This window comes from Arthrobacter sp. Soil736, assembly GCF_001428005.1.
Lineage (GTDB): Bacteria > Actinomycetota > Actinomycetes > Actinomycetales > Micrococcaceae > Arthrobacter.
Map to the genome: position 1 here is coordinate 323,677 of NZ_LMSB01000045.1, position 57,671 is coordinate 381,347.

Here is a 57,671-nt window from a genome sequence, read left to right on the forward strand (position 1 = left end):
CCCCCGCCGCGGACTCCACCACCTCGAAATCTTCGCCACCCCCGACCAATACGAACACCTCCTCACCGTCATGAACACCGCCACCAACCCCCGCACCCAACCACGTGCCGGCACCGACACAGAAAACGGCGGAGACAGCGGAGCCGATAACGCAGACGGTGCACTACCGGGGCCGGGGTTCGGTGCCGCGGCGGAAACCGCCGCCGCCGACGCACCCCTGGAACGCCGCACCCGGCCCCAGCAACTCCTCGACGGCCTCATCGGCGCCTGCAAGGCTGCACTGGCCACGGGAGGTTTGCCCGCCACCGGAGGACTCCGACCCCAGGTCATGGTCACCATCAGCTACCAGGACCTCCTCAACCGCCTCGAAACCACCGCAACCAACGGACCTCGCTACACCAGAGACACCCCGGACCAACCCTCGCTGCCAGGCACGACGGTGGGCACCGGAACGTTCACCTTCACCGGACCCGTCACCCCCGCCACCATCCGCAAAATCGCCTGCGACGCCGACATCATCCCCGTCCTCCTCGGCAGCGAAGGCCGCATCCTCGACATCGGCCGCACCACCAGAATCTTCCCGCCCCACATCCGCAAAGCCATCACCGCCCGCGACCACGGCTGCGCCTTCCCCAACTGCACCATCCCCGCCCCCTGGTGCGAAGCCCACCACACCACCTACTGGTCACACGGCGGACCCACCAGCACCGACAACGGCACCCTCCTCTGCACCCACCACCACCACCTCATCCACAAGGAACAATGGCAAATCCACATGCAAACCGGCATCCCCTGGTTCGTCCCCCCACCCCACATCGACCCAAACCAAACACCCCGCCGCAACCACCACCACCGAACATGAACACGCCCGGAAACCAACGGGCAGAACGGTCCGCGCAGCCCACCGGACACTGAAGCAGGCGAGGCGCGAAGGAAGCGCCCGCCGCGCGCTAAGAGTGTCTGAACAACGCTGGATCCCGTAGCCCAAGTCGCAGCAACCCTTGGCCGCAAGGCAGGCAGTCCGGGCATTTCACCGTCGCGCATTAAGCAACGCAGCGCCCGGACCCATTCAAGGAGTCCGGGCGCTGCGGAGTAGCTTCTCAATTCATCGCGTAAATTCATCGCGACGCTCAGGCGTCCTGCCAGCCGCGGCCTTCCAAGAACGTGGCCACGATGTTTCCCACGCCGGACTTAAGTGAGTTGCAGGGGTCCTCGTAAAGCGTCGCCTCAGCGGCGCGGCTGTGCATAATGAGCTGTTCGGCTTCAAGCTTCGCCTCAGGAACCGTAGCGCTAATGATGCCGGTGCGCGCCGGAAGTTCGGTCGTGTGGATTATTTCGGCGTCCGTTTCCGATAGCGGGATTGTGGTCCCGGTCTGGATCTCATCGTACGGAAACTCGAATTCGGCGTTGTCGGGTGCAGCGGGAACCGTGTACTCCAGAAAGTAAGTTATGCTGCCAGCCTTGCCGAAAGGCCGCACCCCCGAAACCCGCCGCGTCTGCACGCATAGATGTATCCGCGGCGAGCCAGGATCCCGCCGAGCCATGACTCCCGCGGACACAGAGGCTCCGGCGTTTATCGCCCTGCCGCGTATCCCTGGGCACCGCGCGGATTGGCGGCGGCCTTCAGCACCCCAGTTGCGGGATCACGGACGACGGCTGAGAGCCGGCCCAGCGTCCAGTCACCCGCCCGCGTGATCCGGTGCCCCCTGCGCTCGAGGCCCGCTATCACGTCGTCGCCCAGCCGGTCCTCGACGACGGCGCCGCCCGGCTCCCACGTCCGGGGCCAGAACGAGCCGGGCATCGACGTCGTATGGAACGCCGGGGCGTCGATCGCCTGCTGCGGCGTATATCCCCCAACGATCGTCCGGAGCAGGTACAGGAGCTGCCACTGATCCTGCTGGTCTCCGCCCGGTGAGCCAAGGGCGGTCACGGCAACGCCGTTGCGCAGCACCAGTGTTGGCGTCAGCGTGGTCCGGGGCCGCTTGCCCGGCGTGAGCGTGGACGGCGTTCCCTCTTCGAGCCAGGTCATCTGCAGCCGGGTGCCCAGGCAGAAGCCGAGCTCGGGTATCGCCGGCGAGGACTGCAGCCAGCCGCCGGACGGCGTGGCCGAGACCAAGTTGCCCCAGCGGTCCACGACGTCGATGTGGCACGTATCGCCGCGAGTCTCGCCTGTCGCCTCCACCGTGGGCTCGCCGAGCGTCGGTTCGCCAACACCGGGCATGCCAACACCGGCCCCGACGGAACGGCGTGACCCGCCGTCGGCGCGTGGACCGCCGTCGTCACCGGCGAGCGCCGGCGGCACATACTCGGTGCGCAATACAGGTACGAACGGCTCCCGGCCGGGAACCGTGCCTGGCCGGAACTCATGGGAGGCGTTCTCCGTGATCATCCCGCGGCGCGAAGCGGCGTATTCGGCCGACAGCAAGTAGTCCAGCGGAACGTCCGCGTCGCCGTAATATGCCTCGCGGTCTGCGAGCGCCAGCTTCTGCGCCTCCAGAATGGTGTGCGCGCCGAGTTCCGTGGACGGGTCGAGGCGGTCGTCGTCGAAACCGCTCAGGATGGCGAGTGTCTGCAGCAGGGCCGGACCCTGCCCCCAGGGTCCCGTCTTGGCGATGGTGTGGCCGCGGAATTCCAGTGTCGCCGCATCCTCATAGGAGGCACGGAATCCTGCCATGTCCGACATGGTCAGGACGCCGCGGTGATCCGTCCCCGACGAGTGGCGGTGCGGTGTCTGCACTGCCATGGCCACGGCGCGCGCCACGAAGCCCTCACTCCACTCGCGTCGGGCGGCGTCGATGCGGGCTTCACGCGTGTGCGCCGCGCTGTTCACCGCCTCGCCGATGCCCGCCCCCGCCTGCACGAGTCTCTGCAGGGTCCGGGCATGGGCCGGATTCCGGATCAGTTCCCCCTCCTCCGGAATCCGTCCGCCGGGCATCCACAACTCAGCGGACGTGGGCCAGTGCTCCCGGAACAGCCCGGCAACCGCGGAGATGGTGCTCTTTACCCGCGCCAACACCGGGTGCCCGTCCCGCGCGTACCCGATCGCGAAGTCCAGTACTTCCGCCACTTCCCACGACCCGTGGTCCCGCAAAAGTAAAAGCCAGGCGTCGACGGCGCCGGGTACTGCGGCGGCGAGCGCACCGGAGCCGGGAACGAGGTCGAGTCCTTCGGCCAGAAAGTGCTGCACCGTGGCGCCTGCAGGAGCCGGGCCCTGCCCCATCAGGATGACGGGTCTTCCCGGGTCCACGGCCGTGCTGAACACTCCCGTCATGTCCCCGCCCGGCCCGTTGAGGTGCGGCTCGACGACGTGCAGGACGAACGCGGCCGCCGTGGCGGCGTCGAAAGCGTTACCGCCACGTTCCAGAACCGCCTGGGCAGTGGCGGTGGCGAGCCAGTGCGTGGAGGCCGCCATGCCGAACGTTCCCTGCAGGGTGGGACGGGTGGTGAATGGGTCCGGCCGCGTGAAACTCATGGGCCCTACTGTAGCCACGCCGTCCCGCGCAGCCCGGGACCCCGCGCTGGCGAAAGTCCGGCTCAGCCAAACAACGCAGCCACGCGGGTGAGCGTTTGTATCACCCCTCGGCAAGCATGAGTCATCTCTCACTTGATGGCTGGAGCTGTCCGCCGAGCGGTAACAATTCAGCGATGAACGGTTCCGTCGAGGCCTTCGGGCGGTTAAATCGCCGAATAAGCTCGATTTCGCGACGGCTACCGGTCAGGATGAACTAATGAAACGCGGAGCTCCTGTCGATGACATCAATGAAGATGACCTGCTGGTCGGAAAACCCAAGAAATCAGCCGCCGGGCTGAAGGCGGTCGAAGTCGCCCTAGAACGCGGGATCGCCCAGGCGGGCGTTACCCGGACCATGCAGTCCCTGCTGCGCCTGAACCAGCGCGACGGCACAGACTGCCCGGGCTGTGCCTGGCCGGAGTCGCAAGGAACCCGCAAGCCGGCGGAGTTTTGCGAGAACGGCGCCAAGGCCGTCGCTGAGGAAAACACACTCCGCACCGTGACCCCGGAATTCTGGGCGAGGCACTCCATCGCGGAACTGGCCACCAAAACGGAGTACTGGCTGGGAAACCAGGGGCGCATCACCCATCCGATGGTCATCCGTCCCGGTGACACCCACTACTCCCCCATCGCGTGGCAGGAAGCCTTCGACCTCATCGGCGAGCACATCCGAGCCACCACTCCGGAGCGCACGGTCTTCTACACGTCCGGCCGGACCGCCAACGAAACGGCGTTCATGTACCAGCTGTTCGCCCGTTCCATCGGCACCAACAACCTGCCGGACTGCTCCAACATGTGCCACGAATCCTCGGGCAGCGCCCTGAACCCGACGATCGGGATCGGCAAGGGCACCGTATCCCTGGAGGACATCCACACGGCCGAACTGATTTTCGTGGTCGGGCAGAACCCGGGAACCAACCACCCGAGGATGCTTTCCGCGCTGGCTGACTGCAAGAGCAACGGCGGCAAGATCGTGGCCGTGAACCCCCTGCCGGAGGCGGGTCTCTTCAATTTCAAGGACCCGCAGTCGGTCTCCGGCGTCATCGGCAACGGCTCCTCGCTGGCCGACGAGTTCCTGCCCATCAAGGTGGGCGGCGACCTCGCGCTGTTCCAGGCGCTCGGCCACCTCCTGCTTGAAGAGGAAGAGCGGGTCCCGGGCTCGGTCGTCGACCACGAGTTCATCGCCACCAACACCGAAGGTTTCGCAGCGTACCGCGCAGCCCGCAAGGAGCTGGACTGGGCAGAAATCGAAACCGCCACCGGGTTGTCCCGGCTGCAGATTTCCACGGTTGCGCAGATGCTGGTCAAGTCCAAGGCGACCATCATCTGCTGGGCCCTGGGCCTCACCCAGCAGCCGCATTCGGTGGACACGATCAAGGAAATCATCAACGTCCTGCTGCTGCAGGGGAACTTCGGGAAGCCCGGCGCGGGCGCGTGCCCCGTCCGCGGCCACTCCAACGTCCAGGGCGACCGCACCATGGGCATCTGGGAAAAGCCCAAGGAATGGCTCCTCGCCGCCCTCGACCAGGAGTTCGGGATCGTCTCGCCGCGCGAGCACGGCCTTGATTCCGTGGAGACTGTGGAGGCTTTCGAGAACGACGACGTCGACGTCTTCGTTTCGATGGGCGGCAACTTTGCGCTGGCGTGCTCAGACACCGAAGTCCTGGAGGCCTCGATGCAGCGCGTCGGCCTGACGGTCCACATTTCAACGAAGCCGAACCGCTCCAACGTGATGCACGGCCAGACCTCGCTGATCCTGCCGACGCTCGGCCGGACCGACACCGACGACAAGCACCCTGGCGGCCGCCAGATCCTCTCGGTCGAGGATTCGATGTCCTGCGTGCACTCCACCCAGGGCCGGCTGACCCCCGTCTCCGAACACCTGCTGGCCGAACCCGTGATTGTGGCCCGCATGGCCGCAGCCACCTTGGGCCCGGAGCATGCCGTGGACTGGAAGGCGATGGCGGATGACTACGACGTGATCCGCGACCACATCTCCCGCGTGCTCCCGGGCTTCGAGGACTTCAACAAGCGACTCAGGACGAAGAACGGCTTCATCCTGCCGAACCCGCCGCGGGACACCCGCAGCTTCGCCACCGACATCGGCCAGGCGCGGTTTACCGTCAGCCCGCTGGAATACCTGAAGGCGCCCGAGGGACACCTGATTCTCCAGACCGTGCGCAGCCACGACCAGTACAACACCACGTTCTATGGCCAGGACGACCGCTACCGCGGCATCTCCAACGGCCGGCGCGTCATCCTCATCAACCAGGACGACGCCGCCGAGCTCGGCTTCCAGGACCGCGAGCTGGTTGACGTCGTCAGCACCTTCCAGGGCCAGGAACGCCGGGCGGACAAGTTCCGGTTGGTGTTCTACCCCACCCCCCGCGGGTGTGCAGCGGCCTACTTCCCGGAGGCCAACGCCCTGGTCCACCGTGAGCTGGTGGCCCGCGAGTCGAACACCCCCGGCTACAAGGCCATGACGGTCCGGTTCCTTCCGCATGAGGAGCAAGTCAGGCAGCTGAGCTGACCTCAACACCCACCTAAAGCGGCAACACCCAACTAAAGCGGCCATCACCCAACTAGAGCGGCCATCACAACTGAAGCGGCCGGCGGTCAAACCGCCGGCCGCTTCAGGCGCATCGTGTGCTTGCGCGGCCGCTACTTCGCGAGGCCGGCCCTCCGCAGCGCTTCCGCCATGGCGGTGTTCGCCGGGTTCGGCGCCTGCTTAGGAGACGCCTTCTGCGGGGCTGCCGCCTCGTTGCGGTTATTGCCTGCGGGACGTGCGCCGCGGGCGGGCGCACCGCCTTCACCGCCGGCGGCCCGTGCCGTACTGGCACCCTCACCCGCCTGGCGGCCACCGGCACCCTGGCGCCCGCCGGAAGATGCGCGGCCCGCGGAAGGTGCGCGTCCACCACCCGGCTGGCCGCCCCGACCAGGTGCGCGCCCGCCGGAAGGTGCCGGCTCGTCGTCGAGCCTCAGCGTGAGGGAGATGCGCTTGCGCTCGGGGTCCGCCTCGAGCACCTTCACCTTCACGACCTGGCCGGATTTCACCACCTCGCGCGGATCCGACACGAAGCGGTTGGCGAGCGCGGACACGTGGACCAGCCCGTCCTGGTGCACACCCACGTCCACAAACGCGCCGAACGCGGCAACGTTGGTGACGGTTCCCTCGAGCACCATGCCTGGCCTGAGGTCGGAGATCTTCTCGATCCCCTCCGAGAACGTGGCCGCCTTGAACGCCGGCCGCGGATCCCGTCCGGGCTTCTCCAGTTCGGCGATGATGTCGCGGACCGTGGGCAGGCCGAACGTGCCGTCCACGAAGTCCTCCGGGTTCAGGGCGCTGGCCGCGGCAAGCCCCGCCGGCGGCAGCCCTGCCTGGGACGGCCCACCTGCCTTGCCGGATGCAGCACTGGATACAGCCCCGGCCGCGGCCAGGATCTTCCGCGCCACCGAATACGCCTCCGGGTGCACGCTGGAGGCATCCAGCGGCTCGGCTCCCCCGGTGATCCGCAGGAACCCGGCGCACTGCTCAAACGCCTTGGCGCCCAGCCTCGGCACCTTCTTCAGGTCGCTGCGCTTGGCAAAGGGACCGTGTTCGTTCCGGTAGGCCACAATGTTTTCGCTCAACAGCGGCCCCACACCGGCCACGCGGCTCAGCAGCGCGGGCGATGCCGTGTTCACGTCCACTCCCACGGCATTCACGCAGTCCTCCACCACGGCATCCAGGCTGCGGTCCAGCTTGGCGGCCGTGACATCGTGCTGGTACTGCCCGACGCCGATCGACTTGGGGTCGATCTTCACGAGTTCCGCCAGCGGGTCCTGCAGACGCCGGGCAATGGACACGGCGCCGCGCAGGGACACGTCCATCCCCGGCAGTTCGGCCGCGGCCAGGGCTGATGCCGAGTACACGGATGCTCCGGCTTCGGACACCACGAGCTTCTGCGGCTTGGCAGCCACGCCGGCAGGCGCACCGGCAGCCGCATCTGTCCCAGCGGCCGCCTCCGCGGACAGCCGCTTGAGCAGTTCGGCCGCGAGCTTGTCCGTCTCACGCGATGCCGTGCCGTTGCCGATCGCCACGAGCTCGACGGCGTGCTTCCGCGCCAGACGTACGAGCGTCGCCAGGGCCTCGTCCCACTTGCGCGCCGGCGCGTGCGGATAGACGGTGTCCGTGGCCACCACCTTGCCCGTCCCGTCCACCACAGCCACCTTCACGCCGGTGCGCAGCCCCGGGTCCAGGCCAAGGGTGGCGCGGTTTCCCGCGGGGGCGGCCAGCAGCACGTCCCGCAGGTTGGCCGCGAAGACGCGGACGGCCTCGTCCTCCGCGGCGGCGAACATCCGCCCGCGCAGGTCCGCCGTCAGCCGTGCAAGCACCCTCGAGCGCCACGCCACCTGTGCGGTCTGCAGCAGCCAGCCGTCGGCGGGCCGGCCGCGGTCGGCAACCCCGAGGAACCTGGCCACCGCTGATTCGTAACGGGCGCGTGCGGCGGCGAGGGCGTCGTCGTCGGCCGGGTCCGCCTCGGCGAGGTCGAGCTCCAGGACGCCGTCCTTCTCGCCGCGCAGCAACGCCAGCACGCGGTGCGACGGCATCCCCGACGGTACCTGCGAAAACTCGAAGTAGTCGGCAAACTTCTGGCCCTCAGACTCCTTGCCCTTCTTCACGCGCGACGCCATCCGCCCCTGCGTCCACAGCCGCTCACGCAGCGTCTCGGCAAGGTCGGGATCCTGCGCGACGCGCTCCACGATGATGGCCCGCGCACCGGCGAGCGCGGAGGTCGAGTCCTCGATGGCGTGCTCGGCGTTCAGGTATTTCGTCGCCTCCCGCTCCGGATCCAGTTCGGGGCGCTTGAGCAGCGCATCCGCGAGCGGCTCCAGCCCTGCCTCGCGCGCAATCTGCGCCTTGGTGCGGCGCTTGGACTTGAAGGGCAGGTAGATGTCCTCCAGCCTGGACTTCGTCTCGGCACCGACGACGGCGGCGTGCAGTTCCGGCGTCAGCTTTCCCTGCGCGGCAATCGCCTCCAGGACGGCACGACGGCGGTCCTCCAGATCCCGGAGGTAGCGCAGGCGTTCGTCGAGCTCGCGGAGCTGGGTATCGTCCAGCGTCCCGGTGGCTTCCTTGCGGTACCGGGCGATGAAGGGAACGGTGGATCCGCCGTCGAGCAGTTCCACGGCGGCCTTCACCTGCCAGGCTTTGACGCCGAGCTCGGCGGCGATCTGGGCAGCGATGTGGGCGGCGGCTTGGTCGGCAGAGTGGTCAGCAATAGGGTTGGACACTCTTGCTGGCGAGGGCACGGAAGGGGGCTGCGGGAATTGGGTCACCAGATCATTTTGCCTCACCAACGCGCTCTACCCACGGCCGGGCTTAAGTGGTGTAGTGGCTGTAGGCAGCGGAAGTCCTCGGCATAGGCGGCGCATCATGCAGGAATTGCTGATCATTCTCCAGGACGGCTTCAACGGGGACGAAGTCGCCATCACGGTCAACGGCAAGGAGGCCCGGTACGACCGCGACGTCACCACCCGGGCGCTCCTGGGAATGGCCGAGGAAGTGTCCGTGGAACTGCCCGCAAAAGGCGCCACGGTGGGCGTCGAAGTCACCAGCCGGAACCTCAGCGCCGAGAAGAAGCTTCACGGGCGGCCGCGCAGCCTCCTGGTGTCCATCGAGGACGGCGAACTGGTGCTCAGCGAAGGGACCGGGCGCGAGGCGTTCCTCTGAAACACTTAGCGCATGGGCCTCAGCGCTTTGGGGCCTCGGACAATGACAGCGCCTCGTCCAGCACTTTGCCGAAGTTCGCGGCGTCGTGCGCGAAGCGGCCCAGGAACAGGCCCGACACGCCCTCAAGCGTAGGCAGCAGCCCGGGTTTCGCGGAGCCTCCGTAGATGACCGGCAGTTCCTGCAAACCGGGGCCGCCGTCCACGGGGTGGGCGGCCAGCAGTTCGCGCAGGGAACGCACGACGGCGGACACGTACGCCGCGCTGGCCGGCTCGGCAGCGCCGATGGCCCAGACGGGCTCATAGGCGATGACCAGCCGGGACGCGAGGTCCCAGTCGCCGCTGACCGCGGCCTCAATCTGTCCGTGCACAACCGCGGCGGCCGCTTCGGCGCTGCCAGCGGGATCGGCGTCCGCAGCCGGTGCGGCCTCCTCCCCGACGCACAGCAGCGGGGTGACTCCGGCGCCGTCGGCCGCCTTGACCTTGAGCGCAACCATGGCGTCGTCCTCGCCGAAGTGCCGGCGCCGTTCGGCGTGGCCGATTTCGACGAGCCGGACGGCCAGCTCTGCAAGGAGCGACGGCGACACTTCCCCGGTCCACGGGCCGTCCGCCCAGCCGCAGTTCTGCGCTCCGAGGATCAGCGGCGAGCCGGCAATGAACTCGCCGGCCGCCGGCAGCACGGGAAAGGACGGGATGACGAACGGGACCACCCGCCCTGCCGCGAGGGCCGGACGGGCATCCACTTCATGCCGCAGCTCGCCCAGCCAGCGCAGGCTGTCCCGGTAGCCGAGGTACATCTTGGTGCTGACTCCGACGTAAATGGTTCCGGCGTCGGTGCCGGCTGGGCCGGGCTGCGTCATGTGGTTTCCTGCCGTTTCGTTTCTTGGACTGACATTCCTGGACTGACATCGGTGCCCGATCGAGAATCTCGATCGGGCACCAGCCAGCCTGTTGCCGTGCCTACTTTTCCAGGAGTTCGTCGGCTTTGTTCCGGAACTTCCGGGTACCGAACATCATGGCTGCTGCGAGGAACGGCAGCACACCAAGGGCATACACACCCATGGTTCCGGTGTCCGATGCGGTGACCTGGTTGACCGTGGTCCGCAGGATCGGGGCCACGAAGCCGCCCAGGTTACCGAGCGAGTTGATGAGTCCGATGCCGGCCGCGGCTGCGGTTCCGGTGAGGAACGCCGTCGGGTAGGACCAGGCGATGGGACCGATCGAGAGGAAGCTGCAGACCGCCAGCGAAATGAAGACGATGCCCAGCGCCGGGACGTGGTTGGCGCCGGCCCAGGCCGAGCCGAAGATGCAGAGGCCGGTGGAGATGAACAGCCCGGTGCCCCAGACACGGCGGCGGACCACCGTGTTTGCCGCCTTGCCGATGAAGTAGCAGGCGAAGATGCCGAAGAACCACGGGATGGCCGCCATGAGGCCGACGGCGAGGCCCACCTTCTGGCCGGTCAGCTGCGCCACCTGCTGCGGGAGGTAGAACGTCACGCCGTAAACAGCGATCTGGAGGCAGAAGTAGATCACCGTGAAGTACCAGACCTTGCCGTTCTTCATGGCCGCGAGCACGCCACGGGGACCCGTTTCTTCCTTGACGGTGTCCTCAAGGGCCATGACGTCAAGCAGTGCCTTCTTCTCGTCCTTGTTCAGGAACTTGGCGTCCTGCGGGCTGTTGATGAGGAAGAAGTAGGCGGCAACACCGGCGAGCACGGCCAGCATGCCCTCGACGAAGAACATGACCTGCCAGCCCTGGACGCCGGGGACCTGGTCGCCGATGTTGATCAGCCAGCCGGACAGCGGTGCGCCCATCATCTGGGAGAACGGCTGGGCCAGGTAGAAGATGGCGAACATCTTGACGCGGACCTTGTTCGGGAACCAGGCCGCCAGGAACATGATGACGCCCGGGAACAGCCCGGCCTCGGTCACACCGAGCAGGAACCGCAGGATGATGAACGAAGTTTCGCCCTGGACGAAGGCGAAGCAGGCCGAGACGATGCCCCAGGTGATGGCGATACGTGCCAGCCAGACCTTGGCGCCGAACTTGGTCAGCAGGAGGTTGGACGGGATCTCGAACAGGGCGTAGCCGATGAAGAAGATGCCCGCGCCGAGGGCATACGCGCCGGCGGTGATGCCCTTGTCCACGCCGAGGGCTGCCTCGGCGAAGCCCACGTTGGTGCGGTCCAGGAAGGCCACGACGTAGAGGATGACGAGCATCGGCATGAGCCGGAAGGACGCCTTGGAGATGGCCGATTTGAGAATCGGCGAGTCCAGCAGCTCCTTGGTGGTGGACGTCGTTGTTGTGACAGTCATTCAAACTCCTCGTTGAGTAAGTCAGTGAGCAAATCAGGAGGGCAAATCGATGAGACCGATTCGGTGCGGATCAGTCAGGTAAATCAGTGGAGCGCCGCCCTCAAAGCGAGAACGCAATGAGCAGTACGCCGACCAGGCTGGCGAGGACGCCGACGGCCAGGTAGATCTTCCGTTCCCTGGTCCACGAGCTGAATCCGGCGGCGACTGCCTGGGTGCTGGCCGGGCGGGCGCTTGCCGCCCGGGCGTGGTGGCTGTTCTGGGCCATGGTGGTCCTTCCTAGTGCATGTAGAGTCCGCCGTCCACATTCAGCGTCTGGCCGGAGATGTATCCGGCGTCCTCGCTGATGAGGAAGGCGATGGCTGCTGCGATGTCGCGGGGGGAGCCGACGCGGTTGACCACGAGGTCCTTGGTGAGTTCGTCCTTCCGTTCCTGGCTCAGGGTGCCGCCCATGATGTCGGTGTCGACGGGGCCCGGAGAGATGGCGTTAACCGTGATGTCGTACTCCCCCAGCTCGCGGGCGGTGGAGCGGGTCAGGCCGATCACACCGGCCTTCGCCACGGAGTACGGGGTCTTGGAGAACGTTCCGCCGCCGCGCTGGGCGGAGACGTAGGAGATGTTTACGATGCGTCCGATCCGGTTCTTCACCATGGACTCGGCGACGCGGCGCGTGGCGTAGTGGACGCCGTTGAGGTTGATGTTGAGCACGCGGTCCCACTCGGCGGCGTCAAGGTCCAGGTAAGGGACGGGCGAGCTGACGCCGGCCACGTTGGCGAGCGCGACGATCTGGGGAAGCTCCGCCTCGATCGAGTCGATCGCGGCACGGACCGAAGCCTCGTCGGCCACGTTGGCGCCGGCGCCGTGGGCCTTCACCCCGTGCTGTTCCGCTATTTCCTTGGCTGTGGCCCGGCACAGGGCGTCGTCGAGGTCGATGATGCCGATGTTCCAGCCCTGCTCGGCGAGGTAGTTGGCCGTGGCCCGGCCGATCCCGCGCTCGGAGACGGCTCCGGTGACGATGGCGGTGCGTTCTGACGGAAAAATGCTCATTAATAGGCTCCTAGGTTGTGGCGAAGGACAAAGCGGGCAGGCAGCAACAGTCACTGCCCGGCAAGGAACGGGCAGTGACTGACGCATTTTTGAGGGTCCGGATCAGAGGGCCCGGACCAGTGGATTGTTAGTTGATCGGCGCTCAGTTGATGGGCGCCGGGCCGAGGTCCTCGATGAGCTTCTGCATCGCCACGTAGGCCTTGTTGCGGTAGGCGATCAGCTCGGGCGTGCGCTCGGCCGGGACATTCAGGAAGCCTGCGCCGGTCTTGGTGCCGAGCTTGCCTGCCTCAACGAGGTCCGTGAGGATCTTGGGCGTGGCGAAGCGCTCGGGGAAGTCGGTCTGCAGGGACTTGTAGCAGAAGTTGTAGACGTCCAGGCCGGCCATGTCGGCGATGGCGAACGGGCCGAAGAACGGGAGCCGGAAGCCGAAGGTGGTGCGGACCAGGGTGTCGACGTCCTCCGCCGTCGCAATGCCCTGTTCCACCAGCTGCGCGGCCTCGTGGAACAGCGCGTACTGCAGGCGGTTCAGCACGAATCCGGTGACGTCCTTGACCACGGCGGTCTGCTTGTTGGCGGCGTGGACGAGGTCGCGAACGGCGCCCACGGTCTCGGCCGAGGTGCCTGCGTGGGGGATGATCTCCACGCCCGGGATGAACGGCGACGGGTTGGAGAAGTGCACGCCCAGGAAGCGTTCCGGGTTGGTGACCGGTTCGGACAGGTCCGCGATGGAGATGGTGGAGGTGTTGGAACCGATGATCGCGTCAGGACGGGCGGCGGCGCTGATGCGGGCCAGCGTCTGGTGCTTGATCTCGATGACCTCGGGCACGGCCTCCTCGATGAAGTCGGCGTCCGCCACGGCCTCCTCGATGTCCTTCGCAGCCCAGAGGTTCTGCTTCAGGATCTCGGTGGATCCCACCGGGAACAGGCCGTCGGCTACGAACTGGTCGGATTCGGTGAGCAGCCGCTCGTAGTTCTTCTGCGCCACTTCGGCGGACACGTCGGCCAGGGCAACGCGTGCGCCGCCAAGGGCCAGGACCTGCGCGATGCCGCCGCCCATGTATCCCGATCCGACGACGGCAATCTTGCGCGAGCTGCTGGGTGTTTCTGTCATGGTCAGTCAGCCTTCGTGTAGTCGGGTTCGTAGGAGCAGATGGCCTCCACCTTGGCGGCCGAGGACGAGTTCTCGTCGAAGCGGTGCCCGAGCCATTCGCCCACGAGCTTCTTGGCGAGCTCCAGGCCGATCACGCGCTGGCCCAGGGTGAGGACCTGGGCGTTGTTGCTCAGGACGGAGCGTTCCACGGAGTAGCTGTCGTGTGCGGTGACGGCACGGATTCCGGGTACCTTGTTGGCCGCGATGGCCACGCCGAGCCCGGTGCCGCAGATCAGCAGCGCGCGGTCGGCCTCGCCCTCGGCCACTTTGCGGGCGGCGTTGACGGCGACGTGCGGGTAGGCGGTGGAATCGTTGGCGCCCACGCCGATGTCCAGCACCGATGCCACGCGGCTGTCTGCCTCCAGCAGGGCCTTCAGCGCTTCCTTGTATTCGACGCCGGCCTCATCGTTGCCGATGACAATGCGCCAGCCTGCGGTGTCAGTCATTTTTTGCTCCATTTCCGGCCGCTGCGGCCAGCTTAGAATTGTCGGCGCCCGGGGTCCCGGCGCCGGATTCGATGTACGTGGCGATCCGCTCGGTGATCAGCCCGAAGGAGACTGCGCCGGGATCGGGGTGGCCGAGGCTCTTTTCGGCCAGGGGGCGGGCCCGGCCTTTGAGGGGGCGAAGGTCCGCAGTCTGCCGGGCGGCTTCCGTTGCTGCGGCAGCGGCTTCGGCGAGGGCGCTGCCCAAGGAGGCGCCGCCGTCGGACGCTTTCAGGAAGGCGTCCCGGAACGGCAGGAGCGCGTCAACCATGGTCTTGTCCCCCGGTTCCGCCTTGCCGAGTTCGGTGATGGCGTCCGTGAACGCCGTGACGGCGGCTGCCGCGTCCGCGGCCTGGTACGACTCGCGGTTGCCCAGGGCCAGGCCCGCGGCGATCACGGCGGATCCCCACAGCGCCCCGGAGGTTCCGCCGGCGCGCTCGCTCCACGCTTCGCCGGCCTCGGTGAGGACGCGTTCAACCGAGGCTCCGGCCGCCGCGTTCTGCTCGCCCGCGGCCGTTGCGGCGTCAACACCGCGGCGCATGCCGATGCCGTGGTCGCCGTCGCCGGCGATGGCGTCCAGGTTGCCGAGTTCCTCTTCATGTTCGACGACGACGTCCCGCACCTGGGCGAGCACGGCGGCTGCCAGCCGGCCCAGGTCGGCGGACGCCGCGGTGGCCTTCTCGGTCTCTTCGGCTGCCGCGGCTTCGGGTCCGGCCATTTCGCGGCGGGCACGCGGTGCGAGGTTGCCCTTGCGGTACGCCGGGGTGTCAGCCGGGGCCGCCCAGAACTGCTCGAGTTCGTCGTCGAGCCACAGGAGGGTGAGCGAGAGTCCGGACATGTCCAGGCTCGTGACCAGCTCGCCGCATTCCGGCTCCACCAGGGTCAGGCCGGCCTTGCTGAGGAGCTTTTCGACCTTGCCGAACAGGAGGAACAGTTCGTCGTACTTGACCGTGCCCAGGCCGTTGACGATCGCCACCACGCGGTCACCGGCGTCTTCGGGCTTGTCCGCCAGGAGGCGGGAGACCAGCAGCTCGGCCAGTTCGGAGGCGGTGGGCATCGGGTGTTCGGAGATGCCGGGCTCGCCGTGGATGCCCAGGCCCAGGGACATCTGGCCGGCCGGCACCTGGAAGAGCGGCTCGGAGGCGCCGGGCAGCGTGCAGCCGCCGAAGGCCACGCCCAGGGAGCGGGTGCGCTGGTTGGTCTTGATGGCCAGCCGTTCCACCTCGTCCAGGTCCAGGCCGGCCTCGGCTGCGGCGCCTGCGATCTTGAAGACCGTGAGGTCACCGGCGATGCCGCGGCGCTTTTCGATCTGGTCCAGCGGGGCGCTGGCGATGTCGTCGGTGACCAGCACGGTGCGGGTCTCGATGCCTTCGGCGTTGAGCCGCAGCTGGGCCTGGCCGAAGTGCAGGACGTCGCCGGCGTAGTTGCCGTAGCTGAGGAGCACTCCGCCGCCGGCGTTGGCGGCCTTGGCCACGCGGTAGACCTGCCCGGCGGCGGGCGAGGCGAACATGTTGCCGCAGGCGGAGGCTGCGGCCAGGCCCGGGCCGACGAGTCCGGCGAAGGCCGGGTAGTGTCCCGAGCCGCCGCCGATCACGAGTGCCACCTGGCCGGGGGTCATTTCGGTGGAGCGGACGACGCCGCCGTCCACGCGGGCAACATAGCCGCGGTTGGCAGCCACGAAGCCGTCCAGCGCCTCATCCGCGAAATCAGCGGGATTGTCGAAGATCTGGGTCATGGTTCCTCATTGAATCCGAGTTGGGTTGATCAGTTCTGGTGGGCTCCGGTGGGAACCTGACTTCCGGAGGGCCCCGGGATGGCGGCCGTCCGAGCGCTGCCCGGCGGCCGCCGTCGGAAGTCAGGCTCCGGTGGGAACCTGACTTCCGGGAGATTAGGAGCTGGCGAGTTCGACGGCGGCCGGCTGCTGCCGTCCCTGTGCCACGAGGCTCTTGCCGAGAGCGTAGCCGTCCTTCTTGGGCAGGACGTGGCGGCGCAGGTAGTCCTGGTTGCCGGCCGTCACGGAGAGGCCGTCGCCACCATAGTGCTCCGTGCAGATGATGCCCTGGTAGCCGGCGGCGATGGCCACTTTGAACGCCTCGCGGTAGTTGATGAGGCCGCTTTCCATGGGGGCGGGCATGGCGACGTAGCTGTCGCGGGCCACGTCCTCGTCACGGATGTAGTTCTTCATGTGCCAGTAGTTCGAGTACGGCATGGTCTTGGCGACCATTTCGCGCCAGTCCTCGATGGGGCGGTGCAGGCGGATCAGGTTTCCGATGTCCGGGTTGAGGCCCACGTTGGCGAGCCCGATGTCCTGGACCAGCTGAACGGACGAGTCTGCCGTGCCGAGGTAGGTGTCCTCGTACATTTCGAGCGAGAGCAGGACGCCGACCTCTGCGGCGTGACGGCCCAGTTCGCGGAAGCGGGTGACGGCCTTGTTCCAGGCGTCCTTGTCCCCCACCGGGTCCTTGTAGCCTTCGACGGTCCAGAACCAAAGCTGCTTCTGCTGCTCCGCGGTGATCGCCTGGTGCAGGCCGAAGGAGACAACCTCGCAGCCGAGTTCGGCGGCGGCGTCGATGGTGCGGTGGCTGTACTCGAGGTTGGCTTCCCAGTTGCCTTCTTCGATCACGCTGCGGCGGATGGCCGAGATGACCGGGATGCCGATGCCCACATTCTGGGCGGTCTGCTTGAACTCGGCGAGGCGCTCCTTGCTGAGATCGCCGGGGCGGACCCAACTGTCCGTGAGGTCGGCGTTGCTGAAGCCCGCTTCCTTGACCTCGGTCAGGACCTCGGCCCAGGCGGACGCGTCGGCGTCGTTGATGTGGTTGCCCTGCGCGTCGATGCCGGGGAACTGCAGCAGCGCTGCGGTGATGGGCCAGTTATCAGCTGTGTAAGCCACGTTGTTGTTCACTCCTTTGTGGAATCCTCTTTCCTATAGGATTGACCATCCGGAAGAGGTTGTCAAGGTCACAGGGCCTTGTTCGGGAACAATCGTAGATCCTATATGGAGTCCGGCAGTTTGTGAAGCGCCTCACAGGAATCAGGGCGCGTGGCGGAGGGCGCGTGGCGGAGGGCGCGTGGCGGGTGGGGCGCGGGGCGTGGGTGGCGCGGCGTGAGTGGGGTGCCGCGGGGCGGGTGCACTCCCCCGGGCCGGTTGACCCAACTGAGTAGCAGTACACGCCGTTTTCAGCGCTGAGAACGACGCGAGCTGCTACTTACTTGGGCTGCTAGTCAGCCGGGGCGTCGGCCATGGCCCGTGCCCGGACCTTCTGCACATGATCGGCCATGGCGGCTTCGGCTTTTTGGGGGTCGCCGGTGGAGAGTGCGTCGAGGACGGACTGGTGCTCCGCAATGGCGTACTCGGCGTCCGTGATGCCCACACCCCCGAAAAGCCGGAAGCGCTGGACCTGGCCGCCCAGCGCGGCGTATGCGGAGACCATGAACTGGTTCCCGGTCTGCTGGGCGATCAGCTGGTGGAAGCGCTCGTCGGCTTCGAGGTAGTCCTTGTACTCAGCGAAGGACGGGCCGCGAGGCGCCGACTTCAGGTCCTCGACGGCCTGTTCCAGCTCGGCGAACCGTTGCGGCGTCAGGCGCGCACAGGCCAGCCGCGCGTTGACGGGCTCGATCGCCAGGCGGGCTTCCATAAGCTCGGCAAAGTCCTCCCGGGTGAAGACCGGGGCCACCCTGTAACCTTTCAGCGCCACCCGGCGGACCATTCCGGTGTGCTCCAGCCGCGCCAGGGCCTCGCGGACCGGGGTGGGCGAAACATCGAGTTCGCGGGCGGTTCCGTCGATACTGACGGCGGCGCCGGGCTCCAGCCTTCCGTCCATGAGCGAGGCCAGAAGCTCCTCGTAGACGTGGTCCGCCAGGACCTGGCGGCTGACGGTGCGGCCACCCCGGCGGTCAGCCTGCACGGCGGGCTGGCTGCCGGCGCGGGGGCCGTTGGACGCTTTCTGCATGGTCAAATCCTATAGGGGCGCCCCGAAGATGGGCGCACGGCCCCATCAGACCGACACTATGGCGTGCACTTGACCTTTCCGCCGCCGGCGATGGTGAAGCTCCATTCTGCAATGGATTTCTCCAGGTCCGCGAACGTGGCAGTCACGCGGACAGTCAGGGGGGTCGCGCCTGCGTTCGCAACGACGATGGGAGACAGCTCGGTCAGGGTGATCGGCCCGGTTCCGGTGCCGGCGGGGTACTCGGTGGGACCGTAGGTGCCGTCGGCCCGGCGGGCAGCCATAGTGAGCGTAGTAGGGGTCTGAGCCGCGGATACAGTCAGGGTTGCGGTCTTTTCGTTCACACTGTTCGTGCAGGCCAGCGTGATGAGTGGGCCCCAGTTGGTGCCGGCCGAGACCGTCATGGTCGCGGTGGCTGACTGCTGCCACAGCGCGACGGCGGCAGCGCCGCCGATGCCGAGGAGCACCGTCAGCACAAAGGCGAAGAGCGCCAGCATGGCGCCGGGGATCTTGGCCTGGGGCTTCATGCTGCCGCTCCTGAATTCCGGCGCCGGCTGCGGATGTGCCGGACGATAAGCAGAAGGCCGTAGCCGATGAGGCCGGCAGCACCGGCCGTCATCCAGAGGCCGCGATCCGCATTGCCGAGTGCATTGGCAGCGTACCCGACGAACGGGACGGCGTAGAACAGTTTCCCCTTGACCTGGAGTTCACGGACGGGCTTGGGGTCGTTGATGTCGTTGTTGTCGCCCTTGGTGATCAGGGTTTTTTCTCCGGCCTGCGTGGCACCGAACCCGACAATCCGGTGCGTTTCCACCGCCGGCCGGCCCGACTCCAGCTGGAACGTGACGACGTCGCCGTATTTGAGTTCGCTGAACGCGGCGGGCTTGACTACCAGGAATGTGCCCGGCGAGTACTTCGGAGCCATGGAGTTGGTCAGGACCGAGTAGGTCTGGGAGCCGGTGGCCTTGGGTACGAGTATGAGCACCAGGGCGGCGAATACTGCGACCATCAGCAGCACGAGGTTGGCGAGGCGGCCTGCGGAGGCGATCCAGCGGCGGGCCGGCTTCGTTGCCTGGTCAGCACTCTCCACCTGTTCACGGGCAATCTTCGCGCCGCTCCTTTGGGAGGATTTTCCGCCGGTTGCCGGCAAGGTATCAAGCGCAGCCACTGGGCACCCCGCAGAGCTGGGAAGCGGTGAGGGGGATCGAGATGTTCACGGCTTGTCCTTTCAGGGTGGATGGAGCGGTGGAGGAGAGCTTGACTTCAAAGCAGACGACGGTGGTTCCGGCCTTGGGGACTGCCGCGGTGGTCAGGCCTGCCGTGGTGAGCTGGGCGTAGCCCGTGGTGGTATTGCACTCGGCGGCCGTTGCCACGTTCTTGGCGCTCACGGTCAAGTACTGTGCCAGCGATCCCCCGCCCACGTTGCTGACAGCCGGGGCACCTGCGGTGACGCTGATGCTGAACTGCCCGCCGGCGTCGGAATTGTTCCTGGCAGAAACGCTGGAGTGGACCGCCGCGCCCGGGGCCAGCGCGGCCAGAGCCACGCTCTGAGTGGTGAGGGCCAGGCTGGCCGCCTGTCCGTCAGCCAGCGTCATGTTGGTGACCTGCCCGGAGGGCATTCCCGTGAGGCTGACGTTGAACGTTGCAGAGGATACGGATCCGGGAGTAGCGGAGGCGTTGGACGCCCAGAGTGCGTAGCTGCCCTGAACGGTCAGGAGGCCCATGAGCACTGCCGCGGCGATGAGTGCCGCCGCCCGCAGGCTGCGCGGGATGCCCATGGTTCCTCCTCCTGACCCCTCATCCGGTTATTGCGACGATGCAGCCGGCCACCCCCAGATGGCCGGCGGTCCGTTAGGCCAGGCCCGGCTGGGTGATCTGCTGCAGGGTGAAGGCGACGTTGCCGAAGTTGTACGTTGCGTTGACGTCCGCGCGGCCTGTGGTGGCGGCCTTGAACTCGAAGGTGATGGTCGCGGTGACCGTCTTGGAGGTCGTCAGCGGGTTGGAAACAGCCTCGCCGTCCACGGTCAAAACCGTACCGGAGACAATGACGTTGGCGGGAGTGAACCCGTTGGCCGCTCCGGTGCCAGTGGCAGTGATGTCTGCGGCCATCTTGTTGCCCGTCAGCGTCACGTCGAGGACCTGGGTGTAGGTCAGCTTGTCGCCGGGAACGACCTTGTAGGTTGCGATGTCGATGGTCGCGCCGGCGCGGTCCTTCCACGCTCCGGTTCCGCTCTTGACGACGTTCAGGTCACCGGCGACGACCGTGCCGGGCGCGGCGTTGTCTGCTGCGTTCCAGGAGGCCAGCGTGCCGCCGCCGCCCAGGAGCAGTGCGGCGCCCACGGCGATGGCGGCGGTTCCCTTGATCAGTGCGGTGTTTTTCATGGTGAGACCCTTCAAAATTTATGGTGGCTGTTGTCTTGCTACCCAGAACAATGCCGTGGCCGGCTCAGGACTCCATGCCACAAAAGGTCAAGATTCACTCAAGAAAAATTCCGGCGAAAACAAAGGAACCGCCCGGTGTCCGGACGGTTCCTTTGCTTTGTGATTCTGGTGCTGGCTAGGCCGTCTGGTACACCGGGTAGTCGGTGTATCCTTTCGCGCCTTCGCCGTAGAACGTGGCCTGGTCGGGCTCGTTCAGGGGCAGGCCCTCGCGCCAGCGGCGGGCGAGGTCGGGATTGGCGATGGCCGGCCGGCCCACCACCACGGCGTCCGCGTGGCCGTCTGCCACGAGCGCGGCTGCTTCCTCGCGGGTGGTGATGAGGCCGAACCCGGTGTTGACCAGGAAGGCGCCGTTGAAGCGGGTACGCAGGTCCTGGACGAGTTCCCCCGAGGGGTCGTGGTGCAGGATGCTCAGGTAGGCAAGGTTCAACGGAGCGATCGAGTTCACCAGCACTTCGTAGGTGGCCCGGACATCGGCGGCGTCATTCTCTTCGATGCCTTGAACGCTGTGCTCCGGCGAAATGCGGATGCCGACGCGGTTGGCTCCCAAGGCTTCGACGACGGCGTTGACGGTCTCGATGACAAAGCGCGCGCGGTTTTCGGGCGAGCCGCCGTAGCTGTCCGTGCGCACGTTGGTGTTCGGCGCCAGGAATTCGTGCAGGAGGTAGCCGTTGGCCGAGTGGAGCTCGACGCCGTCGAACCCAGCTTCAATGGCACTGCGCGACGCCGTGACGATCTCTTGGATGACTACCGGCAGTTCGTCAGTTGAGAGCTCGTGCGGCACCGGGTATGCCTGCTTGCCGGCGTACGTCCGGGTTTCGCCCTCGACGGCGATGGCGCTCGGCGCAACAACCCGGTGGCCGCCCGTGATGTCCTCGTGGGAGACACGGCCGCCGTGCATGATCTGCGCGAACATCCGTCCGCCTTCTGCGTGGACTGCGTCCGTAACTTTCTTCCACCCGGCGACCTGCTCAGGGGTGACAATTCCGGGCTGTCCCGGGTAGGAGCGGCCGGCGGGGCTGGGGTATGTGCCCTCGCTGACGATGAGACCGAGGGAAGCCCGCTGGCGGTAGTGTTCCACCACGAGCGGTCCGGGTACGCCTTCCTTGCCCGCGCGGACGCGGGTGAGGGGTGCCATGACGAGGCGGTTGGGCAGTTCGAGCTCACCGAGGGACAGCGGAGAAAACAGCATGCGTGGTTCCTTTCAGAATGCATTGGGTCCAGTGGGCCCAACTGCCACGCGTGTGCAAGTATTCCGGGTGTGACGCAGCTCATGGGGTCACCCGCCGCCCAAAGCACCCCGGGCACGGCGACGGCGGCCCCCAAAGCGGGTGCCGCCGTCGTCGTCAGTTTTTGGCTGATTACGGATGTACTGCCTGATCACGGATGGACGATGATCTTGACCGCCGTGTCATTGTGGTTGATCAGGGTGTCGAAGCCCTTGTCGACGAGGTCATCCAATGGGATCCGGCCGGTGATGAACGGCTTCAGATAGACCTTGCCGTCCTGCACCAGCTTGATGGCCGCGGCGTGATCGCCCTTGTAGGCGATGGTGCCGCGGAGATCGATCTCCTTCAGCACGATCTTCTGCATGTCCACCGTGGCCGGGCGCCCCCAGATGGAAACATTGACCACCACCCCGGCCGGCCTCACCACATCCAGCATGCTGTCCAGCACCGCATTGACGCCGGCACACTCGAGGGCAGCATCGGCTCCTTCCCCGGCGGTCAGTTCCAGCACACGTGCCTTGACGTCCTCTTGGCTCGGATCGATGACGTGGTCGGCGACGCCCGATGAGGCCGCTTTCTCCTTTCGGGCGGCGGACAGTTCCGTGACGATCGTTGTGATGCCGAGGCCCTTGAGCACCGCCGATGTCAGCAGACCGATGGGCCCGGCACCGCCGACGACGGCGATGTTCCCCGCGCCCAGCCCGCTGCGGCTGACTGCGTGATAGGCAACGGACAGCGGCTCGATGAGGGCAGCTTCCTCCAGCGGAATGGAGCCCACGGGATGGACCCAGCGCGAATCGACGACGATTTTCTCGCTGAGGCCACCCCCGCCGCCGCCCAGGCCGATGAACCCCATGCGGGTGCAGAGGTTGTAGTTTCCGGCGCGGCAGGGCCCGCATTCATCACAGACGAAGTAGGGCTCAACCACCACGTTGTCGCCAACTGACAGCCCGGACACCCCCTCCCCCAGTTGCTCGACGGTTCCCGAGAACTCATGGCCCATGGTGACGGGCGCCGCTTCACCCGTGAGCGGATGCGGATGGCCGGGCGGCGGGATGAAGATGGGGCCCTCGAGGAATTCATGCAGGTCGGTGCCGCAGATGCCGCACCAGGCGACGGCTATTTTGACCGCGCCCGGGCGCAGCTCCGGCTCCGGAACTTCCTCGATCCGGATGTCGCGCTGGCCGTGAAAACGTGCCGCTTTCATGACGTACTCCTTTAGCGAGTGTGGTGGGAGGGCTGCAGCTCGTACACCGGGGTGGGCAAGCCTTCCATCCGCGCCTTGAGCTGCAGCGCCAGATAGCTGGAGTAGTGCCGGCTTTGGTGCAGGTTCCCGCCGTGGATCCAGAGGTTTTCGACGTTGGTGGGCTTCCACATGTTGCGCAGCTCCCCTTCCCACGGACCCGGATCCTTGGGCGTATCGGAGCCGAACCCCCAGCATTTTCCGACCGAGTCCGCGACTTCGGGCGACACCAGATCGGCAAGCCAGCCGTTCATCGAACCGTAGCCGGTGGCGTAGATGATCACGTCGGCTTCCAGCTCCGTGCCGTTGTCTATGACGACGGCGTTGCCCGTGATTTTGCTGACCTGCCCGTTGGCGAGCCTGACGCGGCCGTCGATGATCAGCTGCGAGGCGCCGACGTCGATGTAGTAGCCGGAGCCACGCCGCAAGTATTTCAGGAAGAGTCCTGAGCCGTCCACGCCAAAATCAAGGTCGAAACCGGCTGCCTCGAGCTGGGAGTAGAAATCGGCATCGCGCCTGGCCATCTCCTGATAGACGGGGATCTGGGCTTCCGGGAGGATGCGGTACGGCAGCGACGCGAACAGGAGATCGGCCTTCTCGGTGATCACCCCGTTGGCGAGGGCTTTCTCCGAATAGAGGTCGCCGAGCGCGAGGTCCATGAGGGATTCGCTGCGTGCGATGTGGGTCGAGGAGCGCTGGATCATGGTGACGTCGGCGCCGTGTTCCCAGAGATCGGCGCAGATATCGTGGGCGGAATTGTTGGAGCCGATCACCACGGCCTTCTTGCCCGTCCAGTCACCGCCGCCCGGGTGTTTGGACGAGTGGTACTGCTCCCCCAGGAAGGACTCGGCGCCGTCGAACACCGGGATGTTGGGGTAACCGGAGACGCCTAGGGCGAAGACGAGCTGCTTGGGACGCAAGGTGACGGGTTCGCCGTCGCGGATCACGCTGACCTCCCACTCGCGGGTGTCTTCGTCCCAGCGGGCGTTGGTGCATTCAGTGCTGGACCAGTAGTTCAGCTCCATGATCCGGGTGTAGTGCTCCAGCCAGTCCCCGATCTTGTCCTTCGCGGCGAAGACCGGCCAGTCATCCGGGAACTTCATGTACGGCAGGTGGTCGTACCAGACGGGGTCGTGCAGGTGCAGGGACTTGTACCGGTTGCGCCAGGAATCGCCCGGGCGTTCGTTCTTCTCGATGATGATGGTGGGCACGCCGAGCCGGCGGAGCCGCGCGCCGAGTCCGATGCCGCCCTGGCCGCCGCCGATGATGACGGTATAGGGCTGCTCCTCGTAGCCGAGCTTTGCTGCTTCCTCTTCCTTGAGCTCGAGCCAGGACCTGCGGCCTTTCTCGATGCGGTGGGCCACTCCCTTTTCGCGGTTGGGCCCCTTCTTTTCCTCGAAGCCTTTGAGTTCCTGCATGGTGGTCAGGAGGGTCCAGCATTTTCCGTTGCGCAGGCGCAGGTGGGCGTAGCCGCGGGCCTGGGCGGTTTCGAAGGTGACCCAGGCTTCGGTGTTGGCTGCATCGCCGGTGGCATTCTCGGCGAGGGCCCAGTTGCGTGGCTCGACGTCGTCCAGGGTCGCCTCAAGCATGCGCCCGATGCTGTCCTTGCCTTCCAGCGTCTTGAGGTTCCACGTGAAGGATACGAAGTCGCGCCAGTACGGCTCCTCCACGAACAAGTCCAGCGCAGCGGCCGTGTCTCCGCTGCGCAGCGCCTCATCGAACTGCGCCAGCCAGGCCCCGGCGATGCCGTTTGGTGTCTCAGGCATGATTCCTCTTTCCTTTGATGACTTTTGGGGCACTCAGCGTTGGGGATTTGATCCCCTGACTCGAAAACCGCCTGCGTGACCCACATCACAAGTACATGCCCTAGGGGGTTACAATCGGGTTACACGTCTTGGTTCACCCGCCTGGATCACCTGCGGGTCGGCCGCGTTCAGCTGTGTGTCGGTCGCGGGCAAGTGCCGGCGGTAGCCGGACGCAGCGATTCAATGGTGAGTTGGGAGGACCCGCATGGCCCAAGGGACTGGCGCTGGCCCGCGGATTCACGATCTCCGGTTTTCTTCTCCCGCCGAGTACGCCCGGGCGCTGCGCGAGGCCCATGAAGCCACCATTTCGGGGCATCCCGATCCCCACATTTCCCCGTCACTGGTCAAGTCCTGGCAGCGATCCCTGGCCCTGGGCATTGACCCGGACCAGCACCGCCCCATCCACCGGCACGATGTCGGCGAAGCCCGGTTGCTTGGCGCCGATCACCGCCTCGCTGCGGTGATGCCTGCGCTGTCCCAGCTGCTGGCTGACGAGACGACGGACGGGCAGCATCTCCTGATCGTCACCGATCATCTCGGCGAAGTGCTCTGGCGGATCGGCAGCCGGAAGGCGCTGAGACAGGCAGACGCCCTGGAGTTCGTGGAGGGCGCCGACTGGTCCGAATCCGGAATTGGCACCAATGCCATCAGCGAGGCCCTGATCACGGAGGCGCCGGCCCAGCTTTTCTCGGCGGAGCACCTGGTCCGCACGCACCATGACTGGGCCTGCACGGCTGCACCGATCCGGGACCCGTTCACGGGTGACGTTCTGGGAGTGCTGGATGTCTCCGGGCCGATCCAGTCGGTGACGCCGGACAGCCTGCGGATGGTGCGCTGCGGTGTGCGGCTGGCCGAGGAGCTCCTGAAGTCGGCTGGAGTCCGCTCACCTGACGCCGCGGCCGGGCGCCCCATGTCCGCCTCAGTGTCCGCGTCTTCCGGTGGCGGTTTGCCCCGATCGCTGACGCTCCGGTTGTTGGGCGACACGCCCACGGCAGAGGTCGACGGCGGTGCACGGCTTTCGCTGACACTGCGCCGCGCCGAGATCCTGGCTCTGCTGGCCTCGCGGTCCGGCGGCTGGAGCGCCGAAGAACTGGCGTACGAGCTTCATGGCGAGGACGGGGCCGCTGCCTCAGTGCGGACCGAGATGCATCGCATCCGCGGCGTTCTTGGAAAGGTAGTTGAGCCCAATCCATACAGGTTCGCGGCGGGCGTCCGGGTGGTCACCGATGCGTCCATTGTCACCGGGCACTTGCGGGACGGCCAGGTTGCTGAAGCCCTGGCCGCTTATCCGGCAAGGCTGCTGCCCCGTCCCGCAAACTTTCCCGTTGAGCTGATGCGCGATGAGCTCAACGAGGCCGTGGGGGCCTCAGTGCGCGCCAGCGGGGATCCGGATCTGATCATGCGCTGGTGCTCAAGCGACATGGGTGCGGCCGACTTGGCTGCGGCCGCCGCAGTCAAAGGGCTGGCCGGAGCAGACGATCCGCGTTACCAGTTGCTGCAGGCGAGGATGGCGCGGCTGGACCGGGAGCTGCGGGCGTAATTCGTTTCTCGGGCCTCTCATCCGCGTCTAGTTCGGGGCGCATGGGTGTTGTTCGGATTCCTTACGGGTCATGCGGGGGCGTTTACTTCTTGGGCGGGGCAGCTCCCGGGCATCCCTGGCCTCGGGGGTTGGTGATGCAGTCGTCTGCGTAGTTCCGCGTGACGGAACGCCACACACTCACCGTCTGCGGAGCAGAACTGAATTGGCCCTGGTTGGGGATGGGAAGGGCCGGCCCGCCGTTCACGGAATACGTGCCCTGGAAGTACGTGGTGAGCACCACGCTGAAATCCCCCGTCGCAGCGTACGCGTGGCTCGTGCGTGTCTTCTCACCCCAGCGATCCTGCGGGAGCGGCCCGCCCATGGTGGTTGTCGGCCCCAGCGACGTGCCGTCGCCGTAGTCCCAGCGGTACTGGACGGGCTTGGCCACAATATGAATCTTCTGCGCCAAAATCGTAATGTCGAATGGCTGCTCACTAGCTGCTGCATAAAAATTCGTCTCTGCACCCCTAAGTGTGTGCGGACTCGGCTGTGCCGTGACCTTCCCCGGCACAACAGGAAGCTTTTGAAATTCGTTTTGAATACGGGCCGCTATTCGGGGAAGCAAATCTTCCGGATTCTGGTCATAGAGGCAAGTGGGTCCGCCACCATTGGCGGTCCAGTCCGACCACGTCGGATTAGGGAGCGACCGCGGCGCGACCTTCCAGATGACAGGCACCCCGGGTTTCCCATCAGCTCGGGGCGGGCACGGACGTTGTCCAGCCAGACAACTGATATCCAGGTTATTTTCGTCGACCTGGCACTGCGGTTCGGCCCTGTATTGGTTCGGATCCTGGCTCACGAAACCGGGCGGCGCGGGCACTATCTCACCGGTGGTCTCGTCAAGAATCCACGTCTCGACTCCGACATCAATACCTGTATCCTCGAATCCGACCGTACCTGAGGAATCATCGGCGCCGCTTTCGGCAGCCAGCGTCATCACAATAGCCACGGAAAAACATACGGCGGCGCAATTAGGCCGGACCCATTTCATGGCTAGCGAATTAAGCCGAGGTCGATGACGGTCCAACCGGTCGAGTCGAAGCTGACAACTGCCTGACTCGCCCTGTTCGACGCTCTTGTCACGGCTTGGTAGAGAGATCCAGTGGGCGTGTAAATCGCAATTTCCTGTTGAATGACTTGGATGGTTGCCTGTTGAGATTTCCCGCCGGGACGGAATATCGGCTTCACAGACGGCGTCTGGATCTTTCCTCCGACAATCCATCGCTGCCCTTGCCAAGCTTTTTTCACGTTGTCGCGAAGTCCATTACAAAAACGGCAATCTGGACCACTTACGGACTCCATTAGGGCAGTGTCCCCAGTTTCATACGCGTAGGAAAGAGCCCGAAACCAGTACTTCGTGAACGCTTCCACGCCCTCTTTCGAATTCTTGCCCGCCAACGCGGGTTTTACGGGCACCGGAACATTCTGCGCCTTGCCCGTGGCATCCGCGGGTCTATAGGCGGGTGTCGGGGTAGCGGTGGCGCTAGGGGTGGCTGTAGCGGAGGCGGAGGGGCTGGTCCCGTCGCTCGAACCGTTTTTGGGGCCTTCACCGTTGCTGCAACCGCTGAAGACCAGGACGGAGGCGGCGAGGACGGAAATCGCAGAGAGGCGCAGACGCCCGGAACTGAAGGTACGAGAAGTCATGCGCTAATCCCCCCGGATAGGTTTCAAGACATCTGTGTCCGAACAATGGTTAAAGGGTAGCCGAGGCCACACTTTCGGGCTCAAAGTTATCCACAGCCAGCGAACCCTTTCGTTCTACCACCTGCCAGCCGGCGCCGAAAGTCAAAGCAAAAAAGGCCCCGTGAGAAGAGCGCACAAAACGGGCCCGGTGCGCTTTGCCACCGGGCCCGTCACTACTGCAAAGGCCAATCCAAACAAGCCCAATATTCCTTAGTGCTGTGCCGGCAAAACGAGCTCCCCCGATTTATCGGTCGACAAGGCGAGCGAAGACACATACTGGGGTTCGCCGTCGGGTCCGTCCTGGGCGGAGCGGACCATGTCCGGACGTTCAAATTCGATTCCCGTCACGTGGCAGAGGAGCTTGGCGTCGCTGGGGTTGCCGTCGGCGTTGAACATCGGCAGGTCAATCCCGTCGTCGGTGCGGCGAAGGTAGTAGCGTCCCTTTGTCAGGACAGCCAGCACTGGCGGCAACACCAAGGCAAGCACAACAGCGAATATTGGCGAGTACGGCTGGATGCCCGGCCCGAACGCCCCAAAGAAGACGGCAATGGAAATCCCTGCGGAGACCAGCATGGAGACGAAGCCCACCGGGTTCACGGCATACAGCATGCCGCGCCGGAACTCAGGCGTCTTCGGCGAGATCTTCAGCAGGTACTTGTTGATGGCAATGTCCGACGCAACAGTAACCACCCAGGCCATGGCGCAGTTGGCGTAGAAGCCCAGAATGCTGTTGAGGAAGCTGAACATGTTTGCTTCCATCAGGACCAGCGCAATCAGCAGGTTCACCACCACGAACACCATGCGGCCGGGGTAGGTCTTGGTGACCCGGGTGAAGCTGTTGGTCCATGCCAGTGATCCGGAGTAGGCATTGGTCACGTTGATCTTGATCTGGGAAATGACCACCAGCACCACGGCCAACGCCATGGCCAGCCATCCCGGCATCATTTCCTGATACACGCCGAGGAACTGATGCACGGGCTCGTTGGCCGTCGCGGAGGCGGCGGGATCGAGCTTGGCGATCAGGTAGACGGCTATGAACATGCCGACAATCTGTTTGACGGCTCCGAACATGACCCATCCGGGTCCGGCGAGGATCACGGCCCTCCACCACGCTCCCTTGTTCTCGGCAGTCTTGGGCGGCATGAACCGCAGGTAGTCAATCTGCTCGGCAATCTGCGCCATCAAGGACAGGCAGACGCCGGCTGCCAGCATCACGGACGCCAGATTGGTGCCCGCCGCCCCGGAATCTCCGGTGAAGGCGAAGAAATCATCGATGCTGCCGGGATGGGACACCACCAGATATCCCACGGGCACCACCATGAGAAGCAGCCACAGCGGAGTGGTCCACACCTGCAGCTTGGCCAGGGTGTTCATCCCGTAAATCACCAGCGGGATGATGATGACGGTGGAGGCGGCGTATCCCAGCCACTGCGGAACGCCGAGTCCCAGCTCCAGCCCCTGGGCCATGATGGAACCTTCCAGGGCAAAGAAGATAAACGTGAACGTCGCGAAAATGACGTTCGTGACCACGGAGCCGTAGTATCCGAAGCCCGAGCCTCGCGTGATGAGGTCAAGGTCGATGTTGTACCGGGCGGCGTAGTAGGCCAGTGGAAAGCCCGTGGCGAAAATGATCACGGCGGCCACGAGGATGCCGAAGATCGCATTCACCGTGCCATAGGCGATCCCGATATTCGCGCCAATCGAGAAATCGGCCAGGTAGGCGATGCCGCCAAGTGCGCTCGTTGCCACCACCCCGGCGCTCCACTTGCGGTAGGACCGCGGCGCGAACCTCAGCGTATAGTCCTCCAGGCTTTCCTTGGTGGCGCTCAAAGCGTCGGCGTTACCCGCCGTCGTGCTCCCCTGCGGACCGCGCCCGACGGCGGTGCCGCCGCCCGCCGTCGGCTCCAGCAGTTCGGTGGCTCTCAGATCATTGGTCATCAGTCATCGCTTTCGTTGCCAGTTGGTCCTTGCTGACGCTAGTCACGACGTGAGACAGCCCCGTCACGGGGCTATTACAAGGGTGTTAAAGGTCCCAAGGCTTTCCGCCACGCGGGCTCGACCGGGGCCGGGTCTCGACAAGCTCGACCAGCGGGGTCCCCCGAGGCACGCGGGCTCGACCGGCCGGGTCTCAACGACCAGCGGGGCCTCGCCCACCTCAGCATGGTGGCGGATTCAAGTCCGCGGCTGGGAAAATTTCCTCATATCCCTATCGTTTTTCTACAAGACGTAGAAGAATGGAGCCATGATGTTCAACCACGCCGACGGCGACCCCATCCTGATCCTCGACGACGAACAATGCTGGCAGCTTCTTGAGGGCACGAAGCACGGCCGTCTCGTGGTCACTGTTGCGGGTGAGCCCGACATTTTCCCGGTCAACTATTTGGCCAGCCGCCGGAAGCTGTACTTCCGCACGGCGCCCGGCAACAAGCTGGCCCAGGTGACCATCAACGACCACGTCCTCTTCGAAACGGACGGCATCATGTCAGACCAGGCGTGGTCGGTAGTCCTCCGCGGTACCGCACGGGTACTGAGCAAATCCGCAGAAATTGCGCAGGCAGAGACCCTTGGACTCGCGTCCTGGGTTCCCACGCTCAAGGACTTCTACGTGGAGATCGAACCGGGATCGGTCAGCGGCCGGCACTTCGAGTTCGGCGAACAGCCGGAACGGGAAATCTAGCGAGCCGCAGCAAGCCTAGACTTAAAGCATGGCGGACCGGCTAACACCTGAGCAGCGCAGCTGGAACATGTCGCGGATCAGGGGCAAGAACACCAAGCCCGAATTACTGGTGCGCAGCCTCTTGCACGCCAAAGGCTACCGGTACCGCCTGCACGGAGCCTCCGGCGGCAGCAAGTTGCCGGGGAATCCGGATCTTGTCTTCGCCGGCAGGCGCAAGGTCATCTTCGTCAACGGCTGCTTCTGGCATTTCCACGATTGCAAGGCCGGCCAGCACTCCCCCAAGGCCAACGCAGAATTCTGGGAGGCGAAGCGGACAAGGACCAGGAACCGCGACGCCGACCAGCGCCGTCAGCTCGAAAGCGCCGGATGGGCGGTGCTCACCGTATGGGAATGCGAGCTGCGGGACGCTTCAGCGCTGGAGCAGCAGCTGGAGCAATTCCTCGCTAAAACCTGAACACGCCGCTGCCGGCGGGGTCAGTGTTCCGCAGGAGCCAATCTGTAGCCGACGCCGCGGACGGTCTGGAGCCAGCGCGGGCTCTGCGCGGAGTCACCGAGTTTCTTGCGCAGGTTACCCATGTGCACTTCAACGGAGCGCTCGTCGGCCTCGCTGATGTAACTTCCGACGTCGTACGGTTCGTCCCGCAGGCGGCGCACCAGGTCCGCTTTGGTGCGGACCATGCGGCCAGCTTCAAGCAGAGCATGCAACAGATCGAATTCGGTGCGTGTCAGGCTGAGCTCCTTGCCATCCACGGTCACCGTCCGGGAGTCGTAGCTCATGTCCAGCCCGTTGTGGCTGAAGATGCTCTCAGCGTTGGCCGCTCCGGAAGGTGCGCCGTTCTCTTCGGCGACATCCGACGTCGAACGCGGACGCCGCATCATGGCGGCGACCCGGGCGCGCAGTTCCCGGGGACGGAAGGGTTTGGTGAGATAGTCGTCCGCGCCGGATTCGAGACCGATCAGGGTATCCAGTTCCTCCGCACGGGCGGTGAGCATGACGATGTAGGCATCGGAGAACTGACGGATCTGCCGCGCCACTTCGAAACCGTCAATGTCGGGCAGGCCCAGGTCCAGGGTGATAACCGCCGGGTCCAGCTCCTTGGCGGCCAGAACGCCTTCCGCGCCGCTGCTCGCAGCGGTCACGTCAAAGCCTGCCTGCGTCAGTACAACACGCACTAATTCGCGAATATCGTGATCATCCTCAATGACCAGCCCCACGCGTGCATCACCCATCGCAGCCCCCTCAGCCCGCTACATCCCGTCTGCAGTATAGCTCCCGCCCGCTATCCTGCAGATATGCGTTTCTTCGGCCCCGTCGTATCGGACAAGCACCCATGATCAGTCCAACCTGGAAGGACGCTTCCGGGAGGATCCTGCTCTTCCGTCGACCGTTCCACGAGTACTCCCTGCGTAGCCGCGTAACGCTGAGCCAGATGCCGCTCTCGGTAACGGCAGGCATCACCGCATTCCTCATTTTGGCTTTCTTCCCCGAGACGCTCATGAATCCGCTGTTCATCAGCTTCCTGTTGTCGCAGGGGATCATTCTGCTGCTTTGTTACGCCGTGCCGTGGGACAAGCTGCCGTACCCGGCTTTTCTGGTGGTTCCCATCCTGGACCTCGTCTCTATCGCGCTCGGCCGGGAAGGCGGCCAGGACAGCCTGACTGGAATCAGCCTCATGTCCGTGTTCCCGGTGACCTGGTTATGCGCCTCGGGGGTATTTCCCAAAGCTGCGGTAGCCATTTCCTTTTTCGGGCCGCTGGCCATCATCTGGGTGCCTCTGCTGATCAGGGGGGATGTCTCCGGACAGGACCTGGCCAGGTCCTTCCTCCTCCCGGTCATGATGCTGGGGATCGGCGTTTCGGTGACGGTCATGACCCTCAGCATGGTCCGGCAGCAACGCGATCTGGAGGAAAAGGACGCCCAGCTGCGCGGGGTGCTGAAGGACAGCAAGGGCCAGGAGCGGTTGCTGAATACCGTGCTGGACACCGTGCACCTGGGCGTGCTTGCCGTGGATGCCGACGGCAATGACATCCTGATGAACCGAAAGCAGCGCGCCCATCACAAGCTGGCGACTCCCGCCGGCAACCCCGATCCCAACGAATCCGAGCTACTGGTCTTCGCGGCCGACCGCAACACCCTTGTGCCGGTGGAGCAGCGTCCTGTCCGGCGTGCGATTCTGGGCGAGGAATTCACCGACTACCTCGTCTGGCTGGGTGACAGCAGCGAGCAGCGGGCCATCACCACGAGTGCCAGGCCCATGAGGGACCAGGACGGGAACTTCGCCGGCTCGGTCATCGTGTTCAGCGACGTCACCGAACTGGTGAATGCCCTGGCGGCCAAGGACGACTTCGTCGCCAACGTCTCCCACGAGTTCCGCACCCCGCTGACCTCGATCCTGGGCTACGTCGAACTCATGCTGGATGACGACGACGACCTGACGGAGTACCAGCGCGGGCCGCTCGAGATCATCCGCCGGAACTCGGAGCGGCTCCTCACCCTGGTTTCGGATCTCCTGTCCAGCAGGCACGGCCAGCTGATCGTCAGCCCGCGGGCCGTGAATGTGGCGGACCTGGTCCGGGCAAGCGTCACGGCCGCGCTGCCGCGGGCCACCGTTTCGGGCATCCGGCTCATGGCCGACGCCCCCGACAGGTTAGCCGCCCACGTCGACCCGGCCCGCATTTCCCAGGTGCTGGATAACCTGGTGTCGAATGCCATCAAGTACTCGCCGGACGGCGGTGAAGTGGTGGTGTCGCTCAGGTCCGAGGACGGGCACGTGGTCTGCAGCGTCAGCGACACCGGGATGGGAATGAGCGAACAGGACCAGGAGGAGGTCTTCGCCAAATTCTTCCGCTCAGCCGTTGTCCGCAACTCCGCGATACCCGGGGTGGGGCTGGGGCTGTCCATCAGCAAGGCCATAGTGGAAGCCCACGGCGGCAGCGTTTCGCTCCGGAGCGAAGTAGGGGAAGGCACCACGTTCACTTTTGCAGTGCCCCTATAGCAATTCGCTCAGGCCCGGTGGTGCTCGATCAGCCATCCGGCGAGCTGGCGGGCACGCTTTGCTGCCTCAAGATCGCCTTCCGCGGCCGAGATGATGGAGCCCTTCATCAGGATGTGCCATGACCGGGAGAAATCCTCGGTATGCACCAGCCCGGCCTCGTCCGCGAGCTGCTTCACGTGGCCGCGGATTTTGGCGAGGTAATCGATGCTCGCCCGGCCCAGCGGATGGGTGGCCCCCATCTCCAGGAGCACATTGATAAAGGAGCACGCCTCGAAGTCGGTGCGGCGGAACCAGTCGGAGAAAACATCGAAGATGGCGAGCAGTTGCTGCTCGGGCGTGTCCGCCCGGCGCCTCGCTTCGCCCACAATCGCGTTGACCGTCCACACGCGGTCACGTTGCTCGAGGAAGGCCAGCACCAGCTCATCTTTGGAGGCGAAGTGGCGGTAGAACGTGGCCTTCGCAACACCTGAACGGCTGATGAGCTCATTGATGCCAACGTCGCGCACACCTCTGCGCGCAAAGAGATCATAGGCTGTGTTGACGATCCGCTCCCGCATCCCGGCAGCACCGGCTGAGCCCGGGGCGGACGTGCCCGGGGCTTCGGCACCCAAGGCTGCGGCGCCGCCCAACGACGCGTCGGTCTCCGGGCCGGACTGTAGCCCGCCGGAAGGAAACATTCCGACGCGCGATGATCCTGAGCTGGATGAATCGGCCATTATTAATATTCTATCGCATAAACGAGACAGACTTGTCTGTCTCGCGATATGGTCTTCAAAGTATCCGTTCAGGCCGGCGAAATTGGCGGCCCGTAGTCGAAGCATCGAGAAATGAAAGCGGTAATTATCAAGAACATGCAACATCACTTACTTGTAAACCGCACTTGAATTGCCAGACGGCCCGGGAGAATGACATGTCGCAGGAATTGATGCCGGTGGAGCTGCGTTACTTGTCCGATCTAGCAGAGTACCCCTAGCGGGTGATGCTCGCCTGCCGCACCACTTCTCCCCAGGACTGCTCAGCCAAATCAGCAATGGCGGCCAGAATCTCCGACGGCGGCAGCGAAAGGTCCAGCGGAAACTCCACAATGTCGATATCCGTGTTGAGGATCCGCCTCAGCTTTATCTCGCCGGCCCCGGCATAGATCAGCCAGGCTGTGGGCACCCGCAGCGCCGTGCAGTAGGCCAGCATCTGGAAATGGTCCGCCGAGAGCGATGCCCCCTGGTCCGAGCGTGCCCTGTACTGCGCGTCGTACACCACCACGGGACGGCCGCCCAGCAGGTGCACGGCGTCGGGCCGCACTGTCAGCCGGTCCGAATCCCGGACGGCCTCGTTCAGCATGGCGTTGTACTGCAGCCTCATTTCACCGGGGAATGCCGCCATGGCCTGCCGCAGCGCCGCGCCGACGAAGTCCTCAAAGACCTGGCCCATGTCCACCACGAAGGAGGCTGTCTGCTGCTGCCCCTCCCCTGCCTCGGCCGAGGCGTTGCGCAGGATCACCTCGGCCAGCCGCAGCGCCGCATGGTACCGGGTGTTCATTCTGCTGGCCCGCCACGGCGGCAGCGGAGCGCCGGACTGAAGCCGGGTGGCGGCGTCGAGCTTTCCCTTGAGCTGCCGCAGGCGGCTGAGCACCTCGGGCCGCACTCCGGGAACGCGGGACATGCGTTCCAGGGCGGCCCGCAGGATCCGGTTCTCCGCGATGTCCTCGGTGAATTCGTCGTAGGACACCTCCAGCGGCACCAGCATGCCTGGCCGCCGGGAAATCTGGTCCGAGATGCGGATCCGGCCCTTCACCGTCCTGAGGGATTCGTCCACGGTGAGGTAGCCCTGCAGCACGCCGCGCTGCAGGGCACGCTCAGCAAGTTGCGCGAGGGAGGACGCCAGCGCGCTCCACAGCTCGGTGTCCTCGGCTGCGGCCACGGGATCGTCGCGGAACCCCTGGTCGCCGGCATAGCTGAGGAGGAAGAGCAGCCGGCTAAGCCCCAGCCGCCCCTTGGGCCGCACGTCGAGCTGCACCAGCGGCGTCCTCACGGATCCCACCATGCCCACCGGCTCGATCCGGTAGAGGCCCATGCCCATGGGCGAGGCCTTCGCCAGTCCGCTGGCGTTCAGGAAAGCCGCGCTGGCCGCATCCAGCTTCTCCACCACGCCGCCGGACAGCTCGTCCACCACGATGTGCCGGGGCGCGGCTGCCGGGCCGCCGCGGCCGGCTGCGGGACTAGCGAGCCGCAAGGCGCCCCAGCAGCTGGTCCAGGCCGAAGCGTTCCTCCAGCTGCGCGCGGTTCAGCTGCCCGTGGTAGTGCTCCTCGAGCAGCGGCATGAGCTCGTACTTCCAGATCCGGCGCAGACCGGCAGGTGTCTGGGCGGCCTTCTTCATGAAGTAGGAGGGGCCGATCATGAGGTCGCGGTCCCACTCGTCGATTGCATCGTTGAGCGCGTCCAGAAGCAACGCGGGGGTGGTGTCCAGCTGCCGTGCCTCCAGGAACCTCAGCAGCGACCCCTTCACCGGCTCGGTCTTGGGGTGCAGCTCAATGAACGCGAAGCGGCGCCGGATGGCGGCATCCATCATGGCGATGGAGCGGTCGGCGGTGTTCATCGTGCCAATGATGTACAGGTTGTCCGGGAGGGTGAACGGCTCGTTGGGGCTGTACTGCAGGTAGATGCGGTCGTCGCGGTATTCCAGCAGGAAGTACAGTTCGCCGAACACCTTGGCCAGGTTGGCGCGGTTCATCTCGTCGATGATGAGGAAGTACGGCTTGGACTCGTTGCCGGGCTTTGCGGCTTCCTCGGCCAGCCGGCGCAGCGGCCCGGCGACCAGTTTGAAGGACACCTGGCCCTCATCAGTTTTGTCCGGCCGGTAGCCTTCGAAAAAGTCCTCGTAGGCGTAGGAGGGGTGGAACTGCACCAGCTTCACCCGCTCGTCGGTGGTGTCCTGCGCGAGCTCGGCCGCCAGGTGCTTGGCGAGGTAGGTCTTGCCGGTTCCCGGCGGGCCGTAGAGCACCAGCTGACGGTTTTCCTCCAGCAGCTCGGCGATCTCCTGCAGCGGGTCCAGATCCATGTGGAGCGAGTCCGCGAACTCGCGCGTCAGCGGACGGAACCCGTCCTGGACGGGAGGGGCGACGTCGGCCGGTTCGGTGCCGCCGTCGGGCTCCGTTTCGGCTTCGGCGGGCACCAGCGCCTGGAGCGCCTGCACCACGCGGGTGACGTCGACGACGATGCCGGGCGTGGCGAGCTGGCGCTGGACGTGGCGGGGCAGGTCGGCCGTGGCGTGCGCTTCATCGAACCAGCGGACCTTGCGGCGCATCCGGCGGTTGTCCTCGTTGTGGTGCGGCTCCCCCAGGACGACGCCGATCCGGACTGCCCCGGAGCTCTGGTAGAGCGCCAGGTCGCCGGGCTTCATGACGGTCAGGAAGGCGAACACCGCCGTCTTGGTGTCCTCCCGCTCCACGTAGCCGAGGTGCTTGTAGTCCTCGTCCACCGCGTGCTGGACCAGTCCGGCGGTGACACCGGCGTCCAGCAGGCGGAGGTGTTCGACGCCGAGGGTGACCTTTTCCTCGTCCTGCCAGGCGGTGAGGAGCTCGGCGTTGTCGTGATGCGTGCGCAGCAGCCAGGCCCGGCGGCCCGGATCCCCCACCTTGCGCCACTGGCTCACCAGCTGCCGGGAGTACCAGTCGATGCGCTGGCCGGCCTGCTCATCGAGATGCAGGCGGATACGGCGGATGTCGGCGGTGACTTCCTCGTCGCTGTCCCCCTTGGCACCGCCCACCAGGGAGGCAAAGGCGTCCCGGATCTCCTGGCGTTCGACGTCCGCCACCACGGGTTCGAAGTAGCTGGGCCACGCCAGGTATTCGATGCTCCGCCGGATAGCCGGCTGGTCCTCCGGCGTGCCGGCGGCCAGCAAGTGAAAGGCCAGCGGGTCCTTCAGCGCCTTGTTGATGGCAGGAGTGGGCTGCTGGTCCACGTGCTGCACAAACCGGCAAAGCCACTTCAAGTGGTCCCAGATGGTCCAGTTGAACTCGGCCGTCCGGTCCCGGATGACGCCGTGGTCCGTCATGCCCTTGTAGAGCTCGTCCGGAAGCTCGAGCGCGGGCTCCAGCCACGACGCGGCTTCGGCGACCCTGGCCCGCTTGACCTTGAGCGATTTCACCTCGTGCGCCAGCGGCAGCGACTGGAGGAACAGGAGCTCCACGGCCAGCAGCTTCGCCGCGCGGGAGGCGTCCTCAAGGTTGTGCCGCAGGTTGGTCATCATGGGCGCCTTGGAGTCCGCCACTCCGCGCTGCAGCCGTTCCAGGACCTCCCCGGCGGCGTCCGACGTCCACGTCTGGGTGCGGCCGTCCAGCGCCGAGGGCTTGCCTTGGAGCCCGGCCCCCAGCACGAACCACGCTGCGTCTTCGATTTCTTTGGAGATTCCGAGGGCACGATGCATGGCAGGCTTTGTGGCGGGGGTCATGCCTCCAAATTTACAGGCTTAAGCTGAACGCCGGCACCATGCCGTCCGGGGAAGCTACTTCCGGGTAGGCTGCGGCAACCGCTTCCGGCCAAACGCGAAGTAGCTGCCGGGGCCGATGAAGTTGATCAGCGTGACCATCCGCCAGACGGCCTTCGAGCCCCGGATCTGTTCGGCGGGCCGGCGTGAGATGTCCCGCTGGGCGGCGGCGAGGAACGCCAGCTGCAGCGCGCCCACGATGACTGTCCCGATGCGCGCGGCCGGAGGCATGTCCTTCCAGGATTTCTTCTTCTTTTTCACAGCTACGGCTCCTTTTCCACGGTTAAGGCTCCCTGCGTTCGGTGAAGGGCTCCAGCCGCTGTTTCTGCTCCGGCGTTAGCCTCAGGACCCTTCCGGTGGCTTCGTCAACGAAGGCGAGATGACTCGAGGCTTTCACACAATCCTCGCGAGTTACGGGGTCCTGCACAAGGTAGTGAATGTCGAAACTGGCGCCCTTGACGGCCCCGATCCACACCTGGACCACCGCCGGGACATTACGGTACTCGAGCGTCTTCACGTACCGGATGCGGTGGTCCACAATGAGCGCCATGGTGCCCTCGGGAACATCGTTGAACAGTGAGACGTGGGGTTCCACGCCGGGCAGCCCGGTGCCGCGCGGGGGGCCGAAGGCGCCGATGCGGGCTTCCTCCAGCATGCGGACAATCTGCACGTTGTTAATGTGCCCGTAGGCGTCCATGTCGCCCCAGCGCATCGGCACGAGCACCTCGATGCGCCGGGGGTCAGGGCCTCCGGGTTCGGCCGCGCTCAGCTGTGCACCGCCGTCGAATCGTCCACGGGCGTCTCCTCAGCATCCGCGCCGGCGAACTGGGACATGTACAGCCGGTAGTAGGCGCCTTCGGCCGCCAGGAGGGCCTGGTGGTTGCCCTGCTCCACGATCTTGCCGTTCTCCATCACCAGGATGGTGTCGGCGTCGCGGATGGTGGAGAGCCTGTGGGCAATAACAAAGCTGGTCCGGTCGGTGCGCAGCGCCGCCATGGCCTTCTGCACCAGGAGCTCGGTGCGGGTGTCCACGGAACTCGTTGCCTCGTCCAGAATCAGCAGTGACGGGTTGGCCACAAAGGCCCGGGCGATGGTGATGAGCTGCTTTTCGCCGGCGCTGACATTGTTGCCCTCCTCGTCGATGACGGTGTCGTAGCCGTCAGGGAGCGCCCGGACGAAGCGGTCCACGAATGTGGCCTTGGCCGCCGCCATGATCTGGTCCTCGGTGGCATCGAGCTTGCCGTAGCTGATGTTGTCGTAGATGGAGCCGCCGAACAGCCACGCATCCTGCAGCACCATGCCCACCTTCGAACGGAGCTCGGCCCGGCTCAGCTGCGTGACGTCCACCCCGTCCAGCGTGATGGAACCCGAGTTGAGCTCGTAGAAGCGCATGACGAGGTTCACCAGGGTGGTTTTGCCGGCGCCCGTGGGCCCGACGATGGCCACCGTGTGCCCGGGCTCGGCCGTGAAGGACAGGTGCTCGATCAGCGGCCTGTCCTCGGTGTAGCTGAAGGTGACGTTCCGGAATTCCACATGGCCGTCGGTCTTGGCCGGCAGGTGCTCGGTGGCGGTTTCGGGGTCCTGCTCGTCCGCGTCCAGGAACTCGAAGACGCGCTCGGCCGAGGCCACGCCGGACTGCAGCATGTTGGCCATGCCCGCCATCTGGCCCAGCGGCTGGGTGAACTCCCGCGAGTACTGGATGAACGCCGTGGCGTCGCCCAGGCTCATGGTGCCGGACGCCACGCGCAGGCCGCCCACCACGGCGATGCCGACGTAGCTCACGTATGAAACGAACTGCATGACCGGGAAGATGACGCCGGAGACGAACTGGGCGCCGAAGCTGGCCTTGTACAGGGCCTCGTTCCGTTCCTCGAAGCGTTCCAGCATGTCGGCGTCGCGGCCGAAGACGCGCACCAGGTCGTGGCCGGAGAAGGACTCCTCAATCTGGCCGTTGAGCTCGCCCGTGTTCTTCCACTGCGCCGCGAACAGCTTCTGGCTGCGCGCGCCGATCATGCCTGCCGCCACGCCGGACAGCGGCAGGGCGATCAGGGCGATCAGTGCCAGCTGCCACGAGACGATGAACATCATGATGACGATGCCGATGACCGTGAGCAGCGAGCTGATCAGCTGCGCGAAAGCCTGCTGCAGCGCCTGCTGGACGTTGTCGACGTCGTTCGTCACCCTGGACAGGACGTCGCCGCGCTGGCGGGTGTCAAAGTAGTTCAGCGGAAGCCGGTTGAGCTTCTTTTCGGTGTCGTCGCGGAGCTGGCGGATGACCTTCATGACAATCCGGTTCAGCACGTAGCCCTGCAGCCACAGGAAGATGTTGGCCACGAAGTACATGAGCAGCACTGCGGAAATCAGGACGGTCAGCTTCTGGAAGTCGATTCCGGTGCCGGGAACGAGCTCCATCCGGGAGACCATGTCAGCGAAGTTGTCCTGGCCCTGCGCCCGCAGGCCCTCGACGAACTGGACCTTGCTGACTCCGGCGGGGAGTTGTTTGCCGACCACCCCGCCGAAGATGACGTCCATGGCCTGGCCGAGCACTTTAGGGGCAATGACATTGAGGACCACGGAAACAATGACCATGGCCACCACGATGTAGATGCCCACGGCCTCCGGCTTGAGCAGTCCCATGAGCCGTTTGGCGGAGGGCCAGAAATGCTGGGCTTTCTTCGCCGGCATGGCGCCGAACATGCCGCCGTCCGCCTCCGAAGGTTTGTACTCCTCCTCGATGAAGTCGTCGTCCTCCAGTTCCGTGGCTTCCGCCGCCGGCTCGTCCGGGCGGGATGCTTTGTCCAGCTGTGCGCCCTTCTTGTTGGCGGTCATGCCACTTCCTCCACGCTCAGCTGGGATTCAACAATTTCCTGGTAGGTGGGCGACGTTTCCAGCAGTTCATCGTGCGTGCCGCGGTCCACGATCCTGCCGTTGTCCAGGACCAGGATCTGGTCCGCGTCGGTGATGGTGGAGATCCGCTGCGCCACGATGATCACCGTGGCATCGGCGGTGGTGCGCTTCAGGGCTGCGCGCAGCCGGGCGTCGGTGGCGACGTCCAGAGCCGAGAAGGAGTCGTCAAAGAGGTAGACCTTGGGCTTGGTCACCAAAGCCCGGGCGATGCACAGGCGCTGGCGCTGCCCGCCGGAGACGTTGGTGCCGCCCTGGGCGATCCGGGACGCGAGGCCGTTTTTCTTTTCCCGGACGAATCCTTCGCCCTGGGCCACGTGGAGTGCTTCCCAGAGTTCCTCCTCGGTTGCCTCGGTTTTGCCGAAGCGCAGGTTGTGTTCGATGGTTCCGGAGAACAGGTAGGGCCGCTGCGGTACGAGGGCCACGCGCCTGGTGATCTCGGCCCGGTCCATCTTGCTGACGGAGACGCCGTCGAGCAGTACCTCGCCTTCGGCGACGTCGTACAGTCGGGGCAGCAGCGACAACAGCGAGGATTTTCCGGCGCCCGTGGAGCCGATAATCGCCAGGGTCTCCCCGGGGCGGGCGGTGAAGCTGATGTTGCTCAGGACGGGGGCTTCCGCCCCGGGATAGGCGAACGTGACGTTCCGGTATTCGACGACGCCTTCCAGTGCCGCAGGCGTCTCCGGGTGGGCGGGGTCATGGATGGAAGGCTCGACGTCGAGCACCTCGCCAATGCGGTCGGCACACACCGACGCGCGGGGAATCATCATGGCCATGAACGTGCCCATCATGACGGCCACGAGGATCTGGAGCAGGTACTGCAGGAAGGCGGTCAGGGCGCCGACCTGCATGTCGCCGGAGTCCACGCGCTGGCCGCCGAACCAGAGCACGGCTGCCGTGGAGAGGTGGAGGATCATGCCGATGGCCGGGAACATGAGGACGAACAGTGCGCCGATCTTCAGGGAAACGTCCGTCAGTTCCTTGTTGGCCTCGCCGAAACGCTCGGTTTCGTAGGGCTCGCGGACGAAGGCCCGGACCACGCGGATGCCGATGATCTGTTCGCGCAGGACCTCGTTGATGCGGTCGATCTTCTTCTGCATGGACCGGAACAGCGGCATCAGCCGGACCACGAGGTAGCCCACAACGACGATGAGCACCGGCACCGAGACCCAGACCAGCCAGGACAGGTTGATGTCCTCCCGGAGGGCCATGATGATGCCGCCGATGCACATGATCGGGGTGGAGACCATGAAGTTCAGGCCCATGAGCACCAGCATCTGCACCTGCTGGACGTCGTTGGTGCCGCGGGTGATCAGCGTGGGTGCACCAAACGTGTTGACGTCCTTGGCGGAGAAGCTGGTCACCTTGCGGAAAACGCCGCGGCGCAGGTCCCGCCCCACGGCCATGGCCGCCTTGGAGCCGAAGTACACGCCGGCGATGGCGGTGCCCACCTGGATAAACGCCACCACGAGCATGATTCCGCCGGTCCGCCAGATGAAGTCGATATCGCCGCGGGAAACGCCTTCGTCAATGATCTGGGCATTAAGGCTTGGCAGATAGAGGGCCGCGATGGTGGACGCCAATTGAAATGCAATAACGGCAAATATGTACGGCATATACGGTTTGGAATAGCGCCGTATGAGGGTGACGAGCATGCTCACGGATCCTTTGGGAGAGAGCGCGAATTAGTACGAGAAGTATTAGCAGCCAGGTCTGACATCCTAAAGCCTTCCCACTCTACGAAATCCGTTGCCCATGCGAAACATCGGCACGGGAAGATCATCCCCACGGAGTACGCCGCGTACAACCAGGAAAGCGCGAACGAACACTTAAGCCCCCGAGGGAAACAGGGGCTCAAATGTTCGTTCGCGCTATGTACGGAGCGCTATGGCGGCGAGGCCGCAGCGGGCTGCGGGTCAGTTACGCGCAGAGGTGAGCTCCGCCGTCGGGCTTTCCTGCCTTGCTTCAAACGGCTCTTCTTCACGCGACTCTGCTTCGCGCGGCTCTTCGTCACGCGGCTCTTCGTCACGCCGCGCTGCATCAGCGGCTCCTGCCGGACCCTGCGCGGCATCAGCCGGGCTGGCAGCGGGCTGGATGTCCACCGTGCGGCGCAGGGGGCGTTCGGTGATGAGGAGGACGGCGATGAGCGCCACCACGGCAATGGCGCCTGCGATCAGGAAGATCTCGGCGGTTGCGTCGCCGTAGGCTGCCCGCATGATGTCCCGCACGGGTGCAGGCATGTCGGCGAGGTCGAGCGTCGCTCCTGCCGATCCGCCGCCCACGGGGATGCCGGCCGCTGCGAAGCCCTGGGCTGCGAGTTCCTTGACGCGGTTTCCGAGGATGGCCCCCAGGACAGAGACGCCGATCGCGCCGCCCACGGACCGGAAGAAGGCCACGGACGCGCTCGCGGTGCCGATGTCGCGGGCGCTGACGGTGTTCTGCACGGCCAGGACGAGGTTTTGCATCAGCATGCCGAGCCCCAGGCCCAGGATGGCCGTGAAGATGCCCGCCTGCCAGAGTTCCGTGGTGTGGTCCATGGTGCCGCCGAGTCCCAGTCCGCCAATGAGCAGGATGGAGCCCGCGACCAGGTAGCGCTTCCATTTGCCGGTGCGGCTAATGAGGAGTCCCGAAACCACCGAGCCGATGAGGTTGCCGGCGATCATGGGCAGTGTGAGCAGCCCGGCTTCGGTGGGCGTGGCGCCGCGGGCCACCTGGAAATACTGACCGAGGAAGGTGGAGGAGCCGAACATGGCCACACCCACGGCAACGGAGGCGAGGATGGCCAGCGCAGTGGTGCGCTCGGAGATGATCTTCAGCGGGATGATGGGCTGAGGCACCTTGGACTCCACGAACACCAGCAGCGCCAGCAGCAGCACACCGCCGCCCACCATGAGGCCCGACTGCCAGGACCGCCAGTCGTAGTACTCAGGGTTGCCCGCGAACGATACCCAGATCAGCAGGAGGCTGACACCGGACGTGAGCAGGATGGAGCCGAGCCAGTCGATCTTGGCGGGACGCTTGATGTGCGGGATCTTCAGGGTGATCTGCAACAGGACCAGGGCGACGACGGCCAGCGGCACGCAGACGAAGAACGTCCAGCGCCAGCCCAGCGGGCTGTCGACGATGAACCCGCCGAGCAGCGGCCCGCCGGCAGTGCCGACCGCCATGACGGCGCCCATGTAGCCGGAGTACTTGCCGCGGTCGCGCGGGGGGATCATGGACCCGATAATCGCCTGCGCCAGTGCGGTCAGTCCGCCCATGGCCACGCCCTGGATGACGCGGGCGGTCAGCAGCAGGGGGATGGTGGCGGACAGGCCGGCCATGACCGAGCCGGCGACGAAAATCACGATGCTCAGCTGGACCAGGACCTTCTTGCTGAAGAGGTCGGCGAGCTTGCCCCAGATGGGCGTGGTGGCCGCGTTTGCCAGCAGCGCTGCGGTGATGACCCAGGCGAAGTCGGTCTGCGTGCCCTTGAGCTCGGACATGATGGTGGGCAGTGCGTTGGCCACGATGGTGCTGCTGAGGATGGCGGTGAAAAACGCGGCCAGGAGGCCGGTGAGGGCTTCCATGATCTGGCGGTGGGTCATCGCCGCGGGCGGTGCGGATGTCTGAATCGACACGGAATCTCCTAGAAAGTGGGGTTCGTGGTGGTGGGTCCGGCCGCCTTTGCCCGGGCGGAATCCCTGAGGGATCCCGCGAGATTGCGGAGAACTCTCGCCGCCTCCTCGGCGTCCTGCTGGCTCCATTCCTGCAGGTATCCCTGCAGGGTGGCGGTGCGGTGCTCCTCGATTTCGACGAGCCTGACCCGGCCCGCCTCGGTGAGGGCGACGAGCTGCGCCCGCCCGTCTTCGGGGTCAGGCCTGCGGTGAACCAGGCCCAGGTCCTCGAGTTCGGCGATGTGCCGGCTGAGGACAGGTGCGCTGACGCCCAGCCGCGCGGCCAGGTGCGTGGCGCGGGATTCCTTCTCCCCCACGAACCGCAGGACGCCCTGCAGCGCCACACCGGTGTCCATGCCGCGCGCATTGGCGACCGCAACGCACCGGACTGCCCGCTGGAGGTCGAAAATCTGGTGGACGAGTTCGGCCGCGGTGTTTGGCTCGACTGCCATGAGGGACTGCTCCTAATCGCTTGCCTTAGGCAACTATATCCTTAAATGGTTGCTTTGGGAAACTAACGGAACGGCCGGCGGTTAAACACGAAGCGCGAACGAACACTTGAGGCCCCCTAACCGTCTGGGCTAGGAGGCCTCAAGTGTTCGTCCGCGCCGGTGCGAGGGCTTAAGTGTTCGTTCGCGCCGGTGCGGGGCCTCAAGTGTTCGTTCGCGCCGGTGCGAGGGGGCTTAAGTGTTCGTTCGCGCTTTGAGGGGGCTGCGGTTACGGGGCCAGGTGCGTGGGGGCGAACATCCTGAGCAGGGTTTCGACGACGACGACGTTCGGGCCGTCGGCGGCGAACCCCGCCTTGAGCGCGTCCCCCACATCCTCCGGGGCCACCCGGGTGGCCGGCACGCCGAATGCCTCGGCGAGCTTCACGAAGTCGGGGCGGGCAAGTTCAGTAGCCGTGGCCTTGCCGAACGCTCCCACCATGTATTCACGCAGGATGCCGTAGCCGCCGTCGTCTACGATCAGCCACGTGACCGGCACGTTGTGCTGCTTGGCCGTGGCCAGTTCCGAGATGGAGTACATGGCCGAACCGTCGCCGGACACGGCCAGCACCCGCGCCGAAGCCCCGGACTTGCCCACCGTCTCCAGCCCCACGGCGCCGCCGATGGCCGCCGGGAAGCCGTAGCCCAGGCCGCCGGCGCCCTGGGCCGAGTGGAACTGCCCTTCGCGGGCATCCCAGCAGCTCCAGCCCCAATAGGCGGAGATGGTCATATCCCAGAACGTCTGCATCTCCGCGGGCACGGCTTCGCGGATATCGGCCATGAACTTCAGTTCCTTGCCGAGGTCCTGCGCTTCAAACCGCTCCCTGACCTTGGCCAGCGATTCCCGGACCAGGTCCTCGGGCGGGGTGCCGTGCCAGCTGGCGCGCTCCCCGTGCGGCTCCACCAGCGCCGCGTCCAGGGCTGCGAGGGCCTGGCCGGCATCGGCGCGGATGCCAAGGCCCGGCCGGTTGGATTCAAGGACGCGCGGTTCGGCATCGATCTGGATGATCTTGCCGCGCGGTTCAAAGGTGAAGTAATTCGACGTGACCTCGCCCAGGGAGGAGCCGACGACGATCAGGACATCGGCGTCCTCCAGCAGGTCCGTCATGTGGCGGTCCTCGATCCAGGACTGCAGCGACAGCTCGTGGTTCCACGGGAAGGCACCGTTGCCGCCGGGCGTGCAGATGACCGGGGCGCGCAGCTTCTCCGCAATGGAGAGCAGCGACTTTTCTGCCCGGCCGCGGCGCGTTCCGCCGCCGGCGATGATGGCGGGACGTTCCGCCGTCGACAGCCATTTCACCGCTTCGCGGACCAGTTCGACGCGCGGCGGGTTGTCCGCCGCTTCCGCGAGCGCATCCTCGACGGGCGGCACCATGATGGGGTCCAGCAGCACGTTCTGCGGGATTTCGAGCCAGACGGGGCCCTGCGGCGAAGAGATCGCCTCGGTCCAGGCATCCTGGATGGCCGAGGGTATACCGGAGGCGTGCTGGATCAGCCGCTGGCTCTTGGTGACGTTGGCGGCCGAGGCCTTCTGGTCATCGAGCTGGTGCAGCATGCCCTTGCGGCGCGCGCCCAGGCCCTCGAGCGGGATCTGGCTGGCGATGACAACCATGGGCACCCCGGTTGCGTAGGCCTCCTGCAGCCCTGCGAGCGAGGTCAGCGCGCCCGGGCCGGTGGACAGGAACAGCACGCCGACTTCGCCGGTGGCACGGGAGTAGCCGTCCGCTGCGAAGGCACTGTTGTTCTCCACGCGGGAGGACACGAACTGGAGGTTTCCGCGGCCCATGGCGTCGAACAGGCCCAGGGCGTGCTGGCCGGGAATGCCAAACACCGTCTTCGCGCCCAGTGCTTCAAGGGTCTCGACGACGAGATCCCCGCCGTTGCGGATGTCCGTTCCCTTTGTGGGGGCTGCTGTCCCGGGGTCGAAGTCGATCACTTGACGGCCCCGGCAGCCCCGGAGACCTCGATGCGCTCGGCGGCCTGGTTCGTGGCCCCGGGTGCCGAGAAGCCGGCCGGGCGCCGTGCTTCCCGTCCCAGGGACTGGGCGGCGTAGCCGGTGTCGGCACCAAACCGGTCCCCTTCGACGGTGTTGTCCGCCATCAGGGTCACCAGTTCGTAGGCCACATGGCTGGCGGCGACTCCTGTGATTTCCGCGTGGTCGTACGCGGGGGCGACTTCGACGACGTCGGCTCCCACCAGGTTCATGCCGCGGAAGCCGCGGATGATCTCGAGCAGTTCCCGGCTGGTGATGCCGCCGGCTTCGGGCGTCCCGGTGCCCGGAGCGTGGGCGGGGTCGAGGACGTCGATGTCCACCGAGATGTACAGCGGGCGGTTGCCGATCCGGTCCCGGACCTTGGCGACTGTCTCGAGGACGCCCTGGTAGTAGACGTCCGCCGAGGTCACGATGCCGAAGCCGAAGCGGTGGTCGTCGTCGAGGTCCTTCTTGCCGTACAGCGGGCCGCGGGTGCCGATGTGGCTGATGGCCTCGGTGTCCAGGATGCCCTCTTCCACCGCACGGCGGAACGGGGTGCCGTGGGTGTACTCGGCGCCGAAGTAGGTGTCCCAGGTGTCCAGGTGGGCATCGAAGTGCAGCATGGCGACGGGCCCGCCAGCACGTTCCGCGGCGGCGCGCAGCAGCGGCAGGGCGATGGTGTGGTCTCCGCCGAGCGTCAGCAGCTTGCTGCCGGAGGCGGTCAGGTCCAGGGCGTTCTGCTGGACGGTCTCGATGGCCTCGTTGATGTTGAACGGATTGACGGCCATGTCGCCGGCATCGGCCACCTGGCAGTTTTCGAACGGGCTGACGTCCCAGGCCGGGTTGTACGGGCGCAGAAGCCGGCTGGCTTCGCGGACGTGGTTGGCGCCGAAACGCGCGCCGGGGCGGTATGAAACACCGGAGTCGAAGGGGACGCCGACCACCGTGATGTCCGCCTTGGACACCTGGTCCAGGCGGGGCAGCCGGGCATAAGTGGCCGCCCCGGCATAGCGGGGAATACGGGATGAATCGATGGGGCCAAGGTTGCCGTTGGCTTCGATGCGCAGCTCTTCCAAAGGAACGCCTCTCCTTCGAGGATGAAAGGTTGGGTGTGACAGCCATCATACACTCAAAGTTTCCTAATGCGCATCAGCTGTTTACAAACATCATCTTCTACGAGGGAGCATGGAGGCGCGGCCGAAGACCCGGTCCGCCTCCAAGGCGGCCCGGCCCGGTTTCACGGGAGGAAAGGGGCTACCGGCTCGCTGCGGGGACCAGGACCCACAGCACCTCAACTGATTCGTCCGTCGGGTTCACCCAGGTGTGGGGTTCGCGGCCGGGGAAGGTGACGGTGTCGCCGGTATTGAGCTCATACTCCTCGTTGGTGAGGATCAGCTTGATGGTGCCCTTGATGACGTGCAGCACATCGACGTCGCAGTCAACGGCATAGAGCTCCGACTCGCCGCGGCCCCTCGGGGCGATGACGGCCTGGATGATCTGAACCCGCCGCTCCGAGCGCGCCGTCAGCAGCCGCTCCACGATCCCTTCGCCGCCGAGCGAGATGCGCGGGCCGGCATCCCGTTTTGTCAGGTGGGTTTCAGGGGCGGCAAACAGGTCGCCGATGGAGATTGAGAGTACTTGGCACAGCGTCACCAGCGACGCGACCGACGGCGACGTCAGATCGCGCTCGACGCGGCTGAGGAAGCCCTTGGTCAGGCCGGTGGCGTCGGCCACCTGCTCAATGGTGAGCCGCTGCGACTGGCGTGCGGCACGGATTCTTGAACCGATGGCAACCGGAACATTGCTCGGCTCAACTGGTAGTGCCTTCATTTACGAACCTTTCACGGCCGGCCGCTCGGCCCCATCTTTGGAGCCATACTAGCGGCCCGCCCCCGATCTGACGCGGCTGGAACCGCGTCATAGAAGATTGCGTCTTGACTGTTACTCCGATCACAGCCTACGCTTTTATGCAACAAGTGTTGCTTATCAAGCAACCGAAGGTGAATCCTTCACCCTTCCACTCCCAGAGCAGCGGAATCCGTGCACCACCAACTGCACTCCCCCGGTTTCCTGCACAAGCTGCCAAAGCTCCAAGGAGCCCCAAAATCATGGACGCAAACTTCCTCAATATCGCCATCGTGGTGACCTATTTGGTCGCCATGCTGGCCTTCGGCTGGTGGGGCAAGTCCCGCACCAAGAACAACAGTGACTTCCTTGTGGCCGGCCGCCGCCTTGGTCCGTTGCTCTACACCGGCACCATGGCCGCCGTCGTCCTCGGCGGCGCGTCAACTGTCGGCGGGGTGGGCCTCGGCTACAAGTTCGGCATCTCCGGCATGTGGCTGGTAGTCGCCATCGGTTCGGGCGTGCTCCTCCTGAGCCTGCTTTTCGCCGGCACCATCCAGCGGCTGAAGATCTACACGGTCTCCCAGATGCTGAGCCTGCGCTACGGCCAGCGCGCCACCCAGACCTCCGGCATCGTCATGCTGGCCTACACGCTGATGCTCTGCGCCACCTCCACGGGCGCCTATGCCACCATCTTCGTGGTCCTGTTCGACTGGGAGCGCTGGCTCGCCATCGCCGTCGGCGGCGCCATCGTGCTGGTCTACTCCACCGTCGGCGGCATGTGGTCCATCACCCTCGCCGACCAGGTGCAGTTCATCATCAAGACCGTGGGCATCTTCTTCCTCATGCTCCCGTTCGTCCTCAACGCCGCGGGCGGCCTGGACGGCATCCGTGCCCGCGTTGACGCGAGCTTCTTCCAGCTCGACGGCATCGGCGTGCAGACCATCATCACGTACTTCGTGGTGTACACGCTTGGCCTGCTGATCGGCCAGGACATCTGGCAGCGCGTCTTCACCGCCAAGACCCCCAAGGTGGCCCGCTGGGGTGGCGCCACCGCTGGCGTCTACTGCATCCTGTACGGCGTCGCCGGCGCCATGATCGGCCTGGCCGCCCGTGTGGCCCTGCCCGACATCGACGTCGCCAATCTGGGCAAGGACGTTGTCTACGCCGAGGTTGCGACCCACATCCTGCCAATCGGCATCGGCGGCCTGGTCATGGCCGCAGCCGTCGCCGCCATGATGTCCACCGCGTCCGGCGCCCTCATCGCCGCTGCAACGGTGGCCCGCGCCGACGTGGTCCCGTTCGTAGCCAGCTGGTTCGGCAAGACGATCAACACCGACGACTCCGAAAACCCCGAGCACGACGTCAATGCCAACCGCTACTGGGTCCTCGGCCTGGGCATCGTGGCCGTGTTGATTTCCATGGCAGCGCAGGACGTCGTGGTGGCCCTGACCATCGCCTACGACATCCTGGTGGGCGGCCTGCTGGTTGCCATCCTGGGTGGCCTGGTCTGGAAGCGCGGCACGGGCATCGCCGCGGCCTGGTCCATGGCCGTCGGCTCGGTCCTGACCTTGGCTTTGCTGATCGCCTACGCAACAGCGATTATCCCCAGCGAAGACGGCGTCTATGCCAACGATCCCATTTACTGGGGCCTCGGAGCGTCGCTGCTCGTCTACATTGTGGTCTCCTACCTCACGCCTCCCACGGAGCCCGAGGTCCGCGAGGCCTGGGACCGTCGCGTTGCCGGAGCGGTTTCCGAAGAACTCCCGCTGGAGGCCCACCCGGTGGCCAGCCACGCGGCTCACTGAGCTTCACTGAATTAATCACGACGGCGGTGCCTTCCCTTCGTGGGGAAGGCACCGCCGTCGTCGTTCACAGCCAAGTGGTGGTCCTCATTCGTTTTCCTCGGCCTCCAGGAATTCGTCCCCGTCCAATGGCACTGGCGCTATGGGCTGGTCCTCGCCCCGGAAATCGTCCACGTCCAGCGGAACCACCCGCCCGGCTTCGTCGATCAGTTCCTCCTCCTCCGTCTCGTCATCACTAACGGGGGCGTCCTCGGCGTAGTCGTATGCGGGATCGGACTCGATGGAGTTCCTGACGGGCGGGATGGGGAGTGAGCCGTTGGTGTTCATGGTGAAACCTCCGTGCGCTAGGGCTGACGGCAGCCGATCCGGACCACGCCTTCAGCCGGGCCTGAACCCGAATCGGCCGCGGGCGGGCCTGCCGGCGAACCCGCCCTGGGTTTCATTCGAACACCGCGGGCCCGGGCGGTCAAGGGCAGCGCGGAAGGCCGCGCAAAACCCCGCACGGGACCGGAAATTTAAGGGTTCCCTAAATTTTTGCCTAAGGAGGACCAGCCGAAAATCCGCGGAATCGCGGGGTAAGCTGGGCATGCAATGGGGCCGAACCATCCCCCATCTAGCCCAGGAGCTCACGTGTCTCAGCACGCAAAATCTGACCACGACGCCGACGCCGTCAAGGCGGCCGCAGGCCTCGGCGCAGCATCCAACACCACAGCACCAAACACCGTTCCCACTGCGGCGGACATCAAGCGCTGGCGCCAGTACCTTGCCGACGAACGCGCCGAGGCTGCCGTCTACCGGGACCTCGCCCAGAACCGGTCCGGCGAGGAGCGCGCCATCCTCCTGGCCCTCGCCGAAGCCGAAGGCCGCCACGAAGCCCACTGGCTGAAGCTGCTCGGCGATAACGCCGGCAAGCCCCGCCACGCCTCCGTCCGCAGCCGGCTGCTCGGCTTCCTGGCACGCCACTTCGGGTCCGTCTTCGTGCTCGCGCTGGCCCAGCGCTCCGAGGGACGCTCCCCCTACACTAGGGAACCATCCGCCACGCCCGCCATGGCGGCCGACGAACAGATCCACGAGGAAGTGGTGCGGGGCCTGGCCACGCGCGGCCGCAACCGGCTTGCGGGCACATTCCGGGCGGCAGTCTTCGGCGCGAACGACGGCCTGGTCAGCAACCTGTCACTCGTCATGGGCATGGCGGCCACCGGTGTAGGCAGTGCCGTGGTCCTGCTGAGCGGAATTGCCGGGCTGCTCGCGGGCGCGTTCTCCATGGGCGCCGGCGAGTTCGTGTCCGTCCGCTCGCAGCGGGAACTCCTGGCCGCCACCCGTCCCACCCAGGTGACGCTCGCCGCGGCCCCCCAGCTGGACATCGAGCACAACGAGCTCCTGCTGGTGTACCTCGCCCGCGGCATGTCCCGTGAGGCCGCTGAGCACAGGGTGGCGGAGCGCATGGGCCTCTTCACCTGCGACTGCGATCCGAGCCTTTCGCTCCGGCCCGAGCTCCCGAAAACCGAGGATGAGCACGAGGCTGTCGGCACGGCGTGGGGTGCGGCGCTCTCCAGCTTCTGCTTCTTCGCCTCCGGCGCCATCGTCCCCATCATTCCGTTCATTTTCGGCATGACCGGACTCGGCGCGCTCGTGGTGGCCGCAGTCCTGGTGGGCATCGCACTGCTGGCGACCGGCGGCGTCGTCGGTCTGTTGTCCGGCACCTCTCCCCTGACCCGCGGACTCCGGCAGCTGGCCATCGGCCTGGGCGCGGCCGGCGTCACCTACCTGCTGGGGATGGCGTTCGGCGCCGTGATCGCCTAGTGGGATGGGCAGGCGGCCGGAACACCTCAGGGGCGCAGTAGTGGACGATCCGGTCCAGCAGGGCGAAGGGGCCCAACAGCCTGATGGCGAACGCCGGCGCAGGACACACCCGCGCCATTCGGCGGCGGCCGGGGCGGCGGCCCGGTTTGTCCGCAATATTGTGCTCATCGCCGTCATCGGGTGTGTGGCCCTTCTGGCGACAGGACTCGCCTACGGCGATCCGCGCCTCGTTGGACTGCTGGAATTCCGCATCGGCGGCGGAGAGCCCGCGGGCAGGGAGGCCGGGTCCGGGCAGACCGGGCCGGCGGGGGCGACCGGGCAGGCCGCGCAGCCGGGCGTTCAGCCGGGCGCGGAAGGCCGCGCCGGGGACTCGCCGCCGCCCGGCCTCGAAGAGTCGGACTCGCCCCTGGGAACGCCGGAGCCTCCGGCGGAGCACAGCGATTCGTACAAATTCCTGGCCGTGAACGCCGACGGCACCCCGGTTGGCTATTCGCCGTGCCGTCCGCTTCACTACGTCGTGAACGCGGACCTGGCCCCGGAGGGAGCGGCCGGGCTGGTCCACGAGGCGATCAAGACCGTGTCCCGGGCGACGGGCATCCGGTTCATCAATGACGGCGCCACGGACGAACAGCCCTCGGAACATCGTGCCCCGTACCAGCCAGGGACCTACGGTGACAGGTGGGCACCCCTGCTCATCGCCTGGACCAACCCGTACGTGGCGCCGAAGCTCAAGGGCCAGATCATCGGCACCGGCGGCAGCACGCACTTCAGCTACGGCGACGGACCCAAGACCTTTGTCACCGGCAGCCTCGAGCTGGACGCCCCGCAAATTGCGGAGGAACTGGACCGCCCGGACGGAGCAGCCTACGCCACCGCCGTCATCCTGCACGAGCTGGGCCATGTGATGGGGCTCGAGCACGTTGATGACCCCGTCCAGCTCATGTACCCGGAGATCGGCGCTCCGGACGGGCTGGCTTCCGGAGACCTCAACGGCCTGCAGGAGCTGGGCAAGGCGCAGTGCCGTAAGGACCTGTAGCCGTAAGGGCCGGTGGGACCTCTGGCCGGTGCCGAAGGGCCGGTGCCAAGGCAGGCGCAATGGCCAGTCGCCGCTCAGACGTCCAGGACCGCGAGCGCCTCCTCCACGCTGTCCACCAGGAAGATCCGCTGCTCCATCATCCTGCCCTCGGCGAGGCTCTGGAGCATTGGCCAGGCAGGAAACCGGCGTTCCCAGTGGTCCCGCCCCACTAGCACCATGGGGGTCACGGTCTCCGGGGCGCCGTAGTAGTTTTCGCACGCATCCTGGAAGATTTCCTGGACGGTTCCGGCGGCACCCGGAAGGAAGACAATCCCGCCGTTGCAGAGTTCCAGAAGCACGGCTTCGCGGACCGAATTCGCGAAGTACTTGGCAATGTGGGTGGCGAAATAGTTGGGCGGTTCGTGTCCGTAAAACCAGGTGGGAATACCGAGGGATGCGGTTCCGCCCGGAAAGCGTTCGACGACGGCTTCCGCGGTCCGCGCCCACGCGGACACCGAGGGGCGGAAACCGGGGACGGAGGACAGCCCACTGAGGACGCCGCGAAAATCCTCTGACGGCATTGCACTCAGGTAGGCGCCCAGGTTCGCGGCTTCCATGGCGCCCGGTCCGCCGCCGGTGGCCACCATGCAACCGCCGAGGGCGAGAAGCCTCCCAAGCCTGGCGGCATCGGCGAAGTCCTTGGTCCCCCGCTGCGACGCGTGGCCGCCCATGACTCCGACGATGGTGCGTCCCCCGCTCCGTGCGGAGAGCGCGAGTTCCTCGAGGGCATCCCCGATGGCGTGGTCATGCAAGGCGGCCGCCAGGGTTGAATCCAGGCGGCGGCGCTGGCCCGGCTGGATGCTCCACTGGTATACGAGCGCGTCCGGGGTTGCCTCATACGGCGCATGGCGGATGCCGGCGTACAGCTCCTGCGGTGTGTAGAGCTCCCCGCGGTAGGGGTCGAACGGCACGCCGGCCAGCCGCGGAAAGATCAGGGCACCACGCCGGCGCAGTGAGTCCTCCACTCCGGGATCGAACGTGCAGCCCAGGAAAATGGCGCCTTCCGCATCCAGGGTGGCCAGCGCGCCCGCCCTGCCGCGGAGATCAAGCGACTGCGCATGCCAGCCGTGCATGGCCTTGGCGCCGGCGCGAACCAGTTGGTCGAAACCGGCCACGCTGTCCACCTCAAGGGTCCGCGGACTGGGAGTCAGGCTGCCGGAGGGGTTCATGGTGCCAGCCTAGCGAGTGCGGCCAGGGCGGGGGCCAAAGCGCGGGTCCGGCGGGGCCGGCACCAAAACGGAAGTGCCCCGCAGCGTGGGCTGCGGGGCACTTCCGTGGTGTTCTGCCGGAATCAGGTCAGGAGACCTGGAGACCGCCGTTGATGTCGTACGTGGCGGCCGTGATGTAGCCCGAGTCCTCGCCCAACAGGAAGGAGATCAGTGCCGCCACTTCCTCGCGGGTGCCGACGCGGCCCATCATGATGCCTTCCGACATCTGCGCCTTGCGCTCGTCGGACAGTGTGCCGCCCATGATGTCGGTGTCGATGGGGCCGGGTGCAATGGAGTTGACGGTGACGCCGAACTCGCCCACTTCGCGGGCCAGTGCACGGGTGAACCCGATGATGCCGGCCTTGGATGCGCTGTAGGCAACCTTGGAGTAGGTGCCGCCGCCACGCTGGGCGGAGATGGATGAGATGCTCACGATGCGCCCAAGCTTGCGCTCGATCATGCCCTTGAGGACACGCTGGGAGACGACGAAGGTTCCGCGCATGTTGATCGCGAAGACCTTGTCCCACTCCTCCACTGAGGTCTCCATGAAGGTGGTGGGAGAGCTGATGCCCGCAAGGTTGGCCAGAGCCACGATCGGCGGCAGCGACGCTTCGACCTCGGTGATCGCCCGGTCCACGGACGCTGCGTCGGAGACGTCGGCGCCGACGCCGATTGCCTTTACCGCGCGGTTGGAGCCGATCTCGGCGGCTGCGGCCTTCGCGTCCTCGGCGTTGATGTCCAGGATGGCGATGGACCAGCCTTCGCGGGCCATGCGGTCAGCCGCTGCGCGGCCGATGCCGCGGGCGGAGGCCGCACCGGTCAGCACGACCGTGCGTTCTGCGGGGAAAGGAGTGGTTGAGCTCATTGCAGGTATTCCTTCAGGTGGTTCTTGGGCGGTTCTTAGCGGGTAACGGTGACTTCAGCGGCAGCTGCGACGGCCGGATCCAGCGCTGCATCGCCCTCGGGGCGCTTGCGTGCATAGAGGTAGGTGGCGACTGCCGTGACGCAGAGGCAGAAGGACAGGAACAGCAGGCCGCTCTGGTTGCTGCCCGTGGCGTCCTTGAGCAGGCCCACGGCGTACGGTGCCACAAAGCCGCCGAGGTTACCCAGGGAGTTGACCATGGCAAGGCCCGAAGCAGCGGCCGCGCCGGTAAGCGCTGCGGACGGCATGGACAGGAACGGGGCGATGGCGCCGTAGATACCCATGGCCGCGGCGGTCAGCGCGATCATCGCGAGGATGGGGTTGACAGGCAGCACGTAGCCGGCAGCCAGCAGGCCCATTCCGGCGAGCACCATGCTCACCGAGCTGTGCCAGGCACGCTTTCCGGTCTTGTCGGCCCGCTTGCTCCAGAGGTACACGAAGACGGCAGCGATGGAGTAAGGAATAAGGACGATGAACCCGACCTCGGCCGTGGAGAACTTGCCGAGGGCGGCAACGATGGTGGGCATCCAGAGACCCAGGCCGTAGATACCGCAGACGAGGCCGAAGTACAGGGCCGAGTAGACGAGGGTGCGCTTGTCCTTGAGGCCGGCGAGGAAGTTGTGGCTGGCGCCCTTGGACTTGGCCGCCAGTTCGGCGTCCATGGTGGTGGCAAGCCATTCGCGTTCGTCGGCGTTGAGCCACTTGGCGTCACGCGGACGGTCCGTCATGAGGATGGGGGTCAGCAGGCCGAGGAGGATAGCGGGGATGCCTTCAATGATGTAGAGCCACTGCCACCCCTGCAGGCCCATGACGCCGTCCATCTGGAGCAGGAGGCCGGAGACCGGAGCGCCGAGGGCGTTGGAGATGGGCTGGGCCAGGATGAAGATACCCAGCACGGTGACGCGCTGCGCGGCGGGGAACCACAGTGTCAGGTAGAAGAGGATGGCCGGGAAGAATCCGGCCTCAGCGGCGCCGAGCAGGAACCGGATGATGAAGTAGGTGGATTCGCCGTTCACCAGGGCCATCGCCGTCGCGAAGAGGCCCCAGGTGATGAGGATGCGGGCCAGCCACTTGCGTGCACCGAAGCGGTACATGCCGGCGTTGCTGGGAATCTCCAGGAGGGCGTAGCCGAGGAAGAAAATGCCGGCGCCGAGGCCGTAGGCGGCCGCGGTCAGTCCGATGTCCTCGCTCATGGTCAGCTTCGCGAAGCCCACATTGTTGCGGTCGAGGTAGGCAACGAAGTAGAGCAGGACGATCAGGGGCATGACGCGACGGCGGACCTTGCGGAGCGTGCGGTCGCCAAGCTCTCCGAGTCCGGTGGACTTGTTGGTTAATGAAGTCATCATCGACCTTCTATCTGTCGGTTCCGGACCGGCGGCTTCGCGCGGAGGGAATCCGATGCTTTTATGAGGGGGTTCTGCCCGCTTCACGAGGCTGGATCAGAATCAACTCGATCTGATGTCAGACATCTGACGGAAGAACATGAGCAAAAGCATAGAAGGGTGACGCGCATTACGTCAAGGTCGGCCGCGCAGGGTCAGGACTTGGGCCCGTAGACGTAGCGCTCGTAGTCCTCGAATGTCTGGTCCATGTGCTCGTCCATGGCCCGGCGCGCCAGCTCGGAGTCCCCGGTCAGGATGCTGTCCAGCACGCGCTGGTGGAAGGCGATGGCGTGCCGCTGGATTTCCTTGATGGCGGATGTT

At 65.8% G+C, this 57,671-nt stretch carries 50 protein-coding genes (1 of these 50 running past the window's edge); 10 read left to right on the plus strand and 40 right to left on the minus strand.

Annotated features, from left to right (window positions below; all coding sequences use genetic code 11):
• Positions 1-862 (plus strand): HNH endonuclease signature motif containing protein (locus tag ASG92_RS30080; RefSeq protein ID WP_240987256.1); only part of this gene is annotated, 862 nt, incomplete at its 5' end.
• Between the two features lie 268 nt (positions 863-1,130).
• Here ASG92_RS30080 and ASG92_RS22605 read toward each other — a convergent pair.
• The gene (locus ASG92_RS22605; protein WP_240987257.1) at positions 1,131-1,502 is read right to left on the minus strand and encodes a hypothetical protein; all 372 of its coding nucleotides are present in this window, start codon (positions 1,500-1,502) and stop codon (positions 1,131-1,133) included.
• 71 nt (positions 1,503-1,573) lie between these two features.
• Positions 1,574-3,472, minus strand: coding sequence for a gamma-glutamyltransferase (locus ASG92_RS22610; protein ID WP_056633675.1), 1,899 nt, complete (start codon positions 3,470-3,472; stop codon positions 1,574-1,576).
• A gap of 256 nt (positions 3,473-3,728) precedes the next feature.
• On the opposite strand from ASG92_RS22610, the gene ASG92_RS22615 reads away from it, so the two are divergent.
• Positions 3,729-6,041: an FdhF/YdeP family oxidoreductase gene (locus ASG92_RS22615; RefSeq protein WP_056633678.1), complete on the plus strand. Its 2,313-nt coding sequence runs from the start codon at positions 3,729-3,731 to the stop codon at positions 6,039-6,041.
• Positions 6,042-6,172: 131 nt separating this feature from the next.
• On the opposite strand, the gene ASG92_RS22620 is transcribed toward ASG92_RS22615, so the two are convergent.
• Positions 6,173-8,785, minus strand: coding sequence for a Tex family protein (locus tag ASG92_RS22620; protein ID WP_200952055.1), 2,613 nt, complete (start codon positions 8,783-8,785; stop codon positions 6,173-6,175).
• A 142-nt stretch (positions 8,786-8,927) separates the two neighbouring features.
• Here ASG92_RS22620 and ASG92_RS22625 point away from each other — a divergent pair, with 142 nt between their 5' ends.
• Positions 8,928-9,224, plus strand: coding sequence for a hypothetical protein (locus ASG92_RS22625; RefSeq protein WP_056633683.1), 297 nt, complete (start codon positions 8,928-8,930; stop codon positions 9,222-9,224).
• Between the two features lie 19 nt (positions 9,225-9,243).
• On the opposite strand, the gene ASG92_RS22630 is transcribed toward ASG92_RS22625, so the two are convergent.
• The 16 genes from ASG92_RS22630 to ASG92_RS22700 form a co-directional block, all read right to left on the minus strand.
• Complete coding sequence (locus ASG92_RS22630) at positions 9,244-10,080, minus strand: triose-phosphate isomerase family protein (RefSeq protein ID WP_056633687.1); 837 nt, start codon at positions 10,078-10,080, stop codon at positions 9,244-9,246.
• 100 nt (positions 10,081-10,180) lie between these two features.
• On the minus strand, positions 10,181-11,536 hold the full coding sequence (locus ASG92_RS22635; protein ID WP_056633690.1) for an MFS transporter: 1,356 nt from the start codon (positions 11,534-11,536) through the stop codon (positions 10,181-10,183).
• Between the two features lie 100 nt (positions 11,537-11,636).
• Entirely contained in the window at positions 11,637-11,801 is a 165-nt protein-coding gene (locus ASG92_RS28645) for a hypothetical protein (RefSeq protein WP_157372406.1), read from the minus strand.
• Between the two features lie 11 nt (positions 11,802-11,812).
• Positions 11,813-12,580, minus strand: coding sequence for an SDR family oxidoreductase (locus ASG92_RS22640; protein WP_056633693.1), 768 nt, complete (start codon positions 12,578-12,580; stop codon positions 11,813-11,815).
• Positions 12,581-12,722: 142 nt separating this feature from the next.
• Positions 12,723-13,691, minus strand: coding sequence for a 3-hydroxyacyl-CoA dehydrogenase family protein (locus tag ASG92_RS22645; RefSeq protein WP_200952056.1), 969 nt, complete (start codon positions 13,689-13,691; stop codon positions 12,723-12,725).
• Positions 13,692-13,693: 2 nt separating this feature from the next.
• On the minus strand, positions 13,694-14,176 hold the full coding sequence (locus ASG92_RS22650; protein ID WP_056633699.1) for a ribose-5-phosphate isomerase: 483 nt from the start codon (positions 14,174-14,176) through the stop codon (positions 13,694-13,696).
• Positions 14,169-15,947: a dihydroxyacetone kinase subunit DhaL gene (gene dhaL, locus ASG92_RS22655; RefSeq protein WP_056633702.1), complete on the minus strand. Its 1,779-nt coding sequence runs from the start codon at positions 15,945-15,947 to the stop codon at positions 14,169-14,171. Before dhaL ends, ASG92_RS22650 begins: the two co-directional genes overlap by 8 nt.
• 153 nt (positions 15,948-16,100) lie before the next feature.
• The gene (locus tag ASG92_RS22660; protein WP_056633884.1) at positions 16,101-17,105 is read right to left on the minus strand and encodes a sugar phosphate isomerase/epimerase family protein; all 1,005 of its coding nucleotides are present in this window, start codon (positions 17,103-17,105) and stop codon (positions 16,101-16,103) included.
• A gap of 328 nt (positions 17,106-17,433) precedes the next feature.
• Positions 17,434-18,165: a GntR family transcriptional regulator gene (locus ASG92_RS22665; protein WP_056633705.1), complete on the minus strand. Its 732-nt coding sequence runs from the start codon at positions 18,163-18,165 to the stop codon at positions 17,434-17,436.
• 56 nt (positions 18,166-18,221) lie between these two features.
• Positions 18,222-18,689, minus strand: coding sequence for a hypothetical protein (locus ASG92_RS22670; protein WP_056633707.1), 468 nt, complete (start codon positions 18,687-18,689; stop codon positions 18,222-18,224).
• Entirely contained in the window at positions 18,686-19,210 is a 525-nt protein-coding gene (locus ASG92_RS22675; protein ID WP_240987266.1) for a signal peptidase I, read from the minus strand. Before ASG92_RS22675 ends, ASG92_RS22670 begins: the two co-directional genes overlap by 4 nt.
• A gap of 106 nt (positions 19,211-19,316) precedes the next feature.
• Complete coding sequence (locus ASG92_RS22680) at positions 19,317-19,940, minus strand: hypothetical protein (protein WP_056633709.1); 624 nt, start codon at positions 19,938-19,940, stop codon at positions 19,317-19,319.
• 73 nt (positions 19,941-20,013) lie between these two features.
• Positions 20,014-20,544, minus strand: coding sequence for an alternate-type signal peptide domain-containing protein (locus ASG92_RS22685; RefSeq protein ID WP_056633711.1), 531 nt, complete (start codon positions 20,542-20,544; stop codon positions 20,014-20,016).
• Between the two features lie 175 nt (positions 20,545-20,719).
• Complete coding sequence (locus ASG92_RS22690; protein WP_056633714.1) at positions 20,720-21,793, minus strand: alkene reductase; 1,074 nt, start codon at positions 21,791-21,793, stop codon at positions 20,720-20,722.
• 188 nt (positions 21,794-21,981) lie between these two features.
• Complete coding sequence (locus tag ASG92_RS22695; protein WP_056633717.1) at positions 21,982-23,037, minus strand: 2,3-butanediol dehydrogenase; 1,056 nt, start codon at positions 23,035-23,037, stop codon at positions 21,982-21,984.
• Between the two features lie 11 nt (positions 23,038-23,048).
• Complete coding sequence (locus ASG92_RS22700) at positions 23,049-24,839, minus strand: NAD(P)/FAD-dependent oxidoreductase (RefSeq protein WP_056633719.1); 1,791 nt, start codon at positions 24,837-24,839, stop codon at positions 23,049-23,051.
• A 244-nt stretch (positions 24,840-25,083) separates the two neighbouring features.
• Between ASG92_RS22700 and ASG92_RS22705 the strand changes: the two genes are divergently transcribed.
• Positions 25,084-26,418 (plus strand): helix-turn-helix domain-containing protein, encoded by a 1,335-nt coding sequence (locus tag ASG92_RS22705; RefSeq protein ID WP_056633723.1) that lies wholly within the window; start codon positions 25,084-25,086, stop codon positions 26,416-26,418.
• 82 nt (positions 26,419-26,500) lie between these two features.
• Here the strand turns inward: ASG92_RS22705 and ASG92_RS30085 are convergent, their stop codons facing one another.
• From ASG92_RS30085 to ASG92_RS22715, 3 genes are all read right to left on the minus strand, one after another.
• The gene (locus ASG92_RS30085; RefSeq protein WP_240987258.1) at positions 26,501-26,845 is read right to left on the minus strand and encodes a PKD domain-containing protein; all 345 of its coding nucleotides are present in this window, start codon (positions 26,843-26,845) and stop codon (positions 26,501-26,503) included.
• A gap of 605 nt (positions 26,846-27,450) precedes the next feature.
• Positions 27,451-28,101 (minus strand): DUF6318 family protein, encoded by a 651-nt coding sequence (locus ASG92_RS28655; protein WP_157372409.1) that lies wholly within the window; start codon positions 28,099-28,101, stop codon positions 27,451-27,453.
• Between the two features lie 249 nt (positions 28,102-28,350).
• Entirely contained in the window at positions 28,351-30,078 is a 1,728-nt protein-coding gene (locus ASG92_RS22715; protein WP_056633725.1) for a hypothetical protein, read from the minus strand.
• A 304-nt stretch (positions 30,079-30,382) separates the two neighbouring features.
• Here ASG92_RS22715 and ASG92_RS22720 point away from each other — a divergent pair, with 304 nt between their 5' ends.
• Both ASG92_RS22720 and ASG92_RS22725 read left to right on the plus strand, forming a co-directional pair.
• On the plus strand, positions 30,383-30,817 hold the full coding sequence (locus ASG92_RS22720; protein ID WP_056633729.1) for a pyridoxamine 5'-phosphate oxidase family protein: 435 nt from the start codon (positions 30,383-30,385) through the stop codon (positions 30,815-30,817).
• 28 nt (positions 30,818-30,845) lie between these two features.
• Complete coding sequence (locus tag ASG92_RS22725; protein WP_056633732.1) at positions 30,846-31,271, plus strand: very short patch repair endonuclease; 426 nt, start codon at positions 30,846-30,848, stop codon at positions 31,269-31,271.
• 20 nt (positions 31,272-31,291) lie between these two features.
• Here ASG92_RS22725 and ASG92_RS22730 read toward each other — a convergent pair whose 3' ends face one another.
• Positions 31,292-32,047: a response regulator transcription factor gene (locus ASG92_RS22730; RefSeq protein ID WP_200952057.1), complete on the minus strand. Its 756-nt coding sequence runs from the start codon at positions 32,045-32,047 to the stop codon at positions 31,292-31,294.
• Positions 32,048-32,148: 101 nt separating this feature from the next.
• Between ASG92_RS22730 and ASG92_RS22735 the strand changes: the two genes are divergently transcribed.
• Entirely contained in the window at positions 32,149-33,813 is a 1,665-nt protein-coding gene (locus tag ASG92_RS22735; protein WP_056633736.1) for a PAS domain-containing sensor histidine kinase, read from the plus strand.
• An 8-nt stretch (positions 33,814-33,821) separates the two neighbouring features.
• Here ASG92_RS22735 and ASG92_RS22740 read toward each other — a convergent pair whose 3' ends face one another.
• From ASG92_RS22740 to ASG92_RS22795, 12 genes are all read right to left on the minus strand, one after another.
• Positions 33,822-34,370, minus strand: coding sequence for a TetR/AcrR family transcriptional regulator (locus ASG92_RS22740; RefSeq protein WP_056633895.1), 549 nt, complete (start codon positions 34,368-34,370; stop codon positions 33,822-33,824).
• Between the two features lie 412 nt (positions 34,371-34,782).
• Positions 34,783-36,042, minus strand: a complete 1,260-nt coding sequence (locus tag ASG92_RS22745; protein ID WP_240987259.1) for an McrC family protein — start codon at positions 36,040-36,042, stop codon at positions 34,783-34,785.
• On the minus strand, positions 36,029-38,260 hold the full coding sequence (locus ASG92_RS22750) for an AAA family ATPase (RefSeq protein ID WP_056633739.1): 2,232 nt from the start codon (positions 38,258-38,260) through the stop codon (positions 36,029-36,031). Before ASG92_RS22750 ends, ASG92_RS22745 begins: the two co-directional genes overlap by 14 nt.
• Positions 38,261-38,314: 54 nt before the next feature.
• The gene (locus tag ASG92_RS22755; protein ID WP_056633900.1) at positions 38,315-38,527 is read right to left on the minus strand and encodes a PLDc N-terminal domain-containing protein; all 213 of its coding nucleotides are present in this window, start codon (positions 38,525-38,527) and stop codon (positions 38,315-38,317) included.
• 52 nt (positions 38,528-38,579) lie between these two features.
• Positions 38,580-39,008 carry a thioesterase family protein gene (locus ASG92_RS22760; RefSeq protein ID WP_056633902.1) on the minus strand — a complete coding sequence of 143 codons (429 nt, stop codon included), beginning with the start codon at positions 39,006-39,008 and terminating at the stop codon, positions 38,580-38,582.
• A gap of 53 nt (positions 39,009-39,061) precedes the next feature.
• Positions 39,062-41,125 carry an ABC transporter ATP-binding protein gene (locus ASG92_RS22765; RefSeq protein ID WP_056633740.1) on the minus strand — a complete coding sequence of 688 codons (2,064 nt, stop codon included), beginning with the start codon at positions 41,123-41,125 and terminating at the stop codon, positions 39,062-39,064.
• Positions 41,122-42,855, minus strand: a complete 1,734-nt coding sequence (locus ASG92_RS22770) for an ABC transporter ATP-binding protein (protein ID WP_056633743.1) — start codon at positions 42,853-42,855, stop codon at positions 41,122-41,124. Before ASG92_RS22770 ends, ASG92_RS22765 begins: the two co-directional genes overlap by 4 nt.
• A 261-nt stretch (positions 42,856-43,116) precedes the next feature.
• Positions 43,117-44,787 (minus strand): MFS transporter, encoded by a 1,671-nt coding sequence (locus ASG92_RS22775; protein ID WP_082579674.1) that lies wholly within the window; start codon positions 44,785-44,787, stop codon positions 43,117-43,119.
• Positions 44,788-44,828: 41 nt separating this feature from the next.
• Entirely contained in the window at positions 44,829-45,308 is a 480-nt protein-coding gene (locus tag ASG92_RS22780; RefSeq protein WP_056633746.1) for a MarR family transcriptional regulator, read from the minus strand.
• A 265-nt stretch (positions 45,309-45,573) separates the two neighbouring features.
• Positions 45,574-47,277 (minus strand): thiamine pyrophosphate-binding protein, encoded by a 1,704-nt coding sequence (locus tag ASG92_RS22785; RefSeq protein WP_056633749.1) that lies wholly within the window; start codon positions 47,275-47,277, stop codon positions 45,574-45,576.
• Positions 47,274-48,389: an agmatinase gene (speB, locus tag ASG92_RS22790; RefSeq protein ID WP_056633752.1), complete on the minus strand. Its 1,116-nt coding sequence runs from the start codon at positions 48,387-48,389 to the stop codon at positions 47,274-47,276. The genes ASG92_RS22785 and speB overlap by 4 nt, the downstream gene beginning before the upstream one ends.
• Positions 48,390-48,567: 178 nt before the next feature.
• Positions 48,568-49,143, minus strand: a complete 576-nt coding sequence (locus ASG92_RS22795; protein WP_056633755.1) for a cupin domain-containing protein — start codon at positions 49,141-49,143, stop codon at positions 48,568-48,570.
• Between the two features lie 278 nt (positions 49,144-49,421).
• On the opposite strand from ASG92_RS22795, the gene ASG92_RS22800 reads away from it, so the two are divergent.
• A complete protein-coding gene (locus tag ASG92_RS22800) occupies positions 49,422-50,963 on the plus strand; it encodes a sodium:solute symporter (protein ID WP_056633758.1) in 1,542 nt (513 codons plus the stop codon).
• A gap of 84 nt (positions 50,964-51,047) precedes the next feature.
• On the opposite strand, the gene ASG92_RS22805 is transcribed toward ASG92_RS22800, so the two are convergent.
• Positions 51,048-51,287, minus strand: coding sequence for a hypothetical protein (locus tag ASG92_RS22805; protein ID WP_056633761.1), 240 nt, complete (start codon positions 51,285-51,287; stop codon positions 51,048-51,050).
• 303 nt (positions 51,288-51,590) lie between these two features.
• Between ASG92_RS22805 and ASG92_RS22810 the strand changes: the two genes are divergently transcribed.
• Both ASG92_RS22810 and ASG92_RS22815 read left to right on the plus strand, forming a co-directional pair.
• Complete coding sequence (locus tag ASG92_RS22810; RefSeq protein WP_056633764.1) at positions 51,591-52,763, plus strand: VIT1/CCC1 transporter family protein; 1,173 nt, start codon at positions 51,591-51,593, stop codon at positions 52,761-52,763.
• A 4-nt stretch (positions 52,764-52,767) separates the two neighbouring features.
• Positions 52,768-53,799, plus strand: a complete 1,032-nt coding sequence (locus ASG92_RS22815; RefSeq protein WP_082579666.1) for a matrixin family metalloprotease — start codon at positions 52,768-52,770, stop codon at positions 53,797-53,799.
• 74 nt (positions 53,800-53,873) lie between these two features.
• On the opposite strand, the gene ASG92_RS22820 is transcribed toward ASG92_RS22815, so the two are convergent.
• The 4 genes from ASG92_RS22820 to ASG92_RS22835 all read right to left on the minus strand — a co-directional run.
• Positions 53,874-55,007: an LOG family protein gene (locus tag ASG92_RS22820; RefSeq protein ID WP_056633767.1), complete on the minus strand. Its 1,134-nt coding sequence runs from the start codon at positions 55,005-55,007 to the stop codon at positions 53,874-53,876.
• Positions 55,008-55,134: 127 nt separating this feature from the next.
• A complete protein-coding gene (locus tag ASG92_RS22825) occupies positions 55,135-55,911 on the minus strand; it encodes an SDR family NAD(P)-dependent oxidoreductase (protein ID WP_056633770.1) in 777 nt (258 codons plus the stop codon).
• 35 nt (positions 55,912-55,946) lie between these two features.
• Positions 55,947-57,311 (minus strand): MFS transporter, encoded by a 1,365-nt coding sequence (locus ASG92_RS22830; protein WP_056633907.1) that lies wholly within the window; start codon positions 57,309-57,311, stop codon positions 55,947-55,949.
• A 194-nt stretch (positions 57,312-57,505) separates the two neighbouring features.
• A protein-coding gene (locus ASG92_RS22835) for a FadR/GntR family transcriptional regulator (protein WP_056633773.1) crosses the window boundary here: on the minus strand, positions 57,506-57,671 show its end. 542 nt of this gene lie beyond the right edge of the window; 166 of the gene's 708 nt are visible here — the last part of the coding sequence; the start codon falls outside the window, past its right edge; its stop codon occupies positions 57,506-57,508.

Coding starts and splice junctions, on each gene's coding strand:
- ASG92_RS28645 (WP_157372406.1), bottom strand. CDS start 11,801: ATGGCCCAGAACAGCCACCACGCCCGGGCGGCAAGCGCCCGCCCGGCC.
- ASG92_RS22665 (WP_056633705.1), bottom strand. CDS start 18,165: ATGCAGAAAGCGTCCAACGGCCCCCGCGCCGGCAGCCAGCCCGCCGTG.
- ASG92_RS22830 (WP_056633907.1), bottom strand. CDS start 57,311: ATGACTTCATTAACCAACAAGTCCACCGGACTCGGAGAGCTTGGCGAC.
- ASG92_RS22690 (WP_056633714.1), bottom strand. CDS start 21,793: ATGCTGTTTTCTCCGCTGTCCCTCGGTGAGCTCGAACTGCCCAACCGC.
- ASG92_RS22795 (WP_056633755.1), bottom strand. CDS start 49,143: ATGAAGGCACTACCAGTTGAGCCGAGCAATGTTCCGGTTGCCATCGGT.
- ASG92_RS22740 (WP_056633895.1), bottom strand. CDS start 34,370: ATGCGGGAGCGGATCGTCAACACAGCCTATGATCTCTTTGCGCGCAGA.
- ASG92_RS22750 (WP_056633739.1), bottom strand. CDS start 38,260: ATGACCCCCGCCACAAAGCCTGCCATGCATCGTGCCCTCGGAATCTCC.
- ASG92_RS28655 (WP_157372409.1), bottom strand. CDS start 28,101: ATGACTTCTCGTACCTTCAGTTCCGGGCGTCTGCGCCTCTCTGCGATT.
- ASG92_RS22650 (WP_056633699.1), bottom strand. CDS start 14,176: ATGACTGACACCGCAGGCTGGCGCATTGTCATCGGCAACGATGAGGCC.
- ASG92_RS22825 (WP_056633770.1), bottom strand. CDS start 55,911: ATGAGCTCAACCACTCCTTTCCCCGCAGAACGCACGGTCGTGCTGACC.
- ASG92_RS22725 (WP_056633732.1), top strand. CDS start 30,846: ATGGCGGACCGGCTAACACCTGAGCAGCGCAGCTGGAACATGTCGCGG.
- ASG92_RS22610 (WP_056633675.1), bottom strand. CDS start 3,472: ATGAGTTTCACGCGGCCGGACCCATTCACCACCCGTCCCACCCTGCAG.
- ASG92_RS22720 (WP_056633729.1), top strand. CDS start 30,383: ATGATGTTCAACCACGCCGACGGCGACCCCATCCTGATCCTCGACGAC.
- ASG92_RS22645 (WP_200952056.1), bottom strand. CDS start 13,691: ATGACAGAAACACCCAGCAGCTCGCGCAAGATTGCCGTCGTCGGATCG.
- ASG92_RS22800 (WP_056633758.1), top strand. CDS start 49,422: ATGGACGCAAACTTCCTCAATATCGCCATCGTGGTGACCTATTTGGTC.
- ASG92_RS22715 (WP_056633725.1), bottom strand. CDS start 30,078: ATGACCAATGATCTGAGAGCCACCGAACTGCTGGAGCCGACGGCGGGC.
- ASG92_RS22625 (WP_056633683.1), top strand. CDS start 8,928: ATGCAGGAATTGCTGATCATTCTCCAGGACGGCTTCAACGGGGACGAA.
- ASG92_RS22770 (WP_056633743.1), bottom strand. CDS start 42,855: ATGCTCGTCACCCTCATACGGCGCTATTCCAAACCGTATATGCCGTAC.
- ASG92_RS22755 (WP_056633900.1), bottom strand. CDS start 38,527: ATGCCTCCGGCCGCGCGCATCGGGACAGTCATCGTGGGCGCGCTGCAG.
- ASG92_RS22630 (WP_056633687.1), bottom strand. CDS start 10,080: ATGACGCAGCCCGGCCCAGCCGGCACCGACGCCGGAACCATTTACGTC.
- ASG92_RS22670 (WP_056633707.1), bottom strand. CDS start 18,689: ATGAAGCCCCAGGCCAAGATCCCCGGCGCCATGCTGGCGCTCTTCGCC.
- ASG92_RS22820 (WP_056633767.1), bottom strand. CDS start 55,007: ATGAACCCCTCCGGCAGCCTGACTCCCAGTCCGCGGACCCTTGAGGTG.
- ASG92_RS22640 (WP_056633693.1), bottom strand. CDS start 12,580: ATGAGCATTTTTCCGTCAGAACGCACCGCCATCGTCACCGGAGCCGTC.
- ASG92_RS22680 (WP_056633709.1), bottom strand. CDS start 19,940: ATGGGCATCCCGCGCAGCCTGCGGGCGGCGGCACTCATCGCCGCGGCA.
- ASG92_RS22805 (WP_056633761.1), bottom strand. CDS start 51,287: ATGAACACCAACGGCTCACTCCCCATCCCGCCCGTCAGGAACTCCATC.
- ASG92_RS22705 (WP_056633723.1), top strand. CDS start 25,084: ATGGCCCAAGGGACTGGCGCTGGCCCGCGGATTCACGATCTCCGGTTT.
- ASG92_RS22815 (WP_082579666.1), top strand. CDS start 52,768: ATGGGCAGGCGGCCGGAACACCTCAGGGGCGCAGTAGTGGACGATCCG.
- ASG92_RS22615 (WP_056633678.1), top strand. CDS start 3,729: ATGAAACGCGGAGCTCCTGTCGATGACATCAATGAAGATGACCTGCTG.
- ASG92_RS22700 (WP_056633719.1), bottom strand. CDS start 24,839: ATGCCTGAGACACCAAACGGCATCGCCGGGGCCTGGCTGGCGCAGTTC.
- dhaL (WP_056633702.1), bottom strand. CDS start 15,947: ATGACCCAGATCTTCGACAATCCCGCTGATTTCGCGGATGAGGCGCTG.
- ASG92_RS22695 (WP_056633717.1), bottom strand. CDS start 23,037: ATGAAAGCGGCACGTTTTCACGGCCAGCGCGACATCCGGATCGAGGAA.
- ASG92_RS22775 (WP_082579674.1), bottom strand. CDS start 44,787: ATGACCCACCGCCAGATCATGGAAGCCCTCACCGGCCTCCTGGCCGCG.
- ASG92_RS22730 (WP_200952057.1), bottom strand. CDS start 32,047: ATGGGTGATGCACGCGTGGGGCTGGTCATTGAGGATGATCACGATATT.
- ASG92_RS22685 (WP_056633711.1), bottom strand. CDS start 20,544: ATGAAAAACACCGCACTGATCAAGGGAACCGCCGCCATCGCCGTGGGC.
- ASG92_RS22765 (WP_056633740.1), bottom strand. CDS start 41,125: ATGACCGCCAACAAGAAGGGCGCACAGCTGGACAAAGCATCCCGCCCG.
- ASG92_RS22735 (WP_056633736.1), top strand. CDS start 32,149: ATGATCAGTCCAACCTGGAAGGACGCTTCCGGGAGGATCCTGCTCTTC.
- ASG92_RS22780 (WP_056633746.1), bottom strand. CDS start 45,308: ATGGCAGTCGAGCCAAACACCGCGGCCGAACTCGTCCACCAGATTTTC.
- ASG92_RS22760 (WP_056633902.1), bottom strand. CDS start 39,008: ATGCGCTGGGGCGACATGGACGCCTACGGGCACATTAACAACGTGCAG.
- ASG92_RS22635 (WP_056633690.1), bottom strand. CDS start 11,536: ATGACTGTCACAACAACGACGTCCACCACCAAGGAGCTGCTGGACTCG.